We start from the raw sequence: 57,671 nt of genomic DNA, 5'->3' as shown, positions 1-57,671 counted from the left end.
ATAAAGGTAGTAATTTGGCTCAATGTACCAAGCCAGTTCTAGGTGATCATCAAGTACATGAACTTGCACTTGGTAGGCTTCTTCTACGCGCAAAAATGCCGGGGCACTCTCATCGCCTAATGTCGATAGACCGTTGCCGTTATTGGCAAATGGATCTTGTGCCTGTGCCGCCGCTGAGAATACGGGGCTCAACAACAGAAAAAAACAAGTCAGCAATAGTGACTTGTGGCTAAAAAAGCGGTTTTTAAACACGGTAAATGCTCTAAATGTATGTGTTTCGCAAATTATCGATTAATTTTGGCAAGTCCGATTTGCTTGGTTATTGAACTATCCGTAAGGTTAGTGCTGCACAATAATCAAGTCTCGCAGGCGCGACACTTAGTCTAGAGAAATTTATGGTAAATTGGATGACGATTGCCGGAATTAGTAACCGTTAGTCGTCACAATAAACTCTCTGGCACAAGACGAGTCTGTGGTAAGACTCAAAGCTTTTAGAAGGGTTCCTGTATTAGTAAATACGGCAACCCAATAAATAATCTTGTGAGTTTATGGTTGTTATTGAGTTGTAGAATCTTTGAGTGTTATTAGCTCACAATAATTTAGGCTAGCGCAACGAAAAAAAGCTGCTAAAAACATATTCGTCTAAGGTTTTAAAAAAACCTTTTTTTTTAGTGTAAAAACGCCTTTCTATGTTCAGGTTTTGATATGTTTTTGAACAATTCAGAAAAATATAAGCGATCAAAATTCTGCTAACTCGGTAGGCAGGTTGAGGCTGAGTAGAGAACTTAGCATCGGCAAAACTGTTTAGAATAGAAGAAAAGCATAGGTTTACGATTCTTTAATTTCAGTTAAAACCTAGATATCGTAATTGCGTAAAAAAAGTAACTTTAAGTAATAAGTGTTGAATTAATCTTTCGATACAGTGATTTTGTTCATCAATGTTGAATGGAAAATAACGCTGTAAAAGTGGTTGGTGTATGAGGTTGCGTCAGAATTTTTAAGACAAATAAATACCTGATCGTGGGCCTTGGTTTTAAATTTTTAAATAATCATTTTAAACGATATGTTGTTTATTCTTAATTTACGAAAATTAACCGTGACTTCCTTATCCATCGCAATTGTTGGTTTACTCTCGGCATGCGGTGGTAATAGTAAGCCGCAGTCGGCGTCACCTTCTAAACCTGATGATAAAACCGCTCTTGCTCAGAAAGTGGTGGTTGAAGCAGAGACCGCTCCTGCAATATCTCAGGAATCGAAAAAATTGACCAAACTAGACCTAACTAATCAACTTCTGTATGAAGCTGAGGTTGCACTGTCTAAGGACCAGCTAACCACGCCCGCCTATGAAAATGCGTACGATAAATACCAAGCGGCGCTGTTGGTCGATCCAAGTAACTCGGAAGCTAAATCGGGCATACAAAAAGTGGTAAATCGCTATTGCCAGCTGGCTAATCAGTCTGCCGATGCTTACCACTTTGAACAAGCCAGTGTGTTTTTGGCAAAAGCCCGACAAATATTGCCAAACTCTTTATCTGTGAGGGAATCCCAAGATTATCTCGCTAAAGCCAAGCGGGTTTCGAAGCAGGTCGAACCAGAACCTAACGTTCAGGTTGTCGTTACTCAAGATAATGAAATTGATTTGCCAAGACAAAGTCTGCGCACTAGATCCGACGTATTATCCCAACAGCTTGCCGAACTTGCTCAAAAAGTTAAGAAGAACGACCAGTTTGTTTTAATTGTAACACCTACCGATGCAGAAGGCCGTTGGGTCTATGCACAAATGAAAGAAGCGTTGCCAGGTTATCGATTACGCGGCGATATTCGCTTAGGAAAAGAGCCTAAAATTATCTTACAAGCTCCCATTAATTAAGCGATCGAATTAAGCGCCGTCTGCCAACAATTTACCATTACCAGAAATACTCCATGCAACCCTGAGTTGAGTTTGGCCGTCAGAACTTGTTGATGCGGTGGTGACGTAAACTCCCGAAAATACGCGAATTATTATGGCAGTTAATTTTATTACAAAACCGTTTATCAGCTTGCGTGGAAAAATGAAACGCTTTTTTCAGCAACGCACAGAGAGCAAATCATTAATAACGTGGTTGGCCGTTATTGTCGGCATTTACTTAGCCATTGCTTGTGGTATGGGAATTTATTGGAGTTACGCTCCAGAGCAATTCGATGTTGAAAACAGAGCCCGCGAACGCATCAGTACCATTGCTGGGGCAAATAACTCCTCCGATCTCGTTACCGGTGCAGTAACCACATCTACGCTGATGGCTCTGACCGAAACCCTACTGGATAAACCGGGCGGTTTTTTAATAAACGATATTTCGCCACCGGGAATTTGGTTAGATAACCAACCCAGCTGGGAATATGGTGCATTGATTCAAATTCGGGATATGTCGAAAGCGATGCGAGAGTCCTTCAGTCGCTCGCAATCCCAGTCTACAGAAGATGTTGATCTCGCCAAGGCAGAGCCTAGATTTAATGTCGATAATAAAAGCTGGATTTTACCAGCGGCAGAATCTGAATATCGCGATGCGCTTAAATATCTTAATAATTATATTGAGCGCCTGTCAGACAATAAGCAGACCAATACACAATTCTACGCACGGGCAGATAACTTACGCTATTGGTTAACCACCGTAGAAACTCGCCTTGGTAGTTTGTCCCAGCGCCTTAGTGCAAGTGTAGGGCAGCGACGCGTCAATACCGATTTAGCGGGAGATGCAGATGCACGTCAATCGACGCAGACTGCAAAAGAGGTTGAGGTTAAAACCCCTTGGTTAGAAATTGACAACGTTTTTTTTGAGGCGCGTGGCAGTACTTGGGCGTTGCTGCATTTGTTGCGTGCAATTGAAGTGGATTTTGCAGATGTATTAGAGAGAAAAAATGCGCGCGTGAGTTTGCAGCAAATTATTCGTGAATTAGAAGCCACCCAAGAAGCTATATACAGCCCAATTATTTTAAACGGCAGCGGCTTTGGTCTTTGGGCAAATCATTCATTGGTTATGGCGTCGTACGTTTCCAGAGCCAATGCTGGAATAATTGATTTGCGCGAATTGCTTGCGCAAGGATAGTTGAAGTAATCGTTTGTGGATCAGAGCTGGCACAGTGATCGTGGTTTTATTCTTACGCGTCAATGGCATGATCTTGACGATGGAATCTGTTTAGAACTTTGGCTAGTTACCGATGCCGGTCCTTTGCAATTGTTAATCGAAGGCCAAGAATCGGTTTTTTTTATCGCCGAAGAAGACGTGCCGCGTCTTGCACCTTTATTAGGAATTCAACGTGGCTGGCGAGTAAAGTCTTTACCGCTTACAAGCTTTCAAAACCAACCCGTCGCAGCGGTATATTTTCAAAGCCATAAACGCTCTCGCGATGCGTTAAATCTTCTACAGCGACATATTAAGGTTTGGGAAGCCGATATTCGCCCGCCCGAACGCTTTTTAATGGAGCGTTTTATTAACTCCGGTGTGGAGTTTTTTTATCAAAATGAGAGTCTGCAAGAATGTCGCTTTGGGCAAGCCGAGGCGTCACAAAACAATAACACCGTTGCGATTTCTGAAGCGCCCAATTATCGATCGGTAAAAACCAATACCGTAAAACCCGTTCTCTACGAACCAGCTTTTAAAGTTGCGTCTGTGGATATTGAAACAACCATGGATGCAAACACGCTCTATTCCATTGGTGTATATGCCAGTGACCAGCGCATTGTCTTTATGGTGGGTGATATAGCCGAGGTAAACACCAAAGAGTTGCGTGATCTTAATTTTGAATTAATTCTTTGCGCCGACGAAAAGGCGTGTTTTATCGCATTTTTAGATTGGGTAGAAAGTTACGATCCCGACATTTTAATTGGTTGGAGTTTTATCAACTTCGATTTATGGGTGCTTTCGAATATTTCGAAAAAATTAAATATTCCTTTTAGTTTAGGTCGTAACCGAACGAGACCCACATGGCGAATTGATCCAGAAGATAACGATAAACGCTATATTTCGATTAACGGTCGTATTGCACTCGACGGAATTGAGCTGTTACGCACGGCTTTTTACATCTTTGCCAGTTTTTCTCTAGAATTTGTTGCTCGTGAATTATTGGGTGAAGGAAAATTATTGAAAGGCGCCGGTCGCGGCGAAGAAATTACCGAACTCTTTTATCAAGATAAAATACAACTCGCTTTATACAATTTAAAAGACTGTGAGTTGGTTTGGGATATCTTCGAGAAAACCCAACTCATAAAATTTGCGGCTACAAAAAGTCGCATGACTGGAATGCCGCTCGACCGAATTGGTGGTTCTGCGGCCAGCTTTGAATACGCTTATTTGCCGGTATTGCATCGTCAAGGTTATATTGCACCGAACCTGGCTGAATTATCTGTGGATTTGCTCAGTCCTGGTGGTTACGTTCTTGATTCTGAGCCAGGATTGTACGAAAACGTACTTTTATTGGATTTTAAAAGTCTGTACCCAAGTATTATTCGAACCTTCAAAATTGATCCCTACGCGTTTTGGGTTGCCGAACACGAACACCTAAGCGAAGACGCGGTTGTTCCCGGATTTAATGGTGCGCGATTTTCTAGAGAGAAATCGTTGTTGCCCGACATAGTCGCGCGGTTGTGGCAAGAACGTGATATCGCCAAAAAGAACGGTGACAGCGTGTTATCGTTTGCCATAAAAATTATTATGAATTCTCTCTACGGTGTTTTAGGTTCGCCGGGTTGTCGGTTTTACGATCCTAGAATTTCCAGCTCAATTACATTGCGCGGCCACGAAATTATTACCACCACGCAAGCGTGGATAGAACAACAAGGGTTACGCGTTATCTATGGCGACACCGATTCGGTGTTTGTTTTATTGGGACCTCAACAGGATGAAGCCGACATCGGCACAATTGGTAAAGGTTTGGCAAAAAAATTAAATCAATTGTGGTCCGAGAAAATAAAATCAGACTTTAATTTAGAGTCTTATTTAGAAATTCAATTCGAAACTCACTTCACCAAGTTCTTTATGCCAAGCGTTCGCGGTGCCGATGTTGGTAGTAAAAAACGTTATGCAGGCGTTGTAAAAAAAGGCGATACCACTGAGGTGTTGTTTCGCGGCTTAGAATCGGTACGCAGTGATTGGACGCCTTTAGCGAGACATTTTCAAGAAACACTTTACACAAAAATCTTTAACGAAGAGCCTTTTGAAGCGTTTATTAAAGCGTTGGTAAAAGATGTTTACGACGGCAACAAAGATTCCGAACTGATTTATCGAAAACGCCTTAGGCGCAAACTTGAAGACTACGATAAATCGAGTCCGCCGCATGTGCAGGCGGCCAGAAAACTTGCCAGTCGCGGCGAAGTATTAAAAAAGGGCGATTGGGTTGATTATGTCATTAGCGTCAATGGTCCCGAGCCTTTACATAATTACAATTCAGAAACCGATACGCAGCTGCAAAAAATTACCATCGATTACGATCATTACGTAGAAAAACAACTTCTACCCGTCGCCGACAGTCTTTTGCAATTTTTAGGGAAAAGTTTCTCAGGGATTACCGATCGGCAAATTGGTTTGTTTTAGGAGGCTTTGATTAATTCTTGGATGAGTTAATCAAGGGTGTTTTTAGTCTATTTTGCTGTTTTATTTTCCGTCAGACGTCAATGTTTGACATTAAACATTGAAAAAAGCCGCCTTCACAGCGGCTTTTAAAGGCTATTTCTTCGCGCAGATAAATTTAATAAAAACAATTCCTGGCGATAAAACCAGTCGCCACGACAACTCTTCGGATTTTGTAAACTGTGGGTCTTGCTGGTAAAAGGTTTCCATTAGGCTGTCGAGCCAAACATCAAATAGATATAAAGGAACTTGCTTGCCACCTTTACCATGAATGTCGGCGAGTTTTTGCAGGTACGGGGTAATGGTTTTTGTGCGCGAAAATTCCACCATTGAATCAAGGGAGTCGTGCAACATGGTTTTTTGTGCGCTCATATTGGTTTCGGCAAACAACTCGGCAATAACACAGGATTTCGACATAAAAAGTCGGTAAAACGCGTCGATCAGATTTACGTTGTAGCATCCATTTCCGAGTAAGCGTTGATAACTACGATCGAATAAATCCTCGTAGTTTATGTCTGATAAATTTAGGTCCTTACTCATAAAAAATCTCCTACAAACGGTTGGCCCGAAAGGTTGAATGATGTTAATGCCGCTCACATACAACGGAAGCAGTGGTTAAATCTGAATACTCAATATGGAAACGGTTGATTAACACATCCATGACTTCATCAGTATGCAGAAGTCGAAAATCGGTTTCCGATTTCTTCCCAATTTCAGAGGTTCATGGTTGTTGAAATTGGTGGCGCATCCTTGCGGCTGGAAACTAAAGGTTAATCGGAGTTTCCTTATAAAAATAATGTGTTTGCTGTCATTTTTATTGATGTGACTGAGTCAGCATCCGAATAAAGTCTTCTGGGTTCAATTTTGGGTTGCGTCGAGATCTCTTACTACTTCACCTTCCAAGGTAACTGGAAAGCGTTTTTTGGATGGCTTTTCCAGCGTTTGCGAGAAGGGCAGTGTGAACAGATTTTGTGCGAGCGATTGTAAGGTGTTTTTTATTTTAAATTCCGCATCTGCCAGCGCGTTTTGCGCCTCAAAATGACGCTCTTGTTCCGACAATGCTTGGGTTTGCAGCTGGTGAAATTTAATGAGAAATTCTTCACCAATTTCTACGCCTTCAACTAGGGCGTTTTCGAGCTCGTCGCGTGCCTGAGTCAATAACCCTAATGTCATAAAGTCTGCCACAGCAAACTGAGCTCTCATCATTTGTTTGGTTTGTGCTACGGCTAAATTTTGCATTTGCGCTGCAAAATCAAAGAATGTTGTTGAAGGATGCATGTTTGAACTGACGTGTGCCGAAAAAAACATAACTTTTACCTTCTTGTCGTTGAGGGTCGGGCCTTAGTTTGGCGATTGCACTGGGTTTGAGTGCCAACACCTTTACAGTGCGTTAATAGTAACGACTTTGAACGGATTTATCATCGTCAGAACTACTTAATAAATCACAGATTTCATCGCACTATTTAGGAACCTCTGACTAACTCATCGATGGCTTAATCAGAAGACAGAACTTGACAATACGATTTCCAATTTCTTCACAATTTCAAGCACTTACCGTTCTTGAATTGGCGATACATTCCTGTGCCTCAAGAAACTCTGTATTAACCGGAGTTTCCTATACTCTAAAACCTGCCGGTTAATACACGCTCGGGCTAATAAGCACACTAAGACTAAAAGAGTCATTAATAGCGCTAAAATTTAACATTGTTCAATGATCACGGCATAATCCACATCAAAATCATGGCTGTTATATCTGGCCTCCCAAATTCATTAACAAGAACGACTATTCAGGAATATTATGACTTCTGTAATCTCACGAGCTGACGGCCACTGTGAATTGTGTGGCGCTGAACAATCTTTGGGCGTATACGCTATCCCTAACTCTGGTGACAGAGATGTAGAGGAGTGCGGTGTTGCAGTCTGTGAGACCTGCTCTGAGTTACTGGGCAAAGATGATCCAAGCGCAGACATGAATCACTGGCGTTGCTTGCAAACCAGCATGTGGAGCCCGCACGCGCCGGTACAGGTGTTGGTGTGGCGACTGTTGGATCAGCTCTCCGCGGAAGGTTGGGCGCAAGAAGCCTTAGAATCGATGTTTATGGAAGACGATACTCGTCAATGGGCGCAATCTACAGGCAGTGTCGATGCCGACCAGCCGCCAACACTGGATAGCAATGGCGCCGAGTTAAAAGCGGGCGATACGGTTGTGATCATCAAAGACTTAGACGTTAAAGGTACTAGTTTCGTCGCTAAACGAGGTACTGCTGTGCGCAATATTTCGTTGACGAACAATCCAGAGCACATTGAAGGTCGAGTTAATGGCACACGCATTGTTCTACTCACTCAATATGTGAAGCGCAGCGGCTGATAATATCTGTGCCGCTGGTATTTAACACTAATATCCACACTCATGGTTCAATAAAGGGTTGATTATGAAAATTACAAAAATATACGGAAGTCCAATCGCACCGAACCCACGTCGTGTTCAGTTCATGATTCAATACAAAGGGTTGGATATTCCGGTCGAGCACATCGATTTAATGAAAGCGCAACAACTTTCCCCGGAGTTTTTAGCGGTAAATCCCAGCGGTACCATTCCTGTGGTGGTGATGGATGATGGATCTTATTTCACTGAAACACTGGCAATGTTGCAACTGATTGAAGATTTGTATCCAGAGAAGCCTTTATTTGGCAGCGATGTTATCGAAAAAACCAAAATCTTAAGTTGGATTAATACCATTTATATGCAAGGTTTTATTCCAATTGCCGAAGTGCTGCGAAATGGTCATCCGGCTTTCGAAGGGCGAGCATTGCCAGGTTTGAAGTCGATTGCGCAAATTCCCGAATTAGTAACTCGTGGCAAGGCGTTATTAGAAACCTTCTCCGAAACCATGGATAGCGCATTAAATGGTAAAGAATTCTTAGTCAACGATAAACTGTCGCAAGCAGATATTGATTTGTTTGTGATGTGCGAATTCAGTGATTTGTCGGCTTGTACCATTTACACCGATCAATATCCAAATTTAAAAGCACACGCAGCACGTTTAAAAGAATTATTGAGTTAATGTAATTTGTTATGTCTCGAGTTAATTTAATTTATGCCCGTGCAAAAAATTTTTGCATTGGTAAAGATGGAAAAATGCCCTGGCATTTACCGAAAGAATTTGTTTGGTTTAAAAAACACACCATGGGTTGTCCTGTGATTATGGGTCGCAAAACCTATGAAGATCACAAATCGGTATTGCCTGGGCGTTTAAACATAGTGATTACTCGGGATGAAAATTATCAAGCCGTATCTGGAATTGAGTTGGTCTCTACTTTGGATGAAGCTTTAAAACTCGCTTTTAAACAAAAAGACGAGGTGTTTGTTATCGGCGGTGTGCATTTTTTTACAGAAGCATTCCCAATGGCAACAAGAGTATTCGAAACCATTGTTGACACCGAAATTAATGGTGACGCTTTTATTCCCGAGTTCGACTTTGGCGATTGGCAAAGTGAATTGCTAGTTGCTTCTAAACCCGATGCGAAAAACGCGTATGGGTTTTCGGTATTTGAGAGAAGAAAAAATACTCTAGAAACTCTGATTAAGTCGAGGCAGAATTAATCAGAGTTTCCTCTCTTTAAATTCAAAAAAATTATCAACAAACCTATTTATGCGACCGAGTTTGCGCCGTTTATTCTTGCCAGCTCTTTCGATTTTAAATAAGTTTGTTGTATCACCATGGCATCGGTGCTGGCGCGATGGCGTTTCACATTCAGCTTTTTCTGAACCATCTCTTTGGCCTTGTCCCAGTAATGTATTTGCTCGTCCGGCAAAATAGCCTCAATGGGGCTCAGTGAAAAACTCTGTTTAACCTTGGCAAACAAAAATAATTTATCCAACCAGGGTTTATCAACTACCCAGCAGTCGCTAAAGGTACGTTCGTTTCTCAGCAAATGATTAAGCGCTAACGCTGCTTCGCGAACCGGTAATCCGCGGTTTAGAAGTTGTTCGCGCTTTATACCGTGAATTTTTTCAGCCTCGAATGACCAAAATGTCCAAGAATCGTGAGGATGAATTAATTTTGCCTGGCGAAGACCATCCGAGAGTACCACACCAATTTCTATGGGATAGCTTTCTGGACCAAAGCCGGAAGCTTCTATGTCGATAATAATGGGCGGATTACGAAAGTGTCTCACGAGTTTTCAGATGCGTTGCAATAATAGGCACAATAAACAGGGTTATTTATTGAGGTTAGATGAACTTGTCGTTTTGTGCTTGAAGAAGTAAAAAATATTTCTTATTTGACTGTCTTGTTAGTAAATTCTTAGAGTAAAGCGTTTAAAAGTAAATGAAAGAGATGCATAACCATAAGGTTTAAGACTAATTAATTCGTAATTAATTTAGTCTGCAAAACCTGGTTATAAAAAATAGAAATGAGTGTGGAGAATCTCTTGCCAAAGAGCAGGTCGTTATAACCTGCTTTGGCATTAATTTTTTGAAATTATCTGCGTTTGGCTTATTCGTATTTAGCGAATTAATTGATAGCGGTCGTTAAGCGTCGCAATAATTTCTGCCTTCGGATTTTCGGGTTTATAAACCGCAGAGCCAGTAATTTGTTCAGCGATGCTTGTGTAAGTCTGAGAAACTTGCATCATCATTTCTTCGGGTAGGGCGTTATTTTTTGCCAAGGCTTCTCGCTCAAACATGCGGTTTTTATTGAGCAAAATGTCTGGGTCTGGAAAATGATTAAGCAGGGCTTGGCGGAAGTATTCTTTTGAATTTTCTACCACCGTGCCTTTTTTGAATTGTTCTGCATCCCACAGACGAGAAGAATCCGGTGTACCTACCTCGTCCATGTAAATCAACTCTTTAACACCGGCGCGATTGGTGATGTAACCAAACTCAAACTTGGTATCCACAAAAATTTGTCCTATGGCCTGGGTTGCCTTGGCGATAACTTCAAAGCCTTGTTTGAGCAATTTTTCGTACAAATCGATATCCGATAGGCTATTAAATCCAAAGGCACGGTAGTGTCTTTCTATGTCGGCTCTAGAAATATTGACATCGTCGGCCTCCGGCACACCGTCGAGTCCTTTTAAAATTCCTTTGGTTGATGGCGTAATTAGCAGCTCATCAAGGCGCTGATTCTTGTTAAGCCCTTCCGGTAGGTTTTGTCCGCAAAACTCACGTTCGCCGTTTTCGTAGGCCCGCCACATAGAACCGGTAATGTAGCGTCGCGCGATGGCTTCAATTTTTACCGGTTGCGCTTTTTGTACAATCCAGACCAGCGGATGAGGAACATCAAGTATGTGACTTGCCGCTAATTGATTGTGCTTGAACAATCGAAACCAATGATTGGCGATGCTGTTGAGCGCCGCGCCCTTGCCCGGTACACCATTTAGCCCATTTTCTCCGTGCCAAATACAGTCGAACGCCGAGAGTCGATCACTGATAACCATAACAGCGAGCTCCGCTTCTGGTGCTACGGCATATCCGTGTTGCTTGATGAGTCGCTGACTGTCTTGTTTCGAGAGCCAGTAAACCGATCGAACCTTGCCGCTGTGAACGGATTGTTCGGTTTTTATCGGGAGGTCGTTATTTTGAGCAAGAATTTGCTGGGCATGGCTCATGGTCGGTAAAACCTTTTAAAAAACACCGGGTTTGTGATTGGAAACTGCTAATCTTAGCAGATGCCACACCGTCGGCACCACGGCAGGATAAAACCTGACGAAAAGATCTTCGAAATTGTTTGTCGAGCTTGTGCGCTTGTTATTAGCAAGTTCTTATGAATAGGCGTTATTGTTGCTGTTCAAAAAAATCATTAAAACGCGCTACTCTATCTAATGGGTCGTCTTTGTAGGGTCAATGACGGCAGAGTTTTACAACACTATCTATTTACGCGGTGATCGTGAAATGCTCGGAGGTACTTGGTGAATCGACGGAATTTTTTGTTTGCAGCAGCGGCAGTTGCAGCGGCGAGTCAATTTCGCTGGGTTGAGCGTTTGAGCACCGATAAAACTCAAGCCTCTGATCTAGCGGTGCAAGGTTTTGATGTTGTTAACAAAGGTCTGTCAGAAGCGAGTTACAGTGAGCACTTAAACTGGGTTTTCGATGATCCAGAGACTCCGGTTCCGTTTAGGTCGCTTAATCGTGTTAGCGCATCTGATCCTTCAAAAGCTGTACAGGTGCCGTTTGCGGGAGAGCCTAATTTAACCAAGCAGCATGGCACCCAACCAGCGGCACAGCTATTGTCCAATCTCGATTCGCACCGGGCTAGCCAATCTCTATTGAGCAGCAGGGTAGAAGAACTGATAGAAGATGGAATCAATCATCAGTCCGATCACAGTCGGGCTCTCGATGAAACTCCAAAAGCCACAGAAGTCGCTAAGTCTATTGTCGAAAAAGTTAAAAACTTCTCGATAAATTACGCCGATGACGTATTTCTTAGTCAATCTGACCAAGTACTTTTGGATTCGACCTTAAATCGCCTCGCACGATTGCAAAACGTCACTGGTTTCGGAAATTTTAATATCCTTGGTTTTGACGAAGCGCTGAAATTTGCCAAAAGCTTTTCGGATGTGGGTGAATTTACCGCCCAAGAGTTGGCTTTTATCGAACAGATTTTTACCACCGATGCTCGAAACTACGGTTTCTTTGGTGAAAAAGTCAGTAGCCAGTTAACCGATGTTATTTCTAAAGACTCGGTGATCAAGGTTCCAGGCAGTGGCCATTATTTGTTTAAAGAGCAATCGTTGCATCATTACGACCAGTTGGTTCGTGATGTGGGTGAAGACATTGTTTTAACCTCGGGAATTCGCGCCAACGTAAAACAGCTGCATTTGTTTTTAGCCAAGGCGCGAAGTGTCAATTACAACCTGTCGCGAGCCTCTCGTTCGTTGGCGCCTCCGGGTCATTCATTTCACGGTATTGGCGATTACGATGTGGGTAAGATGGGTATGGGTGCGGCGAATTTTACCGATGCCTTTGCCGATTCCGATGTATTTAAACGCATGGCAGATCTGGGTTACATTCAAATTCGCTACATGCAAGAAAACACCTTAGGTGTGCGCTTTGAACCCTGGCATATCAAGGTCGTGTAGCTTTACGCTCAAAACCGTAATTTGATTTTCTCGCCTCGCATCATGGCTTAAAGCCGTTTCTATTGGTGGGCGTTTTACTCACGCCCGACTTCTTTTGTTGTCTTCGCTGTTTCACTCTTCTTAATGGTTTTAGATGCTGAGGTATCTAATTGTTACTTCGTTATGATTTCATATAGCGATATATTTTAATTCAAGAAGATTGACGATGATTATATTGTGTATATACTAAAAATATACGTGAAAAAGGTAGAGTCACTGTGTGACTAAAACAGCGAGGAGTAACTCAATGAAAAGAATTACAAACGGGTTTAACGCTGCTCTCGTTCTATTGTTTGTTTTTGGTTTTAGCGCTAAAACAATGGCCGAAAGCGATTTAGTATTTAATCACGACGACGTTGAAGTAGTATCGTTGGTACAACCCAGTTATCCAGCCTTAGCGGTTCGCTCGGGTGTTGAAGGTGAGGTGACCCTAAGTTACGACTTAAATCACCATGGTCAAGCGGTGAATGTTCGCGTGGTAAAAGCCACACCAAAACGAGTGTTTACACAAGCAGCCGTAAAAGCTTTGAAAGAGTCGCGGTTTGCGGCCCTGAATGATTCTGGCGAAAGTATTGAGGTGAAAGGTTTGATTCGTAAGTATTCTTTTGAATTGGAAAAAGATCAAATCGCTTCCCGATAATTACAGGCGGCAACGCCGAACCTACCTAAACAAAAAGAGCCGGTTGGCTCTTTTTGCGTTTTGTCTTAAAGCTTTTTGATTTAAAACATTCTGTCTTAAAACCCTTCGAGCTAATTAATTACTCAGTTTCAGGGGTGTTTTCTTCTTCTTTAGAGACTTCATTTTCACTGTTGTGCTTAGCCAAAAAGTCGCGAATGAAATGACGTATTTCTCGTGCGGCGCTGGTATCTAAATGTTCACAAAGGTTAATGAACTGCTCGCGCTCTTCATCGTTGATGCGAATAATCAGCTGGCTGTTTTTCTTTTTAATTTTGTGCTTTTTAGTATCTTTACTCATAACGCATCACATTGCTCAAAACAATTTGTCGCGGCAATAGTACCGCAATCGTGACTAAAAATGTATATCGCTTGATTATATAAATTAATTTTCAGAATTGATCGTTCATAAAAAACCCCGCAGAGCGGGGTTTTAAGAGTTTAGATGCTTTTTATCTTTTCGCGTTGTTCAACCAGCTTTTTCACCGACGCTTCGTAGTCGGCGAGCTTGGCTTTTTCTTTGGCAACAACGTCTTCAGGTGCATTGGCAACAAACTTCTCATTGCTTAGCTTGCCGCTGATACGGCTGACTTCTTTTTCGAGCTTCTCGATTTCTTTACCCAAGCGCGCAAGCTCGGCGTCTAAATCGATCAGTCCAGCCATAGGCACAAAGATATCCATGTCGGCAGCTAAGCCCGTGGCAGAGAGCGGCGCTTGTTCTGAGTCATCGAGCCAGGTTACCGATTCGAGATTCGCCAGCTTAGTTAAGAAGGTTTTGTTTCTTTCTAAGCGGGTTTTATCTTCGGCTTTGGCGCTGTGGAAATACACCGGTAAATTTTTCGCCGGAGAAATATTCATTTCGCCGCGAATATTACGAATGGTGGTGATCACGGTTTTTAACCATTCGATATTTTCAATCGCGTCTTGGTCAACTTTGGATTCGTTCGCAATTGGATAGGGCGCGTACATGATGGTATCGCCGCTTACGCCGGCTAAACCTTTTACTTTTTGCCAAATTTCTTCGGTAATAAACGGCATAAACGGGTGTGCCAAGCGCAGTACGGTTTCAAGCACACGAACCAATGTGCGACGTGTGCCGCGCTTTTGCGCGTCGCTGTAGTCATCACTGTTAAGTGCTGGTTTACAAAGCTCTAGATACCAACTGCAGTACTCTTGCCAGATAAAGCTGTACAACGCTTGGGTCGCAAGGTCGAAACGGTAGGTTTTAATGCCTTCGCTAACGGCCGCTTCGGTTTTTTGCAGCAGCGAGATAATCCAGCGATCGGCCAGTGATAATTCGTAATCGCTGGAGCCGTCTTGACCGCAGTCTTGATCTGCACAGTTCATTAAAACAAAGTTTGAAGCGTTCCAAATTTTGTTACAGAAGTTTCTAAAGCCTTCGATACGACCCACATCGAAATTAATGTCGCGGCCGGTTGATGCCAGCGAATAATAGGTGAAGCGCAGCGCATCGGTACCGTAGCTGGCAATACCTTCTGGGAATTCTTTATTGGTCTGCTTGGTAATTTTGTCTTTTAGCTGCGGCTGCATCATGCCAGCGGTGCGTTTTTCCAACAGTGCGTCAAGACCTACGCCGTCGATAAGATCGATAGGGTCGAGCACGTTACCTTTGGATTTCGACATCTTTTGGCCTTGGCTGTCGCGCACCAAGCCGTGTACGTACACGGTTTTAAAGGGCACTTCTTTACGGAAGTGCAGGGTCAGCATAATCATGCGCGCAACCCAGAAGAAGATAATGTCGAAACCGGTCACCAATACCGAAGACGGGTGAAAGGTTTTCAAAAATTCGGTTTCTTCTGGCCAGCCGAGAGTGCCAAAGGTCCACAAGCCAGACGAGAACCAAGTGTCGAGCACGTCTTCGTCTTGGGTTAAGACAACACTGGCATCGAGGTTTTCACGTGCACGAATTTCGTCTTCGCTGCGACCCACGTAAATATTGCCTTCAGCATCGTACCAAGCGGGAATTCTGTGGCCCCACCACAATTGGCGAGAAATACACCAGTCTTGAATGTCGCGCATCCACGAGAAGTACATGTTTTCGTACTGCTTAGGCACAAACTCAATGTCACCTTGCTCAACGGCTTTAATGGCTTCGTCGGCCAAAGGTTGAGTTTTTACGTACCACTGATTGGTTAAGTAAGGCTCGATCACAACACCCGAGCGATCGCCGCGCGGTACTTTTAATTTGTGATCTTCAATCTTTTCAAGGAGGCCTGCGGCTTCAAAGTCGGCAACGACTTGCTTACGCGCTTCAAAACGATCCAAACCACGATATTTTTCCGGCGCTTGATCGTTAATATTCGCGTCGTCGTCGAGAATGTTGATCATGGGTAGGTTGTGGCGTAAACCCATTTCGTAGTCGTTAAAATCGTGGGCAGGCGTGATTTTTACGCAGCCAGTTCCGAAGTCTTGATCCACATAATCGTCGGCGATAATTGGAATTTCACGACCAACCAATGGCAAGGTAATGGTTTTGCCAATAAGATTTTGATAGCGCTCATCGTTAGGATTAACCGCAACCGCAGTATCGCCGAGCATGGTTTCTGGACGAGTCGTCGCGACGGTTAGGTGTTGTAAAACGATGCCGTTCTCGTCAGTAACTGGGTAGCGTAAATGCCACAGGTAACCGTTTTCTTCTTCGCTTAATACTTCAAGATCAGAAACTGCGGTTTTGAGTTTGGGGTCCCAATTCACCAAACGTTTGCCGCGATAAATCAAACCGTCTTCGTAGAGTTTGATAAACACTTCTTGAACGGCTTTGTAAAAACCGTCGTCCATGGTGAAGCGTTCACGGCTCCAATCCGGCGAAGCGCCTAGGCGACGTAATTGACGTGTGATTTGGCCGCCGGAATGTTCTTTCCATTCCCAGACTTTTTCGACAAATTTTTCACGGCCTAGATCGTGGCGACTTTTACCTTCAGCGGCCAATAGGCGTTCAACCACCATTTGTGTGGCGATGCCAGCATGGTCGGTACCGACTTGCCAAAGCACTTTTTTACCGAGCATACGTTGATGACGAATCAAGGCATCCATAATGGATTCTTGAAATCCGTGACCCATGTGTAAGTAGCCGGTGACGTTTGGCGGCGGAATCATGATGCTATAGGCTTCACCGTCGCCTTGTGGAGCGAAGTAACCGGATTTTTCCCAGTTTTCATACAGCGCGGTTTCAATTTCTGCCGGCTGGTAAGTTTTGGCAAGGCCAGTGGTTGGCTCTGAAGGTTTGTCAGACATAGTTTTTAAATTCGGAAATAATCGTGTTCACGGCGAAAGTTGCGGCTTTACCTTAACTCTGTGCGTGAATCCTATGATGAATGTGAAAAAAGCGCCGAGTATAACAAGTGGTGAATTATGCGCCTAGGCGGTTGCATCACTCAATGTACGCCAAAACCGGATTACTGCGATTAATTTTAGATGAGGTATTCCAACCAGCGCGATTGAATGGCTTAGTTGGATTTTATGGGTGTAAACAACGCTCTATTTTGTGACGACACGATTTTAACGGGATGAAAGCGGCGATACGCGAGAGTATCGCCAATCTCAAAATCATTGTGCAGCCAAGTCAGGCATTAATTTTGTGAGATTTTATCGGGTAACCGCGTTCCCGATAAAACGCGAAACTTTTGCGCGTGTTTTGCAATACGGTTTCGTCCTGACAAACCACTTCTACCAAACGCTGAAAACGACTGAAGTGATTTTCTAACACGCCACTGGTTAGATTGATCAACACATCGTGACAATGTGGATGTGGCTCAAGATGCGTGACAATAATGGGCTCCGACGGCGGTGGATTCGTCTCGCCCAAAGCATGGGCGAGAAAAGATTCCGGTTTATCGGTCCAAAGTTGTTCGCTCAGAGACTTCGCGTCTTGTTCATCTTTCGTTGCAATCACCAATTGATGGCGAGCGTGAAAGATTTTTTCCGCAAGACGCGTTACAAACTGTAAGCGCGCCTGTGGTTCGCTACTTTGCAAAATGTAGAAATCAACGTGCGTCATCGAATGAATGGCCCGATTCAATCCAGTATTAAGCTTTGCTCAGTAGGTATTCGGCCAACAGTGGAACCGGACGACCGGTTGCACCTTTTGCGGCACCGGACACATGCGCCACACCGGCGATATCCAAGTGTGCCCAGGTGTAGCCTTTAGTGAAGCGCGATAAGAAGCACGCTGCGGTTACGCTACCGCCAGCTGGACCGCCAATGTTGGCGATATCGGCGAAGTTGCTGTCGAGTTGTTGTTGGTATTCATCAAACAACGGCATGTGCCACGCTTTATCACCAACGTTCATGCTTAATTGATGCAACTCAGCGGCGAAGTCATCGTTGTTGCTGTAAAGACCGCAGGCGTGATTACCCAATGCAACGATACAAGCACCGGTTAGGGTTGCGATATCGATAACGGTTTCTGGCTTGAAGCGCTCAACGTAGGTTAGGGCGTCACACAATACCAAGCGGCCTTCGGCGTCGGTATTCAATACTTCGATGGTTTGGCCAGACATAGAAGTCACGATGTCACCAGGCTTGGTGGCTTTGCCGTTTGGCATGTTTTCAGAAGCGGCAACCACGCCAACCACGTTGATATTCGGTTGTAATTCAAGCAAGGTTTTCATGGTGCCAAATACGCTGGCCGCGCCACACATGTCGAACTTCATTTCGTCCATGTTCAAACCGGGTTTTAGGCTGATGCCGCCGGTGTCGAAGGTGATGCCTTTACCCACAAGCACGTAAGGCTTTTTGGTTTTCGCCGCGCCCTTGTACTCCATCACAATTAAATGTGCTTCTTGATCACTGCCCGCTGACACTGACAACAAAGAGCCCATGCCCAAAGCTTGCATTTCTTTTTCTTTTAAAATTTTAGTGGTCATTTTTGGCTGGTTGCGCGCCAATTCACGAGCTTGATTGGCTAAGTAGGCTGGCGTACAAATGTTGCCCGGAAGGTTGCCAAGTTCGCGGGTGTAATTCATACCGGTAGCGATACCTTGGCCGCGAGTCATACCCGATTTAATGGCCGCAACACTTTCTTTGTCGGCACCTAATACCACGGTTTTTAGTACAACCGGTTTGGCTTTTTCGGATTTGGTGAAGTCGTATTTGTAAGTTGCTAAGGTTAACGATTGCGCGAATTGGCAAGATTTCCAGTCGTTATCGGCGGTGCTTAGTTCGATGTCATCAATCGCGAAAGCTACAGATTTGGCAGGTGTATCAACGGTTGCCTTGGCAAGGCTGGTCATGGCTTTGCGGAATTTGTCGTTATTAAAGTCGGCTTTTTTGCCTAGGCCTACCAGTAATAATCGTGATGCAGCAATACCCGGTACAGATGGCAATACCAAGGTTTTACCAAGGCCAGCTTTAAAGTCACCGTCTTTAATCAATTTGCTAATGAGTTTTTCACAGGCGGCGTCGATCGCGTTCGCGGCTCCAGACAATGAAGTCTCGTCGAACAGAGCAAGAATTAGACAGTCGGTCTTGAGTGTGGTTGGGTCAAATGCTTTCGCCTGAAAATTCATAGAGTTTTTCCGTGATTGAAATTGTGGAACATGCGTCGTTAAAAGACGTTCAACGTAATAAGTAAAGTAGCCTTCGATTGGTCTAAATTTAAACCCAGCAAAGGTGTGTGTCATTCTTGTGTTGTTAGGGAAATGTTCGCGACATAAATTCCGGATAAATTCGCTATCCTATCGAACTTCTACCAAACAGTGTCATCTGTCGGTAGTATAACGATTTATGCGCTAGCCGATGCAAAGACTTCATCTATTAGACGGAAATAATCCTAAAAATCCGTAATCTAATGCGTGGGCATTACGATGAAAGGTGTTGATCTTACGGCTGATGGTTTGTGTGGCTGTGTATCAAATTCGGTATCCGAGAGTGATTGAATTTTGCTGCGATTGAATTTTACGACGCATTCCTGCGTCGCCGGAAACTCTTGGCTAATGCGAGTTTCCTACAAACGGCACACTCGAACATTTACACCACCTATTAAAAAGTAGTTCCGCTCTTGATTATTTTTCGATACATCACTCGTGAAATCTTTGCCAGCATGTTCGGTGTCTGCATCGTTCTGGTGTTTATCATTCTCAGTAGTCGCTTTGGGCGCTACCTCGCTGAAGCTGCCACGGGGCGAATTCCTTCCGACATTTTGTTTTCGGTCATTGGTTTAAGAATTCCCGTGGTGTTGGAACTGGTTGTACCGCTTAGCTTTTTTATCGCCATTTTGCTCGCGCTTGGCCGTATGTACGTTGATAGCGAAATGACGGCCTTGTTTGCCTGCGGTTTTAGCCGCAAACGCTTATTGGCTTACGCCTTTGGCCCGGCCACCGTGGTTGCAGGTTTGGTGGCGGTCTTGAGTTTGTGGTTAAGTCCGCTCGGTTTGGATCATTCCAACGCGCTGTTAGAACAAGCAAAGGCGCGCAGCGAATTTGAGACCTTAACGCCTGCGCAATTTCAATCGCTGGGTGACAGCAGCGCGGTGATTTATACCGAATCGCTCAGTCGCGATCGCAAATCCATGTTCGATGTTTTTGTGGCAACCAGCAGCGATAGTGAAACATCGTCGTCGTTGACCTTGGTAAAAGCCGAACAAGGCGAGCAGATTGTTGTAGAAGAATACGGTCGCAAGTATTTGCAAATTAATCGCGGCTCACGATTGGACGGTGAGCCGGGCAGTGACAGCTATCGAATCGTTGAGTTTGAATCCTATGCTCAGCAGCTCGACGAGCCGGAAATTCGCCAGAAATCCGCTACCGATCGTAAGCCAACGCTGGAGTTAATCGGCGATCCCGATCCCGAATCTCAAGCGGCTTTGCAATGGCGCCTAACCCTACCAGCGTTGGTATTTGTGTTAACGGTGATTGCTGTTCCTTTGGCTTACACCAATCCTCGTCAAGGTCGTTACACCAAAATGATTCCAGCCATTTTGCTGTATTTGTTGTATCTAGTGGCTCTTAATGCTGGGCGTGGTGCAATCGAAGACGAGAAACTTCCCGCCCTTGGTTTGTGGATTATTAATGCGATTTTCTTGGGCATTGGCTTGTTATTGTTTAACGGTTTTAGTTTACGTGGCCTGTTTTCATCGAAAAAAGTGAAAAAGGTGAAACATGCGTAAACTCAGTTTTTATATTGCGAAGACCATTGCCGGTGCCATCTTTGTGGTGTTGTTGGTGATTGTTGGGTTGGACACGCTGTTTTCTTTAATCGATGAATTTACCGATTTAAAAAATGGCTACACCGCCAAAGATGCTTTTTTATACGTGCTAACCAGTATTCCCGGGCGACTTTTTGAGTTTGTGCCGTTTTCTTCGCTGATTGGTTGTTTAATTGGTTTGGGCTTGCTTGCTGGAACCAGCGAATTGGTGGTTATGCGCGCTGCGGGAATTTCTGTATTGCGCATTACCGGCTTGGTATTGCGTCCGGTATTATTGTTGGTGTTACTCGGGATTTTAATTGGTGAATTTATCGCACCTATTACCGACCAAATTGCCGAAAGTAATCGAGCGGTTGCCCGCGGTGAAGAACAGGTTTTTGAGTCTGACTCTGGTTTATGGCATCGCGACGGCAACGAATTTATGCATTTCAACGCTGTGCAACCGAACGGAAAAATCTTTGGGTTGAATCGTTACGTGTACAACGATGCCGGTGATTTGGTCAGAACCAGTCACGCCGAGTTAGCCATATACGCCGATAAGCATTGGGTAGAAGAAGACGTAGAAGAAAAAACGTTCTTTGAAGATCACATTGAAACCACCACCTATCATTCTCGCGCTTGGGATACGAGAGTTTCTCCGCAGTTGCTCAATGTTTTGGTTTTACCCGAAGATTCTTTATCGATTCGCGATTTGTACACCTTTGCAACCTTCAGACAATCGCAAGGTCTGCCAGCGCGTAAATACTGGCTGACGTTTTGGGAGAAGGTTTTACAGCCTTTTGCGACGATTAGTTTGGTATTGATTGCGGTATCTTTTATTTTTGGCCCGCTGCGCCAAGTGACCACCGGATTTCGTGTTTTTACCGGTGTAATGGTGGGTGTTGCCTTTAAAACCAGTCAAACAATTTTAGGCCCTTCCAGTTTGGTTTTTGGATTTTCACCGTTAATTGCGGTGGCAATTCCTATCTTAATTTGCGCCACGGCGGGTGTTTGGGTTCTGTCGCGTTACCGATAACATTGTTATGGGCTCGCGTAATAAAAAGAGATGAAACTCTGATTAACCTAGAGTCTGCTGCGACATAAAGATATGTCGCCAATTTCAAGAACGGTAGGTGAATGAAATTATGAAGAAATTGCAAATCGCATTGTTAATTTCTGTGTTAATTTCTGTCCTCTGATTAAATTATTGTTGAGTTAATCAGAGGTGCCGAGGGTTTTACTTTTTATCTTTGGGTAACAAAACTATTCGAGTACGGCTTAGCTTGTCATGCAAGGTCTGATTATCTTTATCAATAAGTTGCCAAAGATAACCCAACAAAAATACTCCAAGACCAATGGGGGCGATAATTCCACGAATTACGCAGCTTAAAAATGACGGTTTTTTTCCGTCATTGGCAATAATTTGTAATCGCCATGCACGCATTCCTAAAGTTTGTCCACCACGACGCCAAAAAAAACAATAAAACGCAAAAATTAATAGCACCAAACCCAAAAAACCGAGTGTACCAAAATCGCCTTTTTCGCCTTCGCCGAAGGTTTTGCCGAAAGCGTTCACCTGAATAAAAAGTACCAATGCACCGTAGCCCATACATACAGCTGCCAGTACAAGCCAGTCGTAAATCAGCGCAGTGAATTTTCGCCACAAGGGGGCGTTTGGAAGTTCGGATAGATACATGGTTATTGCCCGTTCAAAATTCTGCGGCAATAGTACCAAAATTAATGTGCAGAATAACCCCGAGCAAGATCAAAAATTGGCTGTTAAGCGGTTGAGTGCGTAGGTGCAGATCCGTTCGGTGGTGCGCAAATATAGACCAGACTCGTGTTTGAAATGGGAATGATCTATTTATTGCTGATTCATTTATTGCAGAATAGGGTAGATTTTGAAGTTTGGGCATTTTCACGTTTCCAGAAAATGCCCTTGCAGTTGTTCGTCAAAACTCATAAACAAACGACATTTTTACCGAGTCATCTTTTAGGCGCATTTTGTAATTAACTTCGCTAATGCTGCCCTCGCCGCTGGAATCCGGTAGCGCTGTATTGATGAGTTTATTTTGATGATATTTTTGCCAATAGGTTTTTAGGGTCGATTTAAATAAGTTAGAAAAAAACTTACTGCCGCTTTGCAATTCAATATCGTGGTATGACTGATAAATCCATTGGTGATTCATCAATCTTTGCGTGGTATTTAAGCTGTTATCAAAAAAATTCGCCGCTGAGAATTCCAATTCCTCGTTGGTTAAACCGTAAGCCGAAAAGTGACGATCGGCGCCTTGCCCTTCGATATCTGCCGCATGCATATTTGAATAGGGATACAGATAATCTGGAACGAAAGTTTGTTCTTGTGCCGAGCCTCTAGTGGAATAAATGCAGACCGAAAAGGCTATTAAACACAAGGCTAAAAATTGCAGTGCTAATTTATAGTCTGTGTTGTAGTCCGAGGCAGCAAGTGCGAGGGCGTGACTGTAGGTTTGAGTTTTTCGTTGCTCGAAACCACGGGTTTTTACATGAATTGTTTTTTTACTGTTCATAATTATATCTTCCCAAACAAAGCTTAATCGGTACTGTTTTGCTGAAAAGCTTTTTGTACAGCGTTAATGAATCACTGGTCTTAGATTAAGTATGGTTGAACAGTAATTTACTTGCTGCTATTTCAGCGACTTATTTTTAGATTTGTTTGTTCTGAGCTGAGCTGTAATTCTGCGTGAATATTTGTCCTTATATTATTTCTCTTTAGTGAAGCCGGTTTTTGTAAAGAATACTTTTTAACAGCAATTTAACTGAATCAATTAGGGTATTTTAATGGTCGTTATTATTTATGTGTGTTCATGAAAATATACGAAGCAATATGCGAACCAGCTAATTTCTGTAGTGTTAAATACTGCTCTAGATCTTTGTTTTTATACAAATATTTCTGATTTACTTAGGGCTAAGGGTGGGCTGTAACGCGAGGGGTGTTGTTTTATTCGGCGTGATTTACGGAGAGTATTTTTGAAAAAATGTTTTACCATTCTACAAACTCACCACAGCAAATGCGTGTTAGATAAATTCGAAATGTAACAGATTGGTAAAGATGGGTAGAAAGGTAATATCGGTGAATTTTTTAGATTGATCGTTATTTTTCACTGGAATCAAAGCGACACTGATGCCGCTTTGATCTCTTTTAGAATTACTTGTCAGCTTCGTAGCGCGCAACAGAATCTAAAATTTCTTTTTTGGCCTCTTCTACGTCGCCCCAACCTTCAACTTTAACCCACTTGCCAGGCTCAAGGTCTTTGTAGTGCTCGAAGAAGTGTGCGATTTGATCAAGTAACAACTTAGGCAAATCGGTTACGGTTTTCACGTCTTTGTATAACGGAGTGATCTTGTCGTAAGGAACCGCAAGCACTTTCGCATCTTCACCAGATTCGTCGGTCATTTTTAAAACGCCGACAGGACGACAGCGAATCACAGAACCGGTAAGAACAGGAATTGGCATAACAACCAATACGTCTACAGGGTCGCCATCGCCACAAAGAGTGTGAGGCACATAGCCGTAGTTTGCTGGGTAATGCATAGCCGTACCTAGCATACGGTCAACAAAGATCGCTCCGCTGTCTTTATCTACTTCGTACTTGATAGGGTCGCCATTCATCGGGATTTCAATGATTACGTTGATATCGTCTGGAAGGCTTTTACCCGAAGGGACTTTGTCAAAACTCATAACAGTTTCCATTAGTGTGTGTGAAAAATTGCACCGGAGGGCCCGAAAATTTAGATTTTATCATATTCGAGTTTGTGAACAATTAAACCTAAGTGCACCTTCCGAAGTAGATACATTTGTTGTAGGTCATCTTTCTCTAGGCGCTGTGTTTTCCTGCCAATGGCGGAGTGCTTCACACCATTGATCGATTTGCCAGCAGATTTCTGGCGTAAGCGGATAAGTTCGCTAAGCTTAGGAATGTATAACATAAGACGTTAGTTAAGAAGGGCATTACTATGGCGTTGGAAATTGATCCTCTCGACAACAAGGCACCACAGGCGGAGCGACTACTTAAATTGTTGGCTCATAAAGGTCGGTTGGCGGTACTTTGTAACCTCATGCAAGGCGAGCGGTCAGCCGGTGATTTGGAATCTGTAGCGCGTTTAAGTCAATCTGCGTTGTCGCAGCATTTGGCAAAACTTCGAGAAGAGAAAATTGTTTCGACTCGCCGCGATGCACAAAGAATCTACTATCGGCTCTCCGATAATCGCACGCGAGCCTTGCTCGATTGTATTTCGCAAAACTTTTTTGCTGAAGCTGCCGTCAGTGCAGCGGAGCGTTTACCAGAACGCTCCTTAGCAACAGAGATTACGAATCTATCGGCCTGACGAAGTAATTTAGCGGTTGAGTTCAGCGGCTTTTGAGGCTGAGGCTGGCTGGTGTGCAGCTAACAGCATCGAAATTTCGTTTTTAGAACCCAGTGCTACCGCGACTCTTTGATGAATTTTGGTGGGCTCTATATCTAAAATATTGCCAAAACAGGTGGTTGCCAAGCCACCTGCTTGTTCTACCAAAAGACTCATTGGATTACCTTCATACATTAAGCGAAGTTTACCGGGCTTGTTTGGTTCGCGATTGTCCCACGGATAGGTGAAAATTCCGCCGCGGGTTAGTACGCGATGCACGTCAGCAACCATGGACGCGATCCAGCGCATGTTGAAATTTTTATTTCGACTACCGGTCTCACCTGCCAATAATTCCCCAATGTAATTTTGCATTTCTGGCTGCCAAAAGCGTTGATTCGACATATTGATCGAAAATTCTTTGGTGTCTGCCGGAATATTCATCGCTTCGGTGATCAGTAAAAATTCGCCGCTATTGTTTAAGGCAAATTGCTGTACGCCTTTACCGGTGGTCAAACTTAACGTGGTTGATGGGCCGTACAAGGCGTAACCGGCGGCTAATTGTTTGCGACCCGATTGTAAATAAGCACTTTCTTCGCCGCCGTTAGCTCCTTCGGGAAGCTCTAACACCGAAAAAATAGTCCCTACAGACACGTTGACATCAATATTGGATGAACCGTCGAGGGGGTCGAACAAAACTAGAAAACGTCCTTCAGGATTGCCGCCGACCGGTAAATCTTCTTCTTCAGAGGCGATACCGGCAACACTTGGAATCGCAAGTAATGCTTCTTTTAATAAATCATTGGCGATGACATCCAGTTCTTTTTGGGTCTCACCTTGCACATTGGTGTCTTCGAGCGCACCCAAAATTCCAGTCAATGCGCCTAACTTTAAACGCGCAGAAATTTGCTCACAGCAATCGGCAATCTCTTCAATTAATTCAGCCAGTTGTGCGTCTTTGGTGTAGTTTTTTAGCGTTTCGGTTAGGTTCGCGGTAGGCATTCTAGACTCCTTTTGGAACAGCCCTTGGGGCATTTTGAGTTAATCCCAAGTCAGCAGTTATGAATACATCCTTGAGTGATACCAAATCATAAGCAAAAACCATGATCAATTTGTAAATTGACCGTATATTGCGGCTTTCGATAGATTTGGGCATGTGTGTAGTTGGTAATTCTAAAGAAACCGAAGTTATTTCGAAATATGTACAAGGTAACAATTACAATTTACAAACTACTTTAGGTGAGACTTATGTTTGACGAATAAGTCAGCTTTTGGGCGTTCCATAGAATTCTAATCTTTTTTGAGTGCCGATAATAACAGCATAAATAACTGAATTTATGTGCAGCTGTGGTACTCTCATTGGCACTTTTAATTCAGTAAAAATCGTATATAAAACCGGAGTTTAGCGCGCGTGCATATTCATATTTTAGGGATTTGTGGAACCTTTATGGGAAGTCTTGCGCAATTGGCAAAAGCGCTTGGGCATCGTGTTAGTGGTTGCGACGCCAATGTTTATCCGCCCATGAGCACGCAACTAGAAGCCGCGGGTATCGAAATGTTTGAAGGCTTTGGTTTAGAGCAATTTACCGATCGGCCTGATCTGGTCGTTATTGGTAATGCCATGAGTCGCGGTAATCCTGCTGTTGAATATGTGTTAGATCGAGGTATCGCCTATACCTCTGGGCCCCAGTGGCTGTGTGATTATTTATTGCAAGATAAATGGGTGTTGGCGGTTTCGGGTACACACGGAAAAACCACTACAGCGTCTATGTTGACCTGGATATTAGAGTACGCAGATTTCGAACCGGGATATTTAATTGGCGGCGTGCCCGGCAATTTTGAACATTCCGCACGTTTGGGTAAAAGCGATTTTTTCGTTGTTGAAGCCGATGAATACGACAGTGCGTTTTTTGATAAGCGATCTAAGTTTGTTCACTACCGCCCGCGCACCTTGATCATTAATAATTTGGAATACGATCACGCCGATATTTTCCCCGATTTACACGCCATTCAAACACAGTTTCATCATTTGGTGCGTACTGTTCCGTCCTGTGGAACGATTTTATACCCAACGGAACCTGCCATCACCGAAGTAATCGATCGCGGCTGTTGGAGTGAAACGCAAATACTCGGTGCAGATTGGACAGCGTCACTGCTCGATGATAGCGGCGCCGAATTCGATATTTATTTTAAAGATGAATTAATTGGCAGGGTGCGATGGAATTTAAGCGGCAAGCACAACGTTAACAATGGTTTGGCTGCGGTCGCCGCGGCGAGAACAATCGGGCTTGATCCGGCGGTTGCTTGCCAAGCGTTGTGCGAATTTAAAGGCGTAAAGCGCCGTATGGAACAATTAGCCAATTTTGCTGATATTGCAATTTATGATGATTTCGCACATCACCCAACAGCGATTCAAACTACCCTAGAAGGTTTGAGAGCTAAAATAAAAGAAGAACGTATCGTCGCTATTATTGAACTGCGTTCTAACACTATGAAGTCGGGCGTTCATAACCATGAGTTGGCCCAGGCGGCTCAGTCGGCGGATGTAGTGCTTTGGTACCAAGCAGGGGATGACCACGACAATTTAACAAGTATTGTTCATCACAGCCCAGTCGCCGCCAAGCGATGCAACAGTATCGATGACATTGTTGAATTGGTACCTACGCTGATTTCTGGCAAAACTCATGTGGTCGTAATGAGTAACGGTGGTTTTGGCGGTATACATAAAAAGTTGATTGCAAAACTTTCTGAAGACAAATGGTAAAAATTAAGGACAAGTGACGTGTCACAAAGAATTACTGTCGCCATAACAGGCGCCTCCGGATCAGCCTACGCATTGCGGCTGATCGAATGTTTATTGGCTTCCGGCTGTGAGGTGTCTCTGTTGATGTCTAAAGCGGCGGAGATTGTTATGCGGCAAGAAACTGGGTTGGCGGTTCCAGCCGAAGAGTGGGGGCCAGTATCGCTACAGCAATTTTTTCAAAACCATTTTTGGGTAGGCCAAAGTCAATTAAAAGTGTATGGCCGAGAAGATTGGTTTTCGCCCGTGGCTTCAGGTTCTAGTGCGCCACGCAAAATGGTGATCTGCCCGGCCAGTGGCGGCACCCTATCGGCCATAGCCACAGGGGCTAGCAATAATCTCATCGAACGTGCCGCCGACGTGGCCATTAAAGAGCGCAGGCAGTTGATTGTTGTTCCCAGAGAAACGCCGTTATCAACCATACATTTGGAAAATTTGTTAAAACTGAGTCACTTGGGTGTGGTTGTTTTACCGGCGTCACCGGGTTTTTATCATGAGCCAAATCAAATCGGTGATCTGGTGGATTTCGTGGTGGCGAGAATCCTAGACCAACTCGGTATCGAGCAGACCTTAATGGCGAAATGGGGCGAGCGCTAAAGGATTCTCTAGCGCGGGATTTATAGGACTTGAATTGCTGGCCTGTGTTTGAGCGGCCAGCCATTGAAAACTTACCGCTGGGTTAGCTCTGGTTGTGCTCAAAGTTGTAAGGCGATATAGGTTAGATATCCAATGCAACTGCTGATCGCCAATAGTCCAGAGATCATCGTCCATTCTACTTTTGGTGATCTTGGTGTATTGATGACATAAGCACCTGCTTGCGGACGATCTTTTTTCGCCACCGTTGGTTTCGAAGCTGCAGGCTTATGCAAAACGCCAATTTGGGTTTTCATGGTTTGCGCTTCTGGGCCTAAAACGCGAAAGCTGAACTGATCGAATTTTACAACATCGCCGTCGTGTAAAGGTTGGCGGCTAACGCGTTGACCATTTACAAAGGTGCCATTGGCCGAATCTAAATCGGTCACCGTTAACGTGTTGTTTTCAATGTTGAACTCTGCATGCAAACGAGAAAGGTGTTTGCTCGGCAAGGTAAGATCTGCCTCGGCACTGCGGCCAAGGGTTTGTTTGCCTGGATGTAAATCGAAGTGTTGGCCTTTCATCCAACTGTCGCTGGCAATTAACGACCAAGTGTTTTCTTCGCTTTCGGCAAGTTGGAAGATCTGATCGCCTACTTGAATCAGATCATCCAATTTTAACGCCTGATATTTAAGCGCATCTTGACCATTCACTCGGCAAATCCCGTTGAGCGAATGCATCCAAACCGTTGACGATTCATCCAACCAAAAACGCGCCTGCTTATCGCTTAAATTACCCAAAGAGATTGTCCAGTCGCATTCTGCCGATTTACCCAAAATACGACTGCGTTTGCCGATAAAAAACTGAAGATCGGGGTTTTGAGTGTGTTTGAGTATGTATTGGTTCATTGGATTAAATGGCTCAACGTATTCGGTTTGTGACTGGTGTTAGTAACGATAGACACAAGATTAATGATTGTTCAATTAAGCTAGTGGCCACGTTAGTTGATTAATCTCGCGATTGAGTAGTGGCAATTCACAAAAATCATGTCGTTCTGAACAGAGTGCCAATATTATGCAGCTCTTCACAGAAGACTTTTGATCGCTTAGAAAAAGGCTATTTAGAGCGGGTCACAAATATCATTAACCCCGTCGTAAATGGATACTCGGTTTGTTGGGTATTTAAAAAATAATCAGCTCGAAATAGCCTTTTAGAATTGCAGGTTTAGACCTGTATCGATCTTTTATTGCATAAAAGTTGTATGAACGACGTTATTATCTCACTTTGTCATTATGAAATCACACGTAAAAACCGAGATTACTCTATTTTTACGCAAATGCATGTTTGCAATAAATGAATTAATTTTGCAATTGCTGTTGTTTTTATAATTATATCTTTTCAATTTTTTATTAAAGAGACGGTTTTTGCGTTTAACGCTTATTATTAGTAAATGTGTTTTTAGGTTTAATTTCGTTAGCAGAAGCTGAATTTATGAATGAGTTAAAAATCGTAAAAATTTATTATTGTCCAGGTTGTCGCTGGTTATTAAGAGCTGCGTGGTATGCCCAAGAGTTACTTTCGACGTTTGAATCTGAGTTAGACGAAGTGTCCTTGTGCCCGGCAAGCAGTGGTAGATTTGAAATTTTTGTTGGCGAGATCAGTGTGTGGGAGCGCAAAAAGGATGGCGGTTTTCCGGAAATTAAACTCTTAAAGCAACGTGTACGCGATTTGATTAGTCCTGAAAAATCCTTAGGGCACAGTGATGTGACCTAAAAACCTTATACGGCAGAGTGAATGACTCCAATACCTTGTTATGTTTCAAAACTCCGTGTAAGGCAGTCATTCATTCGCAAGTACAGCGAGAATTAGGTAATTAGGTAACTGCTGGCTAGCAACTACTGGAGCCGAAAAAGCAATTCCAATTTATTCTCAGCTTTAATAATTTAGCGGTGTTGAAATTGGCTAAGTTACCGATATTTGCGCAAATGCCTTTAATTTACTTGCCGATGAATTTACCTGCCGATGATCGTTAAATTACCGGGTTTGATGGGAGTTTTAGGCAGGTAATTATTTAGGAAGCTCTGATTAACTTAGAGCTTCCAGCGACACATGGATGTGTTGCCAATTTCAAGAACGGTAAGTGATTGAAATTGTGAAGAAATTGGAAATCGCATTTTCAATTTCTATTCTCTGATTAAATCAGGGATGAGTTAATCAGAGATTCCTTTAAGTTTTAAGCTTTCCATTTATATTTACTTTTAAAAACGTCAAAAGTATTTCGATTAAACGTTTTTGCCTCTTTGGCTTATCTATTTTGTCTATCGGAATTTTCGATTGACGCAGCAACAAGTTTTTAAAGTACCGAAAAAGTTTTTAGGAAACTCTGATTAACCTAGAGTTTCTCGCGACACAAGGATGTGTCCCTCTGATTAAATCAAGGATGAGTTAATCAGAGGTTCCTTTAAAAGTACCAAAATCGAAAATACGATTTCCAATTTAGCCAAGGTTTCGGCCGCTTAAGGTTATTGAAGCTGACGGCTTGCCTCAGGATTAATGGAAACTTTTGCTTCATTAGGGTTTCCTATTCAACCATGATTAGAACCACACATTTTTTAGCTTAAACTTGAGCGATGATCGCAGTATGGTTTGCTTTATTTATAAAATCATTTAGTGTGCGCGGCGACTATCAGGCCAATGGAAAATGTGGGATGCAAGAATCCTTAGGCTGCTGTGTGTGTCTTTGGGGTTCGCCATAGGTTTAACGCTTCGCTTTAGGTTAAATCTCGGATATATCCGTCTGAGTGGATTTTGCGTCTAGTAAGAGTGCTGTGAATGAGTGGCCTTATAGAGGAGCGAGGCACTCAGTAATATCTGCAATCATTTCAACAAGGTTGCTGAAAATTACTGAAATAGATAGAAAACTCTGATGAACTTAGAGTGCTCAGAGATACGTATATGTATCGCCAATTTCAAAGGCGGCAAGTGATTGAAATTGTGAAGAAATTGAAAATCACATTGTCAATCTCTGGCCTCTGGTTAAATCGCAGGTGAGTTAATCGGAGGTTGCGATAGATAAAAAAACACACTGTTTGAGAACTCACTGGAGATATTTGAGTGAAAACTCACTCAAATAAACGATTTTTGAGTGGATGACAGTTCTAAATATTGTGTTGAGTTGTGTAAAATCAGCGTTTGCTGGTAATCCTATTAGTGCAGTCGCGAGTTATGTTTCTTAAGCGTGTTTATCCCGCCTGCGTTCTCGCCTAATTCAACCCATTTAAATCCTGTGCGTTCGTTGGTAGGTGGTTGTTAATCACTTATTAATCCGCTGGAGTCTTAGCAGTAATCATTTATTAAAAGTCCTCGATCTTTTGGGGAGATTTGTCCTTCAAAACAGCACTAAGGAAGGACAGCAATTGTTTGAGCGAGAGTATGACGGAAGGTTTTTTAAAGTTTTATCACGGGCTGGTTATCAATCGACCAAAATTAGCACTATTTTTGGTGTTGCTGATTACCGTTGTTATGGCCGCGGGTTTACCCAATTTTAAACTCGATGCATCTGCCGATGCGTTGACCCTTGAAGCCGATCGCGATCTTGATTACTTCCGCCAGATCATCAAACGCTATGGCGCGGGTGACTTGTTGGTGGTTACTTTTAAACCGCATGATGAGTTGTTCAAAGCTGAGACTCTAGCCACTCTTGAGTCATTGCGGGATGAATTAAAAGGGCTCGATGGCGTTGCCAGTGCTTTGAGTATTCTCGACGTTCCTCTGCTTTACAGTCCTATTCAGAATTTAACGCAAATTCGTCAAGGTCTTCGTACACTTGAAACGAGTGATGTCGATTATGACGATGCGAAAAAAGAGTTTCTAACCAGCCCCATCTATAAAAACCTTATTCTTGGTCCTGATGAGCAAACCACAGCAATTGCACTGAATCTTGCGGTTGATGAAAAGTATATTGAGTTAGTTCGTGCCCGTGATGCTCTGCGCCTTAAGCGCAATCAGTTAGGGTTAACTGAGCAAGAAACCCAGGAATTAGAGCGAATCAGCCATGATTTTTTAGTGTATCGCACACAGGCTGAAGTTAAATCTCATGATCGGGTGCAAAAGGTTCGTGAAATAGCCGCTAAATATAAAGGCGATGCCGAAATTTTTGTTGGTGGTGTAAGCATGATCACCTCCGACATGATTCGTTTTATTCGCAGCGATTTGGTGGTTTTCGGCTCGTGCATTGTTTTATTTATCGTCGCTTTGCTGGCCATTATTTTCAGACGAATCCGCTTTGTGGTTTTGCCGTTAATGACCTCGGTATTGTCGGTAACCATCATGCTGGGCTTAATCAGTTGGCTAGATTGGCGACTGACCGTTATCTCTACCAATTTCGTCGCGCTCTTATTGATTGTCTCGTTGGCCATTACCATTCACTTGGTTGTGCGGTATCGGGAATATCACGCCGAAAATCCCGATTGGAGCCAAGCGCAACTGGTTATTGCCACCACTAAATTTATGTTCAAGCCGTGTCTTTACACGACTTTGACAACCATCGTGGCGTTCGCATCGCTAGTAGTCAGTGGTATCAGACCAGTGATTGATTTTGGTTGGATGATGACCATCGGCTTGTGCGTAAGCTTTGCCTTGGTGTTTGTGATTTTACCGGCGGGATTGATGTTGCTCTCTCCAGGTAAAGCGCAGGAGGATAAAGTAGGCGATCAACCCTTAACGCTCGCCTTCTCTCGATTTACAGAGCGCCACGGTAAAATTGTGGTGTTGCTAGCATTACTTGCCACCGTGTTGGGCGGTTGGGGAGCAAGTCGATTGCAAGTCGATAACCGTTTTATTGATTACTTCCATTCCAGCACGGAAATCTACCAAGGTATGAAGGTTATCGACCAGAATCTTGGCGGTACTATTTCGTTAGATATTATTCTCGACGTTGACCCTGAATTGGCCCGTATTACCGGCGGTGGTAGCAGCGAAGCGTCACCGGAAGAAGATCCGTTTGCTGAAGCCGATCCGTTCGACGAGCCCGATCCGTTTGCGTTTCCCGATCCTATTGTTGAAGAAGATCCATTTGCTGAGGTTGATCCATTTTCCGAACACAACACCAAAGCTCAGCCGGGCAATAGTTACTGGTTTACCATCGCTGGCCTACGAGATTTGGAATCTCTGCAAAATTACCTAAACAGTTTGGATGAGATCGGACGGGTTGATTCCTTGGCGACCTTGTATGAGGTTGCGGTCGATATTAACGGTGGTTCGCTCAACGATTTTGAGTTGGCGGTTCTGAAAAATAGCTTGCCTCAAGACATTAATAAGATTCTGGTGAATCCTTATTTGGATGTTGAGAGCAACCAAGCCCGCGTTACCATGAGAATCCGAGAAACTGACCCTAACCTAAAGCGTTTGCAGTTGGTGAATAAAATTCGCACGCACATGGTCGACGATCTAGGTTTTAAACCCGAACAGATTCATTTCACCGGTGCGTTGGTGTTGTACAACAACATGCTAGAGAGCTTGTTCCGTTCGCAGATCATGACCTTAGGTGCAGTATTCTTAGCTATCATGATCATGTTTATGATTCTCTTCCGATCATTACTGATCGCGGTTGTTGCCATTATTCCTAATTTGCTTGCGGCTCTTGTGGTATTGGGCGGTATGGGGCTGGCGGGAATCTCTTTGGATATGATGACCATTACCATTGCTGCCATCACCATTGGTATTGGGGTGGATGACACGATTCACTATATCCATCGGTTTATGCGTGAGTACAAAATCGACAACAACTATATTGCCGCGATGCATCGCTCCCATGCGTCCATTGGTAGTGCAATGTACTACACCTCGGTGATTATCATCGTTGGCTTCTCGGTATTAGCACTGTCGAAGTTTATTCCGTCAATTTTGTTCGGGTTATTGACCGGTGCGGCAATGTTGGCAGCCATTTTAGGCGCGTTAACCTTGTTGCCTAAGTTAATTTTACTCGTCAAACCTTTCTCTAAGTAAGCTCCATCGTATTAAGTACTTTGCACCCCAGTTGCTGGCACATACACTGTGACCAGTAACTGATTGAGGGTGATCTATGGACTTTTTGTGGATTTGTGTGGCATTTGTGTTTGGTTTTGCCGCCAAACAGTTTTCATTGCCGCCGCTGGTGGGCTATCTGCTGGCGGGATTCTTATTAAACGCTCTGGGTATTCAACCTTTCGAAGGACTCAACGAACTTGCTGATTTAGGCATTACGTTGATGTTGTTCACTATCGGTTTAAAGCTAAATCTGCGCGATCTTGCCAAAGTAGAAGTCTGGGGCGGTACCAGTTTGCATACGCTATTGTGGTGCGCGCTTTTATTGGTTGGTGGTTTGGCGTTAATTTGGGTGTTCCCATTCGCAGAAGGCAACTGGTTACTGGTACTTTTAGTGGCTTTTGCCGTCAGCTTCAGTAGCACCGTGTGTGTGATGAAAACCCTTGAGGATAGCGCCGAGCTCAAAAGTCGTCACGGTGATCTCGCCATTGGCGTTTTGGTTATTCAAGACATTATTGCCGTTTTGTTTTTGGTGATCGCGACAGGCAATATTCCAAGTGTTTGGGCTCTGGCGTTACCAGCTTTGTATTTCGCTCGACCCGTTTTAGCTGCTCTGTTATCGCGATGTGGTCACGGTGAGCTGTTAGTACTGGTCGGATTCTTCATCGCCCTAGGCGGTTATAACTTGTTTTATGCGGTTGATGTCAAAGGTGATTTAGGTGCCTTGATTTTAGGTATGCTGGTGGCGGGTTTACCTAAGTCGAACGAGCTTTATAAATCTCTGGCGAGTCTCAAAGATTTGTTCTTAGTCGGTTTCTTTTTAACCATCGGATTCAGTGCTTTGCCAACCTGGGAATTACTGGCTTGGGCAATGCTGATGATTGTGTTGCTACCGGTTAAATTTGCCCTGTTCTTTGCTCTATTTATTAGCTTTAAGTTGCGTGCACGTACCGCCTTTTTAAGTTCTCTGGCGCTTGCAAACTTCAGTGAATTCGGACTGATTGTCGCCAGTAAAGGTGTAGAAAACGGCTGGCTGCCAGAAGATGAACTGGTCATGATTGCCTTGGCGGTCGCAATTTCTTTCGTGGCCAGCTCGTTTTTGTATCGTCGGGCGCACACTCTTTATGCCCGCTACAAAGGTTTTCTTGGTCGCTTTGAACATCCAAAAGCCCAAGTCATCCACGGCTATCAACAGCCTTATGGCGCCGAGGTTTTAATTTGTGGAATGGGGCGAGTTGGTAGTGGTGCTTACAATGCGTTGCAGCCTCACCTGCACGAAAAGGTCTGGTGTGTTGAGGTTGACGAGGGGCGCGCAATGGCAGCTCAGAAAAAAGGCCGTAACGTGGTTCTTGGTGATGCCGACGACATCGACTTTTGGGAGCAGTTGGATGTGACTCGCGTAAAACTGATTATGTTGGCGATTCCATCCATTCAAGAAATGAAAAACATTATCTATCAGCTTCGTCAAACGTCTTATTCAGGGCGAATTGCGGCTGTTGCTCGCTACGACGATGAGCGCAAAGAGCTGATCAAATTAGGCGCAGATGTGGTTTTCAACTATTACGCAGAGGTCGGTGCGGGTTTTGCGGCGGAATGCGCGCACTTGATGGGGCCGGACGTTAATCCTAACCAATTGGTAATTCAACATTAAAAGCGGCTCCTCCGAGCGAGGAGTCTGCGACACTCAGACTGCCGTTGTAGCTGCTGACGATATCAACTGCAACGGCAAGACCAATACCTTGGCCGGTTTCGGCGGTATCGGCCCGAGCGCCTCGCTCTAAGATGGTTCTGCGATCGGACGCTTTTACGCCTGGGCCGTTGTCTTCAACCAAAATGCTCAAGATTTTGTGACGGGTAGAGGCCTTAATGCGGACTTTGCCGCGGCCATATTTACAGGCGTTATCGAGCAGATTTCCGAGCAGTTCTAATAAATCGGCTTGTTCACCAAAGAACAGTTGGTCGGCGTTGATTTCCAGATCAAAACTTGGATTTTTATCTCGATACACTTTTGATAACGCAGAAACCAATCGCTGACAACATTCCAATACCGAATGCCCTTTGCCGGGCTGGCTGGATTGTTGAGTCACCGCTCGCTGCAATTGATGGCGAACAATTTCATCCATTCTGGAGACCTGCTCATCGACGATATCGGGTCGGTCTGAGCTGGAGCGAATCACCGCCAGAGGTGTTTTCAAACTGTGAGCGAGATCGGCCATGGTATTGCGATAGCGATCGCGCTGGGCGCGTTCGATTTCTAACACCTTATTAAGATTGGTGATTACCGGTTGGATTTCGGTGGGATAGGTGCCGCCGAGCGACAGGGTTTCACCAGTTTCAACACGTTTAAGATCTTCAGCCAGATGCGACAAAGGTTTTAAACCCCAGTTTTGAATCCACCAAAGCACAATCACCAGTATCAACGCCAGTGCGCCCAGCCATCGCCACAGTTGTTTTCGATAGCTGTTGCGCTCGGCGATAAGTGCATCTTGATCGCTGATGATTTCGAAACGATACAATTTTTCTTGGGTGGGAGATTGTTCCCAGCTGACGTCAAAAATCAGGTTGTGAGCGTCTTTTTTATTCAGTTTACTGTCGTAAAAAACCTCTTGTCCGACTTGAATGGGTAAGTTGATCGGCGCAGGTAAATCAACGGTCACAGCCGATAACGATTGCCAAATAATCTTATCGGCTTCAATGACGCGTGCGTAAAGACCAGAATCTGGCTGGCTAAATCGAGGTTCTTGAAGTTGCTCCGGTAGCCAGAGTATGCCATCGAAGATTTCTGCGGCGGCAAGCAGCAAATAGATTTGTGTTCTGAGGCGTTCTTGTTCGGCGACTTCTTGGCTGCGAGCGAACGCCCTATCTAATGCAGTGGTTGTGATGGCAAGAATAAAGGGCAGCAACAGGGTGGACGCCAAAATCAGACGCCCACTTAAGCTTTGGCTCAGATGTTTGATAAACCGCTTGATCACTCGATTACGATTGCGCTTCTAAGTTAAAGCGATAACCTTGGCCTCGAATGGTGGTGATGGGTTTTAGGCTACCGTCTGGATCGATTTTTTTTCTAAGGCGACCCACAAACACTTCAATGGTATTACTGTCGCGATCAAAGTCTTGATCGTAAAGATGCTCGGTTAGCTCAGTTTTAGAAACCACCTTGCCAACGTTTTGAGCCAAGTATTCAAAGGTGTTGTACTCGAAGCTGGTTAGCTCCAGCGCTTGATCATTGAGCTTTACGGTTTTGGCGGCGGTGTCGAGAACGAGAGAACCAAAATTGATGGTTGGACTGGCATGACCATTGGAGCGACGAATCAAGGCGTTGATACGTGCACGCAACTCTTCGTTGTGAAACGGTTTTACCAAGTAGTCATCAGCACCGGCTTCTAATCCACCAACTTTGTCTTGCCAGCTGTCGCGTGCGGTTAAAATAAGAATTGGGTATTTTTTGCCTTTAGTTCGCAATTGTTTGATGACTTCGATACCGTCGAGCTGAGGTAAGCCAATATCAATGATGGCAAGATCGTAAGGATATTCTTCACCGAGATACAAACCTTCGCGACCGTCGTGGGCGGAGTCGATAACGTAGCCGTCGGATTTAAGAAAACTGCACAGGTTTTCATTGAGTTGTGGTTCATCTTCGACAATAAGTAAGCGCACTAAAATGCCTCGATCTAAAAATTACTGAATATCACCATTGGCGTTAACATTAACGTAGGTGATTTTTCCGGAAGGCAAAAGCAGTTTTACGAGATGGCCATCTGAAGATGGATTCACGCGTAATACTTTGCCGCCAAATCGCGATTTAGCAATGTTTGCCGCGTCGTTGGAATTAATACCCTTTGGCAAAGCATTGCTACTTTGTAGACTATTTTTTCTTTGATCGGATTGTGGCGTCTTTGATAGCGAACCAGGTTGTCGAAAACCTGGGCGCGGATGATTATTTTGATCTTGATTGCCACCGGCTTGAGCAACGGTAAAGTCAAACTGCTTAGCGGCGTGCGCAGGTGTTGTAACCATTGTATTTAACGCGAACGCTAAGAGTAGTGCTGTTACGAACATCCGTAGAGTCTGGTAGTTAGTATTTTCAGCATCAAGACCGCGCAACGCTTTGAGCGAAGCGCTTGGAGTAGTTTGCGGTGAGGCATTGTAGTGCGGTAGCGCCATAATTCCTTCGATGAGCATATGCTGGTATTAAGGTTCAAATTAATGATGCTTAATCGCGCAAAGCAGTCACTAGTGCTAGTGAGTGTGCGCCTGATCACAGTCTATAAAACGGCGAAATACTGCTGTCTTGCAATCTTGTTATGTCTGGTGAGTATAACGATTAAGCGCCCTAAATGCTTATGGAATTCGGGCAATAAGTGTTGTTTTTACTCGCATAGATTGAAAAGTGCGCGGTACATGTCTTACCAAAGCAAGTTTAAATTTGCGCGCCTGTTTCTAGCCGCCGATTTGTATAGAAACAAAGACTAGTTCACAGTGCCTGAATGATGGCTGAAATCAATGCACCCGCATTCTGCTTGCTGTGGAATTTGGCGGTGGTATTTCGGTAGGTTTACCGGTGCCGCTGGTGCCAAGTAACAATCTTGAAAGTGAATGCTTGCTAACTGTGCATAATTTGTTTTATCTCTATTAACTCTTGGTGTTCGTCAATGTCATCGACCGAAGAAATCGCATTATTCCCACTCAACACTCTGTTGGTTCCCGAAATGACACTGCCTTTGCAGATATTTGAGCAACGGTATTTACAATTGATCAAAGATTGCGTCAAAAACGGTAGTGTCTTTGGTGTTGTGCCTATTCGTGATGGAAATGAGGTTGGCGCAGCGGCCATGATTTATAACGTGGGTGTGGTCGCTAATATCGTTGATTGGAGCCAGGGTGAAAACGGTTTACTGCACATCAAAGTATTGGGTAGTCGAAAATTCCGAGTTTTAAAGACTTGGGTAGAAGACAATCAACTAATGCGTGCACAGGTAGAATATCTTGCCAGCGAAGAGATAATTGCTATCGATGACCAATACGATGGTTTGCGAGCGATTTACGACTCTTTGGCCACGCACCCACAAATTCAATTGTTGAAGCTCCCAAGCATTCAATCTGTCAATCAGTTGGGCTGGTTTTTGACACTGCTTTTGCCAATCAGCCGTGCCGAGCAGGTGGAATTGATCAAGCTGAGCGATCCCGTTGAACGTGTAGAGCGGATATCAGATCAGATTGATCGTATCAGTCGACATTAGCCTTTGCTGGTAAGCTTCCACTTTAAGACAAGTTCACATGAGCAATCATTTACCGTTAAAATGACCGCAATTATTCCGCAAGCTTCCGTTGTGTATATGGATATGTGGGTCTTCAGGGTGAACAATCATATGCACCCAGCGATGGGTGTGATTCGAAATGAATACGACAACAATAAAATCAAGGGATCGCTATGTCTGTTAAAGATTACATGATAGAGCTTGGCAAGAATGCTCGCGCTGCCTCCAGAGTGATCGCTGCGGCGACAACTGGAACCAAAAACGCAGCACTTTTAGCGACGGCTGAGGCTCTCAATGCTTCTCGCGACGCGCTTGCCGAAGCAAACGCCAAGGATTTAGCTGCGGGAAAAGAGCAGGGTTTAGACAGCGCTCTTCTCGATCGACTTGAGCTTACGCCAGCGCGAATCGACAGCATGATTGAAGGTCTTGAGCAGGTTGCTGCACTGCCTGATCCGTGCGGTGAAATTACTGACTTGCGCTACCGTCCCAGTGGCATCCAAGTGGGCAAAATGCGTGTTCCTTTAGGCGTTGTTGGCATTATTTACGAATCACGACCCAACGTTACCATTGATGCCGCCAGCCTGTGCTTAAAGTCTGGCAATGCAACTATTTTGCGCGGTGGTAAAGAAGCGCTGCATTCCAATCAGGCCATTGCCCAATGCATTCAAGCGGGTTTAGAAAAAGCGGGATTGCCAGCCGGTGTGGTACAAGTAGTTTCCACCACCGACCGCGAAGCCGTTGGTCACTTAATTACCATGCCCGAGTATGTTGATGTGATTGTACCGCGCGGCGGCAAAGGCTTGATCGAGCGCATCAGTGCCGACGCTAAAGTGTCTGTCATCAAGCATCTTGATGGTATTTGCCATGTTTATATCGACGATCGAGCCGATTTAAATAAGGCGTTCGATATCGCTATGAATTCAAAAACCCACCGCTATGGTGTTTGTAATGCCATGGAAACACTACTGGTAAACAAAGGCGTAGCTGCGGAAATTTTACCGCGCTTAGCAGAAGCTTACTTAGAGAAAGGTGTTGAGCTGCGTGGTTGTGCGCAAACCCAAGCGTTAATCCAGTGCAATGCCGCTACCGAAGAGGATTGGGCGACCGAATATTTGGCACCAGTGTTGTCCATTCGTATCGTCGATGACATGGCTCAAGCCATGGATCATATTGACCAGTACAGCTCTAAACATACTGAGTCGATTGTTACCGAAGACTATACCCGCTCTCGACAATTCGTCAGCCAGGTGGATTCAAGCTCGGTTATGGTGAATGCATCGACTCGATTCGCAGACGGTTTTGAATACGGACTGGGTGCCGAAATTGGTATCTCTACCGACAAAATCCACGCTCGCGGCCCGGTTGGTCTTGAAGGTCTAACCTCCCAGAAGTGGGTGGTTTACGGAGACGGCCACGTCCGAGTTTAGGTTCAATAACGTTGATGGGTGAGCGACAAGAACAGTTACAAAGACAACTAATTGGTGTTTGGGGCGGAACCTTCGACCCCATTCACAACGCCCACCTAAGACTTGCTCTTGAAATTAAACAGCAGTTGCATCTCGCTGAGATGCGATTGTTGCCTGCCAGTATTCCGCCTCATAAAAGTAACTACCATTGTCGTGCCGAAGACCGTTTGGCGATGGTTAATCTCGCGGTGCAAAGCTGTAGTGAACTGATGGTTGACGATCGCGAACTTAAACGCGATGGGCCTTCGTATTCTTACGATACCTTGATAGAAATCCGATCGGAGCTCATGACTAATCAGTCGCTGTGTTGGATTATGGGATCAGATTCTTTGGTGAATTTCAGCTCTTGGTATCGCTGGCGAGAGCTTTTAGATTGTGCGCACATCATTGTTGTGCAGCGGCCAGATTACGACTTTCCTGTATCCGGCGAGGTGGGGGAGTTTTTAAAAATGCATCAATCTTTTGAGCTGAGTGACTTACAAGCATCGCCTGCAGGAAAGATTTTTTGCACACAGCTGCGCATGTTGCCGATTTCATCCAGCGACATCAGAGCGCTTTTAAAGGATGATCGCTCACCGCAGTTTTTACTTCCAGATGCAGTTTTAGATTACATAAAGTCACACAAGCTTTACCATCCATAACTTTTCGCCGAGCAGCTATTATTTAAACCTGTAGATCTTGGCAGATAGTAGTACAATGATTAGACGACGCCTGTGTTAGCGCGTCTATTTTGATTATTTTTCATTAAAATTCGCGAGGATAGATGACCGAAACCATTCCTACCGACATTAAAAGCGTTGTATTTGAGGCGCTCAGTGATCTCAAAGCCAAGGATGTCGTCGAACTAGATGTAGCAGAACTCACCGATGTAACCGATACCTTGGTCATTGCCAGTGGTACTTCCAACCGACACGTCAAATCTCTTGCTCTACACGTTGCCAGCGAAGCGAAATCTCACGGGATTATGCCTCTTGGTGTTGAGGGTGAAGATCAAGGCGAATGGGTATTAGTCGATTTTGGCGATATCGTAGTGCATGTCATGATGCCTGCTATGAGAGATTTCTACGATTTAGAAAAATTGTGGTCTAAGGCGCCTAAGCACCGTATTGAAACGCCACAAGTCAGTTCCAATTCTGTGTGATGGCTTCTAATCGTTAGAAACTGAGTTGTTATGAGAATTACCATCCTAGCCGTCGGCACCAAGATGCCAGACTGGGTAACTGCGGGCGTGAACGAATATGTTAAACGCCTTCCCCGTGAAATCGATCTGCAAATCCGCGAGCTGGCTCTGGCTCATCGTGGCAAAAACCAATCAACCGCTACAGCTATTTCTGATGAAGGCAAAAGAATGCTTGATGCCATCGATGAAAAAGATTGGGTTGTAGCGTTGGATTTATCGGGGAAACCGTGGAGTACCGAGGTTTTGTCTCAGCAACTCTATCGCTGGAAAATGGATGGCCACAACATCACTTTGTTAGTGGGCGGTCCAGACGGCTTATCCCCAGATTGTATAGCTCGTGCTCAGCAAAAGTGGGCGTTATCGGCCTTGACATTACCGCATCCTATTGTGCGAATTTTGCTGGCCGAACAAATTTACCGAGCTGTAAGTATTTTAAATAATCACCCGTACCATAAATAATATTAAGGAATCTGTGATTAATGCATTGATGAATTAATCGCAGTGTAAAAAGCTTAATGATGTATGGTGATTGACGTTGGTGACGCTTTTTTTGTATCGCTAAAAAATTCTGAATGAATCAGAATTTCCTTTAAACATTATTGAATAATTCTGGTCAGAGGCTGCCTGAGCATTTGATGGCGGTCTTTTGTGGCTAGATTTAGAGAAATATTCAAAAACTGTCTAAGCTTGAACGAAAGGCCTTTATGCTAATATTGGCTGAGTTTGAGTGTTTTGTTTTCTAAACTAGAGCAATTTGTAAGATCAGTCTTTAACGTGCATTAACTGCGCGGCTATATAAAAAACATCCAGAGTTGGGTATTCAGTCCCGCTAAGGTATTTGACGGAACAGTCGCAAAACACATGAGCGAACAACAAACATTAAAAGATCATTTTCGAGAGGCGAGGATTTTTCGAAATCGATTGTTTGTAATTGCTTTGTTTATGATTGTTTTATTATCAATTCTGGTAGTGCGTTTCTACAGTTTACAGGTTGTTCACTATAACGACTATGTCACTCAATCCGAGCGCAATCGCGTTCACGTTCGTCCTTTAGCACCTACCCGTGGCCTCATCTACGATCGTAACGGCATTTTACTTGCCGATAATCGAGCCAGTTATACGCTCAGTATTGTTAAGGAGCGCGTCGGTAATCTCGACGAAACTCTTCAAGTCTTGTCGGAATTGGTTGAGTTTGATGAAGGCGACGTTGAAAAATTTCACTCTCGATTAAAACAACGCCGCCGTCCTTTCGAAGCAGTTCCTTTGCGTTACCAGCTCACACCAGAAGAAATCGCCCGAGTTGCTGTTAACGAGTATCGCCTTGAAGGTGTGGAAGTAGATGCACAGCTCGTTCGCCATTACCCAATGGCCGACCTCTATGCACATACGGTAGGCTACGTTGGCCGTATTAACGAACGTGAACTTCGCTCGTTTTCTGAAGAAGAATATAAGCGTTACAGTGGAACCTACACGATCGGTAAAATTGGTTTAGAGCGCCAATACGAAGATTTATTGCTGGGCAAAGTTGGCTTTGAAAACGTAGAAACTAACGCCCGAGGCCGAGTGCTCCGCGTACTTGAACAAACACCGCCTGAGCCTGGTGAGAATTTACATCTGTATTTTGATAGCCAAGTACAACGCGCCGGTTTAGAGGCTTTAAATGGCCGTCGCGGCGCAATTGTCGCGATTGAAATCGAAACCGGTGGCATTCTCGCCATGGTTAGCTCGCCGAGTTACGACCCCAACCTATTTGTTACCGGAATCAGTCATTCTGACTATAACCGACTGACTGGGTCACGAGACTTGCCCTTATTTAACCGCGCCATTCAAGGCGAATACCCGCCTGGCTCAACCATCAAGCCCATGGTGGCTTTGGGCGGTCTTTATCATCGTGTGGTCGATCCTAATGTCGCGATTTATGATCCGGGTTTTTATCAGCTCGATAACGAAGAGCGAAAATATCGCGATTGGAAAAAAGGCGGTCACGGTCGGGTCGATATGAATTCCGCCATTCGTGAATCCTGCGATACTTATTATTACGACCTTGCCTATCGTTCAGGTATCGACAGATTGCATGAGTTTGGAAGTCAGTTTGGCTTGGGCGATTACACCGGCATTGATCTTCCCAGTGAGCGAAAAGGCATTTGGCCGTCTAGAACTTGGAAGCGACAAAACCGCGGTTTGCCTTGGTTTCCCGGTGACACGTTAAACGTTGGCATTGGTCAGGGTGATGTGCTGGCAACGCCCCTGCAATTGGCGGAAATGACCGCAACCCTAGCCAATCGCGGAAAAAGAATTCAACCACGAATAGCACAAAATGTTGATCCGGTAGTTGCAGACTCGGCAGACTCAAAAATGTTGTTAGACGTAGCCGATGGTCACTGGAATTATATTTTTAATGCTATGAGTGAGGTTATGCATCATCCACGTGGTACGGCTTATCGAGTCGGACGCGATATGTCTTTTAAAATGGCGGGAAAGTCAGGCACTGCTCAGGTCGTCGGTATTGCTCAAGACGAAGAATACGACAGTGACGCCCTGTCTGAAAGAAATCGAGATCATGCATTATTTGTTGGTTTTGCACCTCTTAATAACCCCAAAATTGCTGTTGCCGTGATTGTTGAAAACGGCGAAGGTGGATCTTCCGAAGCCGCTCCGGTTGTTCGTAAGGTGGTTGAAACCTACTTAGCGATTGAAGAAGAAAAGGCGAGACAGCAGATTTCCAGCGATAAAAATCCTTCCGAAAAACAACAGGAGCTTCCGGGTGTCAACGGCTGATTTTTTGCGTCGATTACCGGGGACCTCCTGGGATGTTCAGCGTCAAGATACTTTTTGGAGTCGAATTCATATCGATCTACCTCTGTTAGTGCTTTTGTTGGCGCTCACAGGATTCGGCCTAGTTGTACTCTACAGCGCCGGCGGCGCAGATATTCACTACATTAAGCGGCAGGCGGTATTTTTCGCGGTGGGTTATTGTGTGATGTTCACCATCGCGCAGTTTAACTTGTCGTTTTTAGAGCGGTGGTGCTGGCTTTTGTATGTGGCCGGTGTCGGTTTGCTCGCCGCCGTGTTGGTGGTTGGCGTGGGTGCAAAAGGTGCCCAGCGATGGCTCGATCTGGGCGGCTTTAGGTTTCAACCTTCTGAAATTCTCAAGCTTGCAATGCCGTTGACGATTTCTATGTATTTGTCTCGACGTATGTTGCCGCCACGTTTTAAACACATATTTTTCACGTTGGTGTTGGTCATAATTCCCAGTGTTCTGATTCTTAAACAGCCTGATTTGGGTACATCGTTATTGATTGCGATGTCTGGTCTCATTGTGTTGTTTTTATCGGGGCTGCCTTGGCGTTACATTATTTCTGCTTTGGGATTAGTACTAGCCAGTGCTTGGCCTGCGTGGCATTTTGTTTTACACGATTATCAACGTACCCGAATTCTAACCTTGCTGAATCCAGAGGCCGATAAATTGGGTGCTGGCTGGAATATCATTCAGTCAAAAACCGCTATTGGTTCCGGTGGAATTACCGGCAAAGGTTGGCTTAACGGAACTCAATCGCAATTAGATTTTCTACCAGAGAGCCATACCGATTTTATTATTGCCGTATTAGCGGAAGAATTCGGTTTAGAAGGTGTGCTTTGTTTGTTAGGGCTTTATATTTTAGTGCTAACTCGCGGCGTTATGATTGCGGCAACTTCGCAAAAAACGTTTGGTCGTTTACTCGCAGGCAGTATTACCTTCACGCTTTTTGTTTATATCTTCGTTAATATCGGCATGGTTTCAGGATTACTACCGGTTGTGGGCGTTCCCTTGCCTTTTGTTAGTTATGGTGGAACTTCTTTGTTGACGTTAATGATGGGCTTTGGTCTTTTAATGGCGGTGGCAACCCAGCGTCGTAAGGAACCTTAAATACACCTAAAGCCTAGGTAAGAAATGGTAGGAGAGTCAGTGATAAATTTTGTAACCCTTAAACGCGGCTTTAATTTAGCGGTTTTTAGCACGGCTCTTAGTGCTGCTGCGACGGTAGCCTATGCTGGAGATTATTCTAATAATCCCGAAAAGCAAAAATTGGTTGATGAGCTAGTTTCGGAGTACGGATTCAACAAAGAACAACTTAACGCTTGGTTCGATGACGCCGTGCGAAAAGATTCTATTTTAAAAGCCATCGCTCGTCCGGCTGAAAAAAGTAAGCCTTGGAAAGAGTACCGAAACATTTTCGTCACTGAGTCTCGAATTTCTTTAGGCGTTGATTTTTGGATTGCCAATCAGGAGACCTTGGCCAGAGCAGAACAAACCTTTGGTGTTCCTGCCGAAATGATTGTGGCTATTATTGGCGTTGAAACGCGCTATGGTAACAACACCGGTGGTTACCGAGTCATTGATGCCTTATCAACATTAGCGTTTGATTATCCGCCGCGCTCTGAATTTTTTCGCAAAGAACTCAAAGAGTTCCTGTTGTTAGCCCGTGAGCAGAGTAAATCACCAGTTGACCTTACCGGATCTTACGCCGGTGCCATGGGTTACGGTCAATTTATGCCGTCGAGCTATCGTGCTTACGCCAAAGATTTTGACGACGATGCTTTTATCGATATTTGGAACAATCCCGTCGATGCTATTGGTTCGGTAGCCAACTACTTTAAGGTTCATGGTTGGCAGGCTAATCAACCCGTTACCGATCGCGTCCGTGTAGATGATAACTTTGATGCAACGCTTTTGAGTGATGATCTAAAACCTTCTCGCAGTCTTGAAGAAATTACCCAGGCTGGATTTTCGTTAACATCGATACAAGCTCCACCAACTCCCTTGCGAGTTTTTGAGCTTGAAGGTGAAAAAGGGTCGGAGTTTTGGGCGGGTTTCCATAATTTTTATGTGATTACTCGCTACAATCGCTCAACCATGTATGCTATGGCGGTGTATCAGTTAGCTGAAGAAATTAAAAAAGCGAAAGCCGAAAAAACATTCTAGCAATTTATTGATCTTCACGTTTCTAATCAACTACGGTTTTTATGGGCAGTAATCACGATAACTCGCGGGTTACTGCCATACGTAAAATCAACCTAACTTCGGCGCCGCGGTAATTGATCGTGGTATGCTACAAAACTTCGATTATTGTCATCGGGTGTAAAGCGTGTTTTTTCAGGGAAATACTGTATTTTGTGGAAAGAGCTTTTTTATAAGCTTTAAACTTATTGTGCTTACACTGGTTCTATTTATCGGCGGCTGTGCATTCAAATCCTATGACAATACCTCCCAACAAACGCCGGTTCCGCAAGAGTCAAATAACGAGGGGCGCTATTCCCAACAACACGATAGCGCACCTGATCAGTCTTACGCTGTCGATCACATTCCCGACGCGGTGCCCATTCCCGAAGAAATAACTCGTGCTGGTAATAAAAGCCCGTACCGCGTTGCCGGTCGAACCTATCATGTCCTGTCGAGTGCGCAAAATTATCGCGAGCGAGGATTCGCCAGCTGGTATGGAAAAAAATTCCACGGCCACAATACCGCCAACGGCGAAGTTTATAATATGTTCGGTATGACCGCCGCGCATAAAACCTTACCAATCCCGTCTTATGTGCAAGTAACCAACCTTGAAAATGGCCGCAAGGTAATTGTTCGTATTAATGATCGAGGCCCGTTCCATTCCGGCAGGATTATCGATCTTTCGTACACCGCTGCTAAAAAGCTTGGATTTTTAAATGCAGGTACAGCAAATGTTGAAGTGGTGGCTATAGATCCTATTGCTTGGCAAAAAGAGAATTTAATTTACGGAGAAGGTACCGGTATTATTTCTCCTGCGCCCAGAGTCTCCAATGAACCACCGGCGCCATTAGCTTCAGAAGGCTCCGCTTTACCAGAAAATACTTATCTACAGGTCGGTGCTTTCTCAAGCCAGCAAGCGGCAGAGTTGCATCGAAAAAATATCGCCGTTATTACCGGTTCACCGGTCATTATCAATACACCTGATCCACAAACACGATTGTACAGAGTTCGTATTGGCCCCATTGTCGATAATTTGCAATTGGCAAAACTGCGAAATCTTCTGACGCAAAGTAATGTCACGGGTCATCATCTGGTTTACGAATAAAACCCGTGTGCATATTTTAAATTATTGAAACCGCAGATTAACGCCTCCGTGATTTATCAGAGGACAGAAATTAAAAGTGCGATTTCTAATTTCTTCATAATTTCAATTGCTTATCGTTCTTGACGTTGGCGACACCTACCTAAGTCGCTGGAAACTTCAAGTCAATCAGGGTTTGCTATTGAATTTTGTATATGGAATCAAAATAATTTTGTCGCAGATATTAGCGAAGTGCTTCTTGGTTTGATAAGGTGCTTACGCTTTGCAGTAATTGTTAAAGAAAAAGCACGTCTACTTAAAATGCTTGTTCGTGTTTTTATTCCAGTTGCATGAATGACTGTGTGCATAAAACTTTTTTTGCGCTTGCTAGGTCATAGTCTCCAAACAATCCACCCAGATAAAAGTACTTATTTTTAATAATATGTCTAATTTTTTAACACGATCTTTTTGGTCTTTATTCGTTATTTTTTTCGTTGCAGTGAATTCTGCTTCAGCCCAACAACTGATTATTCCAGCGCCTCCCCAGTTAGCGGCGTCCAGTTATCTTTTAATTGATGCTGCCACGGGAGAAGTTTTGGTTGAACACAATTCTCACGAGCCATTGCCTCCTGCAAGTCTCACCAAAATGATGTCGAGTTACATTGTTTCAGGCGAAATCGATCGAGGTCATATCAATATGACCGATATGGTGCCCATTAGTGTACGCGCCTGGAAAATGGGTGGCTCAAGAATGTTTATTCGCGAGGGCACCGAAGTTTCTGTTAAAGATTTGTTGCGCGGCGTGATCATTCAATCCGGTAATGATGCGACCGTCGCTCTGGCGGAATATATCGCCGGAAGTGAAGAAGCGTTTGTTGATATTATGAATCAACAAGCTGCTCTGTTAGGTATGAACAATACACAATTTAAAAACTCTACAGGTTGGCCCGCCGAAGGTCATCTCACCACTGCTTGGGATCTATCACTGCTAGCGCGGGCTTTAATCAATGATCATCCTGAGCATTACAACATTTATTCAGAACAAGAATTTACCTACGGTGCTCCTGGTGAAGAGACAAAAACCCAATCGAACCGTAATAAACTTTTATTTAGGGATAAGTCGGTTGACGGTATTAAAACCGGTCATACCAACGAGGCTGGTTACTGCTTGGTAGCTTCTGCCGTTCGCGACGACATGCGATTGATTTCAGTGGTTATGGGAACGCGTTCTGAAAGTGCACGTGCGGATGAGTCTCAGAAACTCCTAGCCCACGGTTTTCGTTACTACGAAACGCACAAGCAGTTCTCTGCCGATGAGGTCTTAGCCACCGCACGAGTTTGGGCGGGCCAAGACAATCATGTCGATTTGATCGTTGGTGCAGATCTCGATCTGACCATTCCACGAGGTTCCGGTAAAAACCTTCAATCAGACATTCGTATCGACGAAACCATAAGAGCGCCTATCGAGCAAAACCAAGCGTTGGGTGAAGTCACTATCACCTTAGATGGTGAAGTTGTAGCCAAACACTCTCTGTTGGCTGCTAATGCCGTGGCAGAAGCCGGTTTTCTAGCGCGTCTTTGGGATGGATTAAAGCTGTTCTTTATCAACTTGTTTTCCAGTTAGGCGTTGATGAAAAGCTCTTATCGAAGCCACTGACTAATGCTCATTAAGCTAGTCGATGGCTTCTTCTTTAATGATATTAAGTCCTAAATTCAGTAGACCACAGGCTTCAAACCATGGCAGATGTAAATCCAGAAGACGTTAAAATTCAGTTTCCTTGTCCTGACTACCCCATTAAGGTTATGGGTACCGCCGGTAAAGATCTGCATGCGTTGGTAGTGGAAGTTTTCCATCGACATGCACCCGGATTCGATTCAGAGACGATTGTCATTCGTGATAGTGCTAAGGGTACCTTTCAATCATTGACGGTTACCATAGAAGCGACCGGCGTTGACCAACTACAAGCAATTTTTGATGACCTAAAGTCCAACAAATTGGTTAAAATGGTGCTTTGAAACAAACGCCCGTTAGGATTTTTCGTGTCTATAGAGCTTCGCGGCACTACCGATCTCATTATTCGCCAACTCGGACTTGTTGATTATCAACAGAGTTGGCAAGCCATGTTGGACTTCACCCATGCGCGTGAGCCCGATACTATCGACGAGTTATGGCTGTTGCAGCATCCGCCGGTATTCACTCAAGGTCAGGCTGGTAAGGCAGAACATCTGCTCAACCCCGGAGCTATTCCGGTTATCCAATCTGACCGTGGTGGTCAGGTTACTTATCACGGTCCTGGGCAGATTATTGCTTATCCCCTAATCAATCTTCGTCGCGCCAAATTGGGCGTACGGGATTTGGTCACACAGATTGAAAAAACGGTGGTTGATACCTTATCGGCCTTCAACATTAACAGCTATCCAAAATCCGATGCGCCGGGTGTTTATGTTGAAAAAGACGCCAGAGAGCATAAGATATCGTCCCTTGGTTTACGTGTGAGAAACGGCAACAGCATTCATGGTTTGGCGTTGAATGTCGCTATGGATTTGTCCCCATTTTTAGCGATAAACCCTTGTGGTTATGCGGGTTTAGCCATGACTCAGGTAAAAGATTGCTTGTCGGGCGAAAGTCCTTCAGATTGCCAACTAATTTGCCAAGTACAATCAAAACTGATCGAGTCCTTTATGGCAAATTTGCGATACAATCACGCATTATACTCAACTGAGTTACCTGTACTTCCGTAAATTGATTATCATTGCTGCAAAGCAGTGCGCGTTGCACAAATTGATTCACTATAACTAGAGAACGCCATGACCACTCCTGAAATCCAGCCGGTTAAACGTACCCAGCGCCACAAGCAAGGGGAAAAACTGAGAAACGCCGATAAAGTTGAACGTATTCCGGTAAAAGTGATTGCTAGCGACAGTTTCCAGCGTAAACCAGATTGGATTCGAGTGCGTCTTCCTGCATCCCCAGAAGTTGATCGTATCAAGAAGATTCTGCGCAAAAATGGCCTATCCAGCGTGTGTGAAGAGGCGAGTTGTCCTAACTTAGGTGAGTGTTTCAGTGGCGGAACCGCAACCTTTATGATTATGGGCGACATCTGTACCCGTCGTTGCCCATTTTGCGACGTTGGCCATGGTAAGCCAAATCCACTCGATCCCGGTGAGCCTGCGCATCTTGCTCAAGCAATTGCTGAAATGGGCTTAAAGTACGTGGTAATCACGTCGGTTGATCGCGATGATCTTCGTGACGGTGGCGCACAACACTTCGCAGATTGCATTCGCGAGTCGAGAATTCTATCGCCGAATCTTCAGGTGGAAATCCTTACCCCAGATTTTCGAGGTCGAATGGACATAGCTCTAGATATTTTGGCCAAAGAAGCGCCCGATGTTTTCAACCACAACCTAGAAACGGTTCCTCGCCTGTATCGACAATCGCGTCCGGGTGCAAATTACCAATGGTCGCTGAAACTGTTAAAAGAATACAAAGCCATGCGTCCCGATGTGAAAACCAAATCAGGGCTTATGGTTGGATTGGGTGAAACCAAAGAAGAAATATTCGAAGTCATGAAAGACATGCGTGAACATAATATTGATATGCTCACCATCGGTCAGTACCTACAGCCTTCTAAAGATCATTTAGCGGTAGATCGTTATGTGACGCCAGAAGAGTTTGAGGAGTACACGCAAAAAGCCCAAGAGCTCGGTTTTGTCCATGCGGCGTGTGGGCCTTTAGTTCGTTCTTCTTATCACGCAGATAAACAAGCGCACGGCGAAGAAATTTAATTTTCAACGCGCGTTTAAAAAAACCGGTACTTGTACCGGTTTTTTTGTGTCTAGTGCACCGGTTAAATGCAAAACCTTGTCGCAGATGTTTGCGTATCTATGGTGTTTTTTTGTTATTTGTTGAGTCTTGTTATTTAGCGTGCCGATTAAAATTCGTTTAAGCAATATAAGCGTCCAATAGAAACCAATAGCAATGAGTTTTGCGGAAAATAAACTAAGTGTTTCGAGAGTCTTGAAGCACATAGCGGCAGCAGTTTTGTTGTGCTCTCTCACGTCGTGCAAACAAGCCGATCTAGCAGAGTCTATGTTCGACCGCTATCAATCCCGCCTGAGTAATGCGTTGAATTTGACCCTTGCAGACCGCTCCACAATTGAATTGCAGGAGTTTCCTTCACGTCGTGAATTAACCATCGAATTAGTCGCTCAAAGTATTGATATTCTGGAATTTCTTGAATTAACGCCGTGCCAATTACAGCGTTTGATAGGCGAACGTAACAGTAGCCTCGGCCAATTCATGAGTCATTCACAGCGATGGATTTACGAAGCGGAATTTATTCAACTCTTACAAGAGTGTTTGGCCTATTTAGAAATACATGAGCCCGAAGATGATTTGACGCAAAAATTAACGCAGGTGCTAGTGGATAAAATTCAGCAAAGACCCAATGTAGTGTGGAATGCGTTGTGGGCGAGTAACGAATTTCACAATTTATTTTCAGTTGCGTCTAAATCTCTTGAACCCAATTCACAAAAACCATCAGAACTGATTGCAGCGCTGCAACAATTAAATAAATCTAAGGCCGATTGGCTAAATCGAAAAATCATTCCATCTCAAAATATAGAATTTAATTATCAGGTTATCGGTTCTGAAAAATATTTAGGTAAATTGCTACTTTCAATAAAATTGGCTTTATCGAGATTAAATGTTTTAAATGATGCGATGACAGATCGGCTGAATGCGAGACCATTATGCTTTAACCAGCAAAAAAACCGCCAAGCTGGTGTTTTAGAAAATGTATTTTTAAAATTTTACATTGGTGAAGTTCAGCCTTATTTAGCGTTGATTCATCAATCGACGAAACCTTTAGTTCTTGAATTAGAATTATTGAATGTAGATTTGATGGATTCTAAGAATAGCCCGCAAGTGGTTGAATTTAATCGATATTGGCAAAGTAATTGGTCTGTTGAAAATCCCGATAGTTTATGGAGCCGCTTTAATCGAGCAGTAGGTTTGCATACTCAGTTATGGCAAAAACAATTAGATCAGTGTGGTTTATTACCGAAATAAATATTCTTATTTATTGTAAAAAATAAAACGAAAAAATTCTTCGATATTTATAGATCTGTTTACGCTAAATTTATTCGAAAATAAATTATTAGCGTTCAAGTAAAGTTAGATTGATAAAGTAGACACTTGGCCTAAAGTTCGGTACAAAGCCGTTTTGCGCAAAATTTCATAAGCGATGAGCGCGTCAGGGATTTTCAGCACGGAACGTGCTATTTCTGTTTACTTAACAATTTTTTTGGAATAAGAAACCCAAATTCTCGTTGTTTTGTCTCAGAAAAATGTCAGGACAGGCAAAAATTGATGACCTCTTATGCAAACATTTTGGCTGAAGAATCCAGCCCTTATTTGTTGCAACACAAAGACAACCCCGTTCATTGGCAGACTTGGAGCCCAAAGGTTCTCGAGGATGCACGCCTGTCCAACAAACCGATTTTCCTTTCTGTAGGTTATAGCGCTAATCATTGGTGCCGAGTTATGGCCAGTGAGACCTTTAGCAGTCCTGCAATTGCTCGCGAACTTAACGAAAATTTTATTTGTATTAAGGTCGATCGCGAAGAACGTCCAGACATTGATGATATTTACCAAACCGGTCATCAATTATTAGCGGGCCAACCCGGTGGCTGGCCACTCACGGTATTTTTGTGTCCGCAGACTTTGTACCCTTTTGTGGTTGGCACCTATTACCCGCCAACATCCAATACCATTCAATTAGGTTTTGCTGATTTAATGCAGCGTGTGCTTGGTTTTTATCACGGTGATCAAGAACAGTATCACGCGATGATCGAACAGGTCAGAAATGGCTACAATCAGCTCGACGCACATATTCAAAAGCCTATTCCTTCGGAATATTTTTCATTAGATCCTGCCCAGGCGGCGGTTCGTAATCTGCTGCAACAAGCCGACCCACAACACGGCGGCTTTGGTGAAGCGCCAAAATTTGCGTTGTCATTCCAATTACAGCGATTAATGATTGCTGGCCGTGAAGATTCACTACTGGGTAAGCGTGCTCGACAACACTTGCAGTTGACCTTAGCCATGATGGCCCGAGGCGGCATTCGCGATGTTCTTGCCGGAGGTTTCTTTCGTTACTCCACGGATGCCACTTGGAGCATTCCTCATTTTGAGAAAATGCTTTACGACAACGCTTCGCTACTGGCTATCTATGCGGAATCAGCGCGGGTGTTTAACTCGCAATTGTTTGCCAAAACGGCGCAGGGTATTGCCAGTTGGATGTGCGCAGAAATGTCCAACGGTTATGGTGCTTTTTACAGCGCGCTGGATGCCGACAGCGAACGCGGCGATGGCGGTTATTACTGCTGGCAAACCGAAGAGCTTAAACGTCTGTTAACGCCCATCGAATATCGAGTTATGTCGATACTGTGCAAATGGCAAGGCATGCCCAACTTTTTGGGATTGTGGCATCTGCAAATCGTGGGACGCGTTGCCGATGTGGTGTCTGTTTTAGATATCGAGCCAAAAGTTGTTAACCAAGTTTATCGACGTGCTTTGGCGAAATTGTTGGCCGCTCGACGACGACGTCCCGCACCTGAGCGCGATCATAAGATTTTGTGCGCCAGCAATGCCTTGGCAATCCGTGGTTTATCGATAGCGGGTCGCATCTTGAATGATGTATCGATGATCAATGCCGCTCAAGAATGTTTGGATTTTATCAGCCACAATCTGTGGATCGACGGTCGCCTCTACGCGACTTGGCAAGGTGGCGAAGCGAAGATTCTGGGTTTCTTGGACGATTACGTGTTCTTAATGGATGCCATATTGGAGTCGCTGCAATCTAACTGGCGAGATCAAGATTTCCGATTGTTGGTTCAACTTGCCGATTTCGTTATGGATAACTTCAATGATCCCGAAACCGGTAGCTTGTATTTCAGCAGTGACGAACACGAGCAGCTGATCTATCGCAGTAAACCCATTTACGATCGAGTAACACCTGCGGGTAATGGCATCGCTGCTAAGGTTTTTGCTCGTTTGGGTAATTTGTCTTCTGAGCAACGTTATTTTGATAAGGCCGGAGAAATTTTGCAGGCCTTGTGGACATCCATTGAGTTGCAACCGCAGTTACACGACAGTTTGCTACAAGCCTTGGTGGAGCTGAAGTATCCGCCTGTACAAGTCATGTTAACCGGGCCTGAGGCAGGCGTTTGGCGTGAGCGATTGGTTGCAAAATTCATCAACGATATTCACTGTTATGCAGTGGTTGATGATGTGCTTACAGATCCCACTCTAGATGCAGAGCCTACGCGCGCTTTATTATGTATTGGCGCAGACCAGCAAAACGAACTTGAATCCTACGAGAGCTTAGAATCCGCCATTGTCGATGCCCTCGCTGCTCAACCTCTCACAACCGGCGACAAGATTCAGTAACTCGACTCTTCGCCTAAACCACCTCAGCCAATTCTGGGTTCATCATTAGTTGCGGCAAATCCGTAAATACAGCGTCGACTCCCATGGCGTCTAAGTGTCTGATGTCGTCGAGATGATTAACGGTGTACACCCAAAATTCGGTTCCGATACGGTGGCTGTCATCAATCAGATGTTGTCGAATGTAAGTCAGTCCGGCGCCTAAAAAGTGAGCTTTTAAGGCTTTGCAGGACGCGATAATGTCTAAAGGCACACCTTCAATAAGTACGCCGCGAGGAATACGCTCATTGATGGTGAGTAGGTTTTGAATCTGGTGATGATCAAAACTAGAAACAACGTACTGTTCATAGGTTCTTTGCGCATCAATGACCTGAGCTTCAATCGTTTTTGCCACCAAGTGTGCGCAGTTCGGGCCTTTGATTTCAATGTTCAAAAATGCTCGGTCGCCAATCAACGTCATAACTTCTTGCAGTGTTGGCAGATCAAAGCCTTGCTTTCTGGCGCGAGCTTTTAGCGCTTGAGGTGAGAGCTCAAGTAATAATTCATTACCAGACAACACTCGACCTAGGCGACGGTCGTGAAAAACCAGCAGCTCGCCTTGGCAATCCCAAACGTCGATCTCAATGCCATCGACACCCAATGAGAGTCCGTGCTCGATCGAAGCAAGAGAGTTTTCTGCAAAACCCGCCGACATACCGCCGCCGCGGTGACCAATACATTTGATAGGCATAGCTTGTTTAAGACTCAAAAAGTTCGCTGTAAAACGATAGTTGTAGATAGTTTCGCTATAGACGGATAAATAGGATCAGTATGGAGTGAAATAATGACAGTCTGTGGTTTGGGCGATTCTGCCAAAGTCTTACGTTACAAGCTAGAGGCTTAAAATGTTAGAATAGCGCTACGATTTATCTCGGCCTGTACGCGGCCGATTCCGACGGAGTATAACTATGACCGATATCGACATTGCAAAAGTCAACGCCGAACTCAAAGATGCCAGACCCGAAGAGATTATTCGTTGGGCGTTGTCATTGAATAAAAAAACATTGGTTACCACGAATTTCGGTCCCTTCGAAGCCGTGATCTTAAACATGATCAACGAACAAGCGCCAAGTATGCCGGTGATTTGCGTTGACCACGGATACAACACCGAAGCTACCTATCGTTTTGCAGATGCTTTGATCAAAAAACTCAACTTGAACATGTTTTATTACACACCGCGTGTAACCGCAAAACGCCGTGAAGTTACTCTTGGCGGTATTCCTGATATCGATGATACCGTTGCTCATGATGCCTTCACACAAGAAGTAAAATTAGAACCATTTAATCGCGCTATGAGCGAGCATCAACCAGAGGTTTGGTTTACTGCCATTCGAAAAGAACAAACTCCCTTTAGAGATTCTTTAGATGTAGTAACCATTGATGGTAAAACCGGTTTAATTAAAGTGGCACCGGTATTTTATTGGACCGAGCTCGACATGGAAGAATATTTGTACGAAAAAGGTCTTGAAAACGAAGACGATTATTACGACCCAACCAAGGTTCTTAAAAATCGTGAGTGCGGTTTACACGTTGGCTAATTAAAAATCTGTAAAAATAACCAGCGCAATATAAATTGCATTAAAAAGGCTTCTTTATGGAGCCTTTTTTTGTATTAACGAAAATAAACATAAACGATTAAAATTATTTTTTATCGTAAAAAATACACAACTGAAGTATTTAAAATACAGGAAGATCGCAAGCAAGGAATTGTAAATAAAGCGTAGGAATTAAAAGCGTGTATTTATTTCAATTTGAAATCAACGCGATTTATTTTACTGACAATGTTTTACTGACTGTGTTTTATTGGATAGGTTTCGCGGTTTCAGATAATAAGTGCAATTGGTAGTTGAGAGGCCAGCTGGTAGAGTCAGCACCTCTCCCGACCAAGAGA

At 44.2% G+C, this 57,671-nt stretch carries 50 protein-coding genes (1 of these 50 running past the window's edge); 32 read left to right on the top strand and 18 right to left on the bottom strand.

The genetic code is table 11. The features are described from left to right. Window positions 1-252: the 5' portion of a protein-disulfide reductase DsbD family protein gene (locus ACYQ2C_RS10880; protein WP_460102489.1), read on the bottom strand. Its footprint begins 1,560 nt before the window's first position; only the first 252 of its 1,812 coding nucleotides appear in the window; the start codon lies at window positions 250-252; its stop codon lies beyond the left edge, outside the window. 844 nt (window positions 253-1,096) lie between these two features. On the opposite strand from ACYQ2C_RS10880, the gene ACYQ2C_RS10875 reads away from it, so the two are divergent. From ACYQ2C_RS10875 to ACYQ2C_RS10865, 3 genes are all read left to right on the top strand, one after another. Next, the gene (locus ACYQ2C_RS10875; protein WP_460102491.1) at window positions 1,097-1,870 is read left to right on the top strand and encodes a hypothetical protein; all 774 of its coding nucleotides are present in this window, start codon (window positions 1,097-1,099) and stop codon (window positions 1,868-1,870) included. A gap of 181 nt (window positions 1,871-2,051) precedes the next feature. Then, a complete protein-coding gene (locus ACYQ2C_RS10870; RefSeq protein ID WP_460102493.1) occupies window positions 2,052-3,083 on the top strand; it encodes a DUF2333 family protein in 1,032 nt (343 codons plus the stop codon). Window positions 3,084-3,098: 15 nt separating this feature from the next. Beyond that, window positions 3,099-5,567, top strand: a complete 2,469-nt coding sequence (locus ACYQ2C_RS10865) for a DNA polymerase II (RefSeq protein ID WP_460102495.1) — start codon at window positions 3,099-3,101, stop codon at window positions 5,565-5,567. Window positions 5,568-5,699: 132 nt separating this feature from the next. On the opposite strand, the gene ACYQ2C_RS10860 is transcribed toward ACYQ2C_RS10865, so the two are convergent. Both ACYQ2C_RS10860 and ACYQ2C_RS10855 read right to left on the bottom strand, forming a co-directional pair. Further along, window positions 5,700-6,143: a globin gene (locus ACYQ2C_RS10860; RefSeq protein ID WP_460049556.1), complete on the bottom strand. Its 444-nt coding sequence runs from the start codon at window positions 6,141-6,143 to the stop codon at window positions 5,700-5,702. A gap of 318 nt (window positions 6,144-6,461) precedes the next feature. After that, entirely contained in the window at window positions 6,462-6,911 is a 450-nt protein-coding gene (locus ACYQ2C_RS10855) for a hypothetical protein (RefSeq protein WP_460049557.1), read from the bottom strand. Between the two features lie 490 nt (window positions 6,912-7,401). Here ACYQ2C_RS10855 and ACYQ2C_RS10850 point away from each other — a divergent pair, with 490 nt between their 5' ends. The 3 genes from ACYQ2C_RS10850 to ACYQ2C_RS10840 all read left to right on the top strand — a co-directional run bounded on the left by ACYQ2C_RS10850 (window position 7,402) and on the right by ACYQ2C_RS10840 (window position 9,207). After that, the gene (locus ACYQ2C_RS10850; protein ID WP_460049558.1) at window positions 7,402-7,971 is read left to right on the top strand and encodes a PhnA domain-containing protein; all 570 of its coding nucleotides are present in this window, start codon (window positions 7,402-7,404) and stop codon (window positions 7,969-7,971) included. A gap of 64 nt (window positions 7,972-8,035) precedes the next feature. Then, a complete protein-coding gene (locus tag ACYQ2C_RS10845; RefSeq protein ID WP_460102499.1) occupies window positions 8,036-8,668 on the top strand; it encodes a glutathione S-transferase family protein in 633 nt (210 codons plus the stop codon). Between the two features lie 11 nt (window positions 8,669-8,679). Then, window positions 8,680-9,207 carry a dihydrofolate reductase gene (locus ACYQ2C_RS10840; protein ID WP_460102501.1) on the top strand — a complete coding sequence of 176 codons (528 nt, stop codon included), beginning with the start codon at window positions 8,680-8,682 and terminating at the stop codon, window positions 9,205-9,207. 47 nt (window positions 9,208-9,254) lie between these two features. Here the strand turns inward: ACYQ2C_RS10840 and ACYQ2C_RS10835 are convergent, their stop codons facing one another. Together ACYQ2C_RS10835 and ACYQ2C_RS10830 are read right to left on the bottom strand one after the other, a co-directional pair. Beyond that, window positions 9,255-9,782, bottom strand: a complete 528-nt coding sequence (locus ACYQ2C_RS10835; protein WP_460049561.1) for a 3'-5' exonuclease family protein — start codon at window positions 9,780-9,782, stop codon at window positions 9,255-9,257. Between the two features lie 330 nt (window positions 9,783-10,112). Continuing rightward, a complete protein-coding gene (locus ACYQ2C_RS10830; RefSeq protein ID WP_460049562.1) occupies window positions 10,113-11,216 on the bottom strand; it encodes a phosphoribosylaminoimidazolesuccinocarboxamide synthase in 1,104 nt (367 codons plus the stop codon). A 300-nt stretch (window positions 11,217-11,516) separates the two neighbouring features. Here ACYQ2C_RS10830 and ACYQ2C_RS10825 point away from each other — a divergent pair, with 300 nt between their 5' ends. Both ACYQ2C_RS10825 and ACYQ2C_RS10820 read left to right on the top strand, forming a co-directional pair. Beyond that, window positions 11,517-12,686 carry a M15 family metallopeptidase gene (locus ACYQ2C_RS10825; protein ID WP_460102504.1) on the top strand — a complete coding sequence of 390 codons (1,170 nt, stop codon included), beginning with the start codon at window positions 11,517-11,519 and terminating at the stop codon, window positions 12,684-12,686. Window positions 12,687-12,972: 286 nt separating this feature from the next. Beyond that, window positions 12,973-13,365, top strand: coding sequence for an energy transducer TonB (locus tag ACYQ2C_RS10820; protein WP_460049564.1), 393 nt, complete (start codon window positions 12,973-12,975; stop codon window positions 13,363-13,365). Between the two features lie 118 nt (window positions 13,366-13,483). Here ACYQ2C_RS10820 and ACYQ2C_RS10815 read toward each other — a convergent pair whose 3' ends face one another. The 4 genes from ACYQ2C_RS10815 to ACYQ2C_RS10800 all read right to left on the bottom strand — a co-directional run bounded on the left by ACYQ2C_RS10815 (window position 13,484) and on the right by ACYQ2C_RS10800 (window position 18,929). Then, window positions 13,484-13,702 carry a hypothetical protein gene (locus ACYQ2C_RS10815; RefSeq protein WP_460102507.1) on the bottom strand — a complete coding sequence of 73 codons (219 nt, stop codon included), beginning with the start codon at window positions 13,700-13,702 and terminating at the stop codon, window positions 13,484-13,486. 140 nt (window positions 13,703-13,842) lie between these two features. Further along, on the bottom strand, window positions 13,843-16,656 hold the full coding sequence (locus tag ACYQ2C_RS10810) for a valine--tRNA ligase (RefSeq protein WP_460049566.1): 2,814 nt from the start codon (window positions 16,654-16,656) through the stop codon (window positions 13,843-13,845). Between the two features lie 328 nt (window positions 16,657-16,984). After that, window positions 16,985-17,419 carry a DNA polymerase III subunit chi gene (locus tag ACYQ2C_RS10805; protein ID WP_460102509.1) on the bottom strand — a complete coding sequence of 145 codons (435 nt, stop codon included), beginning with the start codon at window positions 17,417-17,419 and terminating at the stop codon, window positions 16,985-16,987. A 28-nt stretch (window positions 17,420-17,447) separates the two neighbouring features. Then, entirely contained in the window at window positions 17,448-18,929 is a 1,482-nt protein-coding gene (locus tag ACYQ2C_RS10800; RefSeq protein ID WP_460102511.1) for a leucyl aminopeptidase, read from the bottom strand. Window positions 18,930-19,420: 491 nt separating this feature from the next. On the opposite strand from ACYQ2C_RS10800, the gene lptF reads away from it, so the two are divergent. Both lptF and lptG read left to right on the top strand, forming a co-directional pair. Further along, window positions 19,421-20,527 (top strand): LPS export ABC transporter permease LptF, encoded by a 1,107-nt coding sequence (lptF, locus tag ACYQ2C_RS10795; RefSeq protein ID WP_460049569.1) that lies wholly within the window; start codon window positions 19,421-19,423, stop codon window positions 20,525-20,527. Then, window positions 20,520-21,581, top strand: a complete 1,062-nt coding sequence (gene lptG / locus ACYQ2C_RS10790; RefSeq protein ID WP_460049570.1) for an LPS export ABC transporter permease LptG — start codon at window positions 20,520-20,522, stop codon at window positions 21,579-21,581. The genes lptF and lptG overlap by 8 nt, the downstream gene beginning before the upstream one ends. Before the next feature lie 201 nt (window positions 21,582-21,782). On the opposite strand, the gene ACYQ2C_RS10785 is transcribed toward lptG, so the two are convergent. The 3 genes from ACYQ2C_RS10785 to ppa all read right to left on the bottom strand — a co-directional run bounded on the left by ACYQ2C_RS10785 (window position 21,783) and on the right by ppa (window position 24,266). Then, a complete protein-coding gene (locus ACYQ2C_RS10785; protein ID WP_460102514.1) occupies window positions 21,783-22,241 on the bottom strand; it encodes an RDD family protein in 459 nt (152 codons plus the stop codon). Window positions 22,242-22,497: 256 nt separating this feature from the next. After that, window positions 22,498-23,094, bottom strand: a complete 597-nt coding sequence (locus ACYQ2C_RS10780) for a hypothetical protein (RefSeq protein WP_460102516.1) — start codon at window positions 23,092-23,094, stop codon at window positions 22,498-22,500. Window positions 23,095-23,732: 638 nt separating this feature from the next. Then, window positions 23,733-24,266 (bottom strand): inorganic diphosphatase, encoded by a 534-nt coding sequence (gene ppa, locus ACYQ2C_RS10775; protein WP_460049573.1) that lies wholly within the window; start codon window positions 24,264-24,266, stop codon window positions 23,733-23,735. Window positions 24,267-24,541: 275 nt separating this feature from the next. Between ppa and ACYQ2C_RS10770 the strand changes: the two genes are divergently transcribed. After that, on the top strand, window positions 24,542-24,913 hold the full coding sequence (locus ACYQ2C_RS10770) for an ArsR/SmtB family transcription factor (RefSeq protein WP_460049574.1): 372 nt from the start codon (window positions 24,542-24,544) through the stop codon (window positions 24,911-24,913). A gap of 9 nt (window positions 24,914-24,922) precedes the next feature. Here ACYQ2C_RS10770 and ACYQ2C_RS10765 read toward each other — a convergent pair whose 3' ends face one another. After that, the gene (locus ACYQ2C_RS10765) at window positions 24,923-25,930 is read right to left on the bottom strand and encodes a class 1 fructose-bisphosphatase (RefSeq protein ID WP_460102520.1); all 1,008 of its coding nucleotides are present in this window, start codon (window positions 25,928-25,930) and stop codon (window positions 24,923-24,925) included. Between the two features lie 409 nt (window positions 25,931-26,339). Between ACYQ2C_RS10765 and mpl the strand changes: the two genes are divergently transcribed. Next, window positions 26,340-27,692: a UDP-N-acetylmuramate:L-alanyl-gamma-D-glutamyl-meso-diaminopimelate ligase gene (gene mpl / locus ACYQ2C_RS10760; protein WP_460102522.1), complete on the top strand. Its 1,353-nt coding sequence runs from the start codon at window positions 26,340-26,342 to the stop codon at window positions 27,690-27,692. Between the two features lie 18 nt (window positions 27,693-27,710). Continuing rightward, window positions 27,711-28,325: a flavin prenyltransferase UbiX gene (locus ACYQ2C_RS10755; protein ID WP_460102524.1), complete on the top strand. Its 615-nt coding sequence runs from the start codon at window positions 27,711-27,713 to the stop codon at window positions 28,323-28,325. A 98-nt stretch (window positions 28,326-28,423) separates the two neighbouring features. Here the strand turns inward: ACYQ2C_RS10755 and ACYQ2C_RS10750 are convergent, their stop codons facing one another. After that, a complete protein-coding gene (locus tag ACYQ2C_RS10750) occupies window positions 28,424-29,209 on the bottom strand; it encodes an FHA domain-containing protein (protein ID WP_460102526.1) in 786 nt (261 codons plus the stop codon). A 583-nt stretch (window positions 29,210-29,792) separates the two neighbouring features. Here ACYQ2C_RS10750 and ACYQ2C_RS10745 point away from each other — a divergent pair. From ACYQ2C_RS10745 to ACYQ2C_RS10735, 3 genes are all read left to right on the top strand, one after another. Then, the gene (locus ACYQ2C_RS10745; protein ID WP_460102528.1) at window positions 29,793-30,074 is read left to right on the top strand and encodes an Rdx family protein; all 282 of its coding nucleotides are present in this window, start codon (window positions 29,793-29,795) and stop codon (window positions 30,072-30,074) included. A 1,659-nt stretch (window positions 30,075-31,733) separates the two neighbouring features. Further along, entirely contained in the window at window positions 31,734-34,307 is a 2,574-nt protein-coding gene (locus ACYQ2C_RS10740) for an efflux RND transporter permease subunit (RefSeq protein ID WP_460102530.1), read from the top strand. A 76-nt stretch (window positions 34,308-34,383) separates the two neighbouring features. Further along, window positions 34,384-35,976: a cation:proton antiporter domain-containing protein gene (locus ACYQ2C_RS10735; RefSeq protein WP_460049581.1), complete on the top strand. Its 1,593-nt coding sequence runs from the start codon at window positions 34,384-34,386 to the stop codon at window positions 35,974-35,976. On the opposite strand, the gene ACYQ2C_RS10730 is transcribed toward ACYQ2C_RS10735, so the two are convergent. From ACYQ2C_RS10730 to ACYQ2C_RS10720, 3 genes are read right to left on the bottom strand one after another with little or no spacing between them, the layout of a single operon-like run. Continuing rightward, a complete protein-coding gene (locus ACYQ2C_RS10730; RefSeq protein WP_460102533.1) occupies window positions 35,951-37,243 on the bottom strand; it encodes an ATP-binding protein in 1,293 nt (430 codons plus the stop codon). The genes ACYQ2C_RS10735 and ACYQ2C_RS10730 overlap by 26 nt on opposite strands. Before the next feature lie 58 nt (window positions 37,244-37,301). Beyond that, window positions 37,302-37,982 (bottom strand): response regulator transcription factor, encoded by a 681-nt coding sequence (locus tag ACYQ2C_RS10725; protein ID WP_460049583.1) that lies wholly within the window; start codon window positions 37,980-37,982, stop codon window positions 37,302-37,304. Between the two features lie 21 nt (window positions 37,983-38,003). Continuing rightward, window positions 38,004-38,489 (bottom strand): hypothetical protein, encoded by a 486-nt coding sequence (locus ACYQ2C_RS10720; RefSeq protein WP_460102535.1) that lies wholly within the window; start codon window positions 38,487-38,489, stop codon window positions 38,004-38,006. Between the two features lie 488 nt (window positions 38,490-38,977). Between ACYQ2C_RS10720 and ACYQ2C_RS10715 the strand changes: the two genes are divergently transcribed. The 15 genes from ACYQ2C_RS10715 (at window position 38,978) to ACYQ2C_RS10645 (ending at window position 55,744) form a co-directional block, all read left to right on the top strand. Then, window positions 38,978-39,565: an LON peptidase substrate-binding domain-containing protein gene (locus tag ACYQ2C_RS10715; protein ID WP_460049585.1), complete on the top strand. Its 588-nt coding sequence runs from the start codon at window positions 38,978-38,980 to the stop codon at window positions 39,563-39,565. A gap of 191 nt (window positions 39,566-39,756) precedes the next feature. Then, a complete protein-coding gene (locus tag ACYQ2C_RS10710; RefSeq protein WP_460102538.1) occupies window positions 39,757-41,010 on the top strand; it encodes a glutamate-5-semialdehyde dehydrogenase in 1,254 nt (417 codons plus the stop codon). A gap of 14 nt (window positions 41,011-41,024) precedes the next feature. Then, on the top strand, window positions 41,025-41,690 hold the full coding sequence (nadD, locus tag ACYQ2C_RS10705) for a nicotinate-nucleotide adenylyltransferase (protein WP_460102541.1): 666 nt from the start codon (window positions 41,025-41,027) through the stop codon (window positions 41,688-41,690). 122 nt (window positions 41,691-41,812) lie between these two features. Next, the gene (gene rsfS / locus ACYQ2C_RS10700) at window positions 41,813-42,190 is read left to right on the top strand and encodes a ribosome silencing factor (RefSeq protein WP_460049588.1); all 378 of its coding nucleotides are present in this window, start codon (window positions 41,813-41,815) and stop codon (window positions 42,188-42,190) included. 30 nt (window positions 42,191-42,220) lie between these two features. Further along, on the top strand, window positions 42,221-42,688 hold the full coding sequence (gene rlmH, locus ACYQ2C_RS10695; RefSeq protein WP_460102544.1) for a 23S rRNA (pseudouridine(1915)-N(3))-methyltransferase RlmH: 468 nt from the start codon (window positions 42,221-42,223) through the stop codon (window positions 42,686-42,688). 402 nt (window positions 42,689-43,090) lie between these two features. Beyond that, on the top strand, window positions 43,091-45,007 hold the full coding sequence (gene mrdA, locus ACYQ2C_RS10690) for a penicillin-binding protein 2 (RefSeq protein ID WP_460102547.1): 1,917 nt from the start codon (window positions 43,091-43,093) through the stop codon (window positions 45,005-45,007). Beyond that, window positions 44,994-46,136, top strand: coding sequence for a rod shape-determining protein RodA (gene rodA, locus ACYQ2C_RS10685; protein WP_460049591.1), 1,143 nt, complete (start codon window positions 44,994-44,996; stop codon window positions 46,134-46,136). Before mrdA ends, rodA begins: the two co-directional genes overlap by 14 nt. 42 nt (window positions 46,137-46,178) lie before the next feature. Next, window positions 46,179-47,192 carry a lytic murein transglycosylase B gene (mltB, locus tag ACYQ2C_RS10680; protein ID WP_460102562.1) on the top strand — a complete coding sequence of 338 codons (1,014 nt, stop codon included), beginning with the start codon at window positions 46,179-46,181 and terminating at the stop codon, window positions 47,190-47,192. A 226-nt stretch (window positions 47,193-47,418) separates the two neighbouring features. After that, window positions 47,419-48,315 (top strand): septal ring lytic transglycosylase RlpA family protein, encoded by an 897-nt coding sequence (locus ACYQ2C_RS10675; RefSeq protein ID WP_460102550.1) that lies wholly within the window; start codon window positions 47,419-47,421, stop codon window positions 48,313-48,315. Window positions 48,316-48,733: 418 nt separating this feature from the next. Beyond that, window positions 48,734-49,915 carry a D-alanyl-D-alanine carboxypeptidase family protein gene (locus tag ACYQ2C_RS10670; protein ID WP_460049593.1) on the top strand — a complete coding sequence of 394 codons (1,182 nt, stop codon included), beginning with the start codon at window positions 48,734-48,736 and terminating at the stop codon, window positions 49,913-49,915. Between the two features lie 113 nt (window positions 49,916-50,028). Further along, window positions 50,029-50,307, top strand: coding sequence for a YbeD family protein (locus ACYQ2C_RS10665; RefSeq protein WP_460049594.1), 279 nt, complete (start codon window positions 50,029-50,031; stop codon window positions 50,305-50,307). A gap of 24 nt (window positions 50,308-50,331) precedes the next feature. After that, window positions 50,332-51,033 (top strand): lipoyl(octanoyl) transferase LipB, encoded by a 702-nt coding sequence (gene lipB, locus ACYQ2C_RS10660; protein WP_460102554.1) that lies wholly within the window; start codon window positions 50,332-50,334, stop codon window positions 51,031-51,033. Between the two features lie 66 nt (window positions 51,034-51,099). Then, the gene (lipA, locus tag ACYQ2C_RS10655) at window positions 51,100-52,077 is read left to right on the top strand and encodes a lipoyl synthase (protein ID WP_460102556.1); all 978 of its coding nucleotides are present in this window, start codon (window positions 51,100-51,102) and stop codon (window positions 52,075-52,077) included. A 256-nt stretch (window positions 52,078-52,333) separates the two neighbouring features. Beyond that, window positions 52,334-53,362: a DUF3080 family protein gene (locus ACYQ2C_RS10650; RefSeq protein WP_460102558.1), complete on the top strand. Its 1,029-nt coding sequence runs from the start codon at window positions 52,334-52,336 to the stop codon at window positions 53,360-53,362. A 300-nt stretch (window positions 53,363-53,662) separates the two neighbouring features. Further along, complete coding sequence (locus ACYQ2C_RS10645; RefSeq protein WP_460049598.1) at window positions 53,663-55,744, top strand: thioredoxin domain-containing protein; 2,082 nt, start codon at window positions 53,663-53,665, stop codon at window positions 55,742-55,744. Window positions 55,745-55,757: 13 nt separating this feature from the next. On the opposite strand, the gene ACYQ2C_RS10640 is transcribed toward ACYQ2C_RS10645, so the two are convergent. Beyond that, complete coding sequence (locus ACYQ2C_RS10640) at window positions 55,758-56,489, bottom strand: glycerophosphodiester phosphodiesterase (protein WP_460049599.1); 732 nt, start codon at window positions 56,487-56,489, stop codon at window positions 55,758-55,760. Between the two features lie 199 nt (window positions 56,490-56,688). On the opposite strand from ACYQ2C_RS10640, the gene ACYQ2C_RS10635 reads away from it, so the two are divergent. Then, window positions 56,689-57,318, top strand: coding sequence for a phosphoadenosine phosphosulfate reductase domain-containing protein (locus ACYQ2C_RS10635; RefSeq protein ID WP_460049600.1), 630 nt, complete (start codon window positions 56,689-56,691; stop codon window positions 57,316-57,318). The last annotated feature ends 353 nt before the right edge of the window (window positions 57,319-57,671 follow it).

This window comes from Sessilibacter sp. MAH3, assembly GCF_054658275.1.
This window is presented reverse-complemented; position numbering and strand designations above follow the sequence as displayed.

Excerpts from the sequence above, each read along its gene's own strand:
- ACYQ2C_RS10870 (WP_460102493.1), top strand. The coding sequence starts at position 2,052 with ATGAAACGCTTTTTTCAGCAACGCACAGAGAGCAAATCATTAATAACG.
- ACYQ2C_RS10860 (WP_460049556.1), bottom strand. The coding sequence starts at position 6,143 with ATGAGTAAGGACCTAAATTTATCAGACATAAACTACGAGGATTTATTC.
- ACYQ2C_RS10855 (WP_460049557.1), bottom strand. The coding sequence starts at position 6,911 with ATGTTTTTTTCGGCACACGTCAGTTCAAACATGCATCCTTCAACAACA.
- ACYQ2C_RS10850 (WP_460049558.1), top strand. The coding sequence starts at position 7,402 with ATGACTTCTGTAATCTCACGAGCTGACGGCCACTGTGAATTGTGTGGC.
- ACYQ2C_RS10845 (WP_460102499.1), top strand. The coding sequence starts at position 8,036 with ATGAAAATTACAAAAATATACGGAAGTCCAATCGCACCGAACCCACGT.
- ACYQ2C_RS10840 (WP_460102501.1), top strand. The coding sequence starts at position 8,680 with ATGTCTCGAGTTAATTTAATTTATGCCCGTGCAAAAAATTTTTGCATT.
- ACYQ2C_RS10830 (WP_460049562.1), bottom strand. The coding sequence starts at position 11,216 with ATGAGCCATGCCCAGCAAATTCTTGCTCAAAATAACGACCTCCCGATA.
- ACYQ2C_RS10820 (WP_460049564.1), top strand. The coding sequence starts at position 12,973 with ATGAAAAGAATTACAAACGGGTTTAACGCTGCTCTCGTTCTATTGTTT.
- ACYQ2C_RS10815 (WP_460102507.1), bottom strand. The coding sequence starts at position 13,702 with ATGAGTAAAGATACTAAAAAGCACAAAATTAAAAAGAAAAACAGCCAG.
- ACYQ2C_RS10810 (WP_460049566.1), bottom strand. The coding sequence starts at position 16,656 with ATGTCTGACAAACCTTCAGAGCCAACCACTGGCCTTGCCAAAACTTAC.
- ACYQ2C_RS10805 (WP_460102509.1), bottom strand. The coding sequence starts at position 17,419 with ATGACGCACGTTGATTTCTACATTTTGCAAAGTAGCGAACCACAGGCG.
- ACYQ2C_RS10800 (WP_460102511.1), bottom strand. The coding sequence starts at position 18,929 with ATGAATTTTCAGGCGAAAGCATTTGACCCAACCACACTCAAGACCGAC.
- lptG (WP_460049570.1), top strand. The coding sequence starts at position 20,520 with ATGCGTAAACTCAGTTTTTATATTGCGAAGACCATTGCCGGTGCCATC.
- ACYQ2C_RS10785 (WP_460102514.1), bottom strand. The coding sequence starts at position 22,241 with ATGTATCTATCCGAACTTCCAAACGCCCCCTTGTGGCGAAAATTCACT.
- ACYQ2C_RS10780 (WP_460102516.1), bottom strand. The coding sequence starts at position 23,094 with ATGAACAGTAAAAAAACAATTCATGTAAAAACCCGTGGTTTCGAGCAA.
- ppa (WP_460049573.1), bottom strand. The coding sequence starts at position 24,266 with ATGAGTTTTGACAAAGTCCCTTCGGGTAAAAGCCTTCCAGACGATATC.
- ACYQ2C_RS10770 (WP_460049574.1), top strand. The coding sequence starts at position 24,542 with ATGGCGTTGGAAATTGATCCTCTCGACAACAAGGCACCACAGGCGGAG.
- ACYQ2C_RS10765 (WP_460102520.1), bottom strand. The coding sequence starts at position 25,930 with ATGCCTACCGCGAACCTAACCGAAACGCTAAAAAACTACACCAAAGAC.
- ACYQ2C_RS10750 (WP_460102526.1), bottom strand. The coding sequence starts at position 29,209 with ATGAACCAATACATACTCAAACACACTCAAAACCCCGATCTTCAGTTT.
- ACYQ2C_RS10745 (WP_460102528.1), top strand. The coding sequence starts at position 29,793 with ATGAATGAGTTAAAAATCGTAAAAATTTATTATTGTCCAGGTTGTCGC.
- ACYQ2C_RS10740 (WP_460102530.1), top strand. The coding sequence starts at position 31,734 with ATGACGGAAGGTTTTTTAAAGTTTTATCACGGGCTGGTTATCAATCGA.
- ACYQ2C_RS10735 (WP_460049581.1), top strand. The coding sequence starts at position 34,384 with ATGGACTTTTTGTGGATTTGTGTGGCATTTGTGTTTGGTTTTGCCGCC.
- ACYQ2C_RS10720 (WP_460102535.1), bottom strand. The coding sequence starts at position 38,489 with ATGGCGCTACCGCACTACAATGCCTCACCGCAAACTACTCCAAGCGCT.
- ACYQ2C_RS10715 (WP_460049585.1), top strand. The coding sequence starts at position 38,978 with ATGTCATCGACCGAAGAAATCGCATTATTCCCACTCAACACTCTGTTG.
- ACYQ2C_RS10710 (WP_460102538.1), top strand. The coding sequence starts at position 39,757 with ATGTCTGTTAAAGATTACATGATAGAGCTTGGCAAGAATGCTCGCGCT.
- nadD (WP_460102541.1), top strand. The coding sequence starts at position 41,025 with ATGGGTGAGCGACAAGAACAGTTACAAAGACAACTAATTGGTGTTTGG.
- rsfS (WP_460049588.1), top strand. The coding sequence starts at position 41,813 with ATGACCGAAACCATTCCTACCGACATTAAAAGCGTTGTATTTGAGGCG.
- rlmH (WP_460102544.1), top strand. The coding sequence starts at position 42,221 with ATGAGAATTACCATCCTAGCCGTCGGCACCAAGATGCCAGACTGGGTA.
- mrdA (WP_460102547.1), top strand. The coding sequence starts at position 43,091 with ATGAGCGAACAACAAACATTAAAAGATCATTTTCGAGAGGCGAGGATT.
- ACYQ2C_RS10670 (WP_460049593.1), top strand. The coding sequence starts at position 48,734 with ATGTCTAATTTTTTAACACGATCTTTTTGGTCTTTATTCGTTATTTTT.
- ACYQ2C_RS10665 (WP_460049594.1), top strand. The coding sequence starts at position 50,029 with ATGGCAGATGTAAATCCAGAAGACGTTAAAATTCAGTTTCCTTGTCCT.
- lipA (WP_460102556.1), top strand. The coding sequence starts at position 51,100 with ATGACCACTCCTGAAATCCAGCCGGTTAAACGTACCCAGCGCCACAAG.
- ACYQ2C_RS10645 (WP_460049598.1), top strand. The coding sequence starts at position 53,663 with ATGACCTCTTATGCAAACATTTTGGCTGAAGAATCCAGCCCTTATTTG.
- ACYQ2C_RS10635 (WP_460049600.1), top strand. The coding sequence starts at position 56,689 with ATGACCGATATCGACATTGCAAAAGTCAACGCCGAACTCAAAGATGCC.